This is a genomic window from Megasphaera sp. MJR8396C (assembly GCF_001546855.1).
Taxonomy (GTDB): domain Bacteria; phylum Bacillota; class Negativicutes; order Veillonellales; family Megasphaeraceae; genus Megasphaera.
In genome coordinates, this window is record NZ_KQ958198.1 from 1 (window position 1) to 56,243 (window position 56,243).

Annotated in this window: 57 protein-coding genes, 6 tRNA genes and 1 riboswitch; of the genes, 18 read left to right on the forward strand and 45 right to left on the reverse strand. The window is 52.7% G+C overall.

Annotated elements, in window-relative coordinates:
• From HMPREF3201_RS07460 to HMPREF3201_RS07550, 19 genes are all read right to left on the reverse strand, one after another.
• A partial coding sequence (locus HMPREF3201_RS07460; protein ID WP_231726835.1) for a GTP-binding protein occupies positions 1-252 on the reverse strand: 252 nt, incomplete at its 3' end.
• Between the two features lie 141 nt (positions 253-393).
• Positions 394-470 (reverse strand) — tRNA-Met (locus tag HMPREF3201_RS07465).
• Positions 471-475: 5 nt separating this feature from the next.
• Positions 476-551, reverse strand: a tRNA-Thr gene (locus tag HMPREF3201_RS07470).
• A 60-nt stretch (positions 552-611) separates the two neighbouring features.
• Positions 612-687: transfer RNA gene (locus HMPREF3201_RS07475), tRNA-Met, on the reverse strand.
• A 4-nt stretch (positions 688-691) separates the two neighbouring features.
• A tRNA-Tyr gene (locus tag HMPREF3201_RS07480) sits at positions 692-777 on the reverse strand.
• A gap of 6 nt (positions 778-783) precedes the next feature.
• Positions 784-859 (reverse strand) — tRNA-Thr (locus HMPREF3201_RS07485).
• A 214-nt stretch (positions 860-1,073) separates the two neighbouring features.
• Positions 1,074-2,402 carry a replicative DNA helicase gene (dnaB, locus tag HMPREF3201_RS07490; RefSeq protein WP_062412463.1) on the reverse strand — a complete coding sequence of 443 codons (1,329 nt, stop codon included), beginning with the start codon at positions 2,400-2,402 and terminating at the stop codon, positions 1,074-1,076.
• Between the two features lies 1 nt (position 2,403).
• Positions 2,404-4,323, reverse strand: coding sequence for a Lon family ATP-dependent protease (lonC, locus tag HMPREF3201_RS07495; protein ID WP_062412464.1), 1,920 nt, complete (start codon positions 4,321-4,323; stop codon positions 2,404-2,406).
• A gap of 23 nt (positions 4,324-4,346) precedes the next feature.
• Positions 4,347-4,793, reverse strand: a complete 447-nt coding sequence (gene rplI / locus HMPREF3201_RS07500) for a 50S ribosomal protein L9 (protein ID WP_062412465.1) — start codon at positions 4,791-4,793, stop codon at positions 4,347-4,349.
• The gene (locus HMPREF3201_RS07505) at positions 4,790-6,805 is read right to left on the reverse strand and encodes a DHH family phosphoesterase (protein ID WP_062412466.1); all 2,016 of its coding nucleotides are present in this window, start codon (positions 6,803-6,805) and stop codon (positions 4,790-4,792) included. Before HMPREF3201_RS07505 ends, rplI begins: the two co-directional genes overlap by 4 nt.
• Positions 6,806-6,823: 18 nt before the next feature.
• The gene (locus HMPREF3201_RS07510; RefSeq protein ID WP_062412467.1) at positions 6,824-7,780 is read right to left on the reverse strand and encodes a YybS family protein; all 957 of its coding nucleotides are present in this window, start codon (positions 7,778-7,780) and stop codon (positions 6,824-6,826) included.
• A gap of 83 nt (positions 7,781-7,863) precedes the next feature.
• Positions 7,864-9,525, reverse strand: coding sequence for a ribonuclease J (locus tag HMPREF3201_RS07515; protein ID WP_062412468.1), 1,662 nt, complete (start codon positions 9,523-9,525; stop codon positions 7,864-7,866).
• Positions 9,526-9,729: 204 nt separating this feature from the next.
• Positions 9,730-10,590: a hypothetical protein gene (locus HMPREF3201_RS07520; RefSeq protein WP_062412469.1), complete on the reverse strand. Its 861-nt coding sequence runs from the start codon at positions 10,588-10,590 to the stop codon at positions 9,730-9,732.
• A 1-nt stretch (position 10,591) separates the two neighbouring features.
• A complete protein-coding gene (thiD, locus tag HMPREF3201_RS07525) occupies positions 10,592-11,395 on the reverse strand; it encodes a bifunctional hydroxymethylpyrimidine kinase/phosphomethylpyrimidine kinase (protein ID WP_072272056.1) in 804 nt (267 codons plus the stop codon).
• A gap of 24 nt (positions 11,396-11,419) precedes the next feature.
• A complete protein-coding gene (locus HMPREF3201_RS07530) occupies positions 11,420-11,914 on the reverse strand; it encodes a SixA phosphatase family protein (RefSeq protein ID WP_227163205.1) in 495 nt (164 codons plus the stop codon).
• A gap of 9 nt (positions 11,915-11,923) precedes the next feature.
• Complete coding sequence (locus tag HMPREF3201_RS07535) at positions 11,924-12,232, reverse strand: ArsR/SmtB family transcription factor (protein ID WP_172980566.1); 309 nt, start codon at positions 12,230-12,232, stop codon at positions 11,924-11,926.
• Positions 12,233-12,388: 156 nt separating this feature from the next.
• The gene (locus tag HMPREF3201_RS07540) at positions 12,389-12,829 is read right to left on the reverse strand and encodes a Fur family transcriptional regulator (protein WP_062412472.1); all 441 of its coding nucleotides are present in this window, start codon (positions 12,827-12,829) and stop codon (positions 12,389-12,391) included.
• Positions 12,822-13,643, reverse strand: coding sequence for a metal ABC transporter permease (locus HMPREF3201_RS07545; protein ID WP_062412473.1), 822 nt, complete (start codon positions 13,641-13,643; stop codon positions 12,822-12,824). Before HMPREF3201_RS07545 ends, HMPREF3201_RS07540 begins: the two co-directional genes overlap by 8 nt.
• Entirely contained in the window at positions 13,643-14,311 is a 669-nt protein-coding gene (locus tag HMPREF3201_RS07550; protein ID WP_062412474.1) for a metal ABC transporter ATP-binding protein, read from the reverse strand. The genes HMPREF3201_RS07545 and HMPREF3201_RS07550 overlap by 1 nt, the downstream gene beginning before the upstream one ends.
• A gap of 132 nt (positions 14,312-14,443) precedes the next feature.
• Between HMPREF3201_RS07550 and HMPREF3201_RS07555 the strand changes: the two genes are divergently transcribed.
• The gene (locus HMPREF3201_RS07555) at positions 14,444-15,370 is read left to right on the forward strand and encodes a metal ABC transporter substrate-binding protein (protein ID WP_062412475.1); all 927 of its coding nucleotides are present in this window, start codon (positions 14,444-14,446) and stop codon (positions 15,368-15,370) included.
• A 57-nt stretch (positions 15,371-15,427) separates the two neighbouring features.
• The gene (locus tag HMPREF3201_RS07560) at positions 15,428-16,159 is read left to right on the forward strand and encodes an HAD family hydrolase (protein WP_062412476.1); all 732 of its coding nucleotides are present in this window, start codon (positions 15,428-15,430) and stop codon (positions 16,157-16,159) included.
• 90 nt (positions 16,160-16,249) lie between these two features.
• Here the strand turns inward: HMPREF3201_RS07560 and HMPREF3201_RS07565 are convergent, their stop codons facing one another.
• The 6 genes from HMPREF3201_RS07565 to HMPREF3201_RS07590 form a co-directional block, all read right to left on the reverse strand.
• Positions 16,250-17,017, reverse strand: a complete 768-nt coding sequence (locus HMPREF3201_RS07565) for an amino acid ABC transporter ATP-binding protein (protein ID WP_062412477.1) — start codon at positions 17,015-17,017, stop codon at positions 16,250-16,252.
• Between the two features lie 13 nt (positions 17,018-17,030).
• Positions 17,031-17,735, reverse strand: a complete 705-nt coding sequence (locus HMPREF3201_RS07570) for an amino acid ABC transporter permease (RefSeq protein WP_062412478.1) — start codon at positions 17,733-17,735, stop codon at positions 17,031-17,033.
• Positions 17,736-18,467 (reverse strand): amino acid ABC transporter permease, encoded by a 732-nt coding sequence (locus tag HMPREF3201_RS07575; RefSeq protein ID WP_062412479.1) that lies wholly within the window; start codon positions 18,465-18,467, stop codon positions 17,736-17,738.
• Between the two features lie 19 nt (positions 18,468-18,486).
• Positions 18,487-19,359, reverse strand: a complete 873-nt coding sequence (locus tag HMPREF3201_RS07580) for a transporter substrate-binding domain-containing protein (protein ID WP_227163204.1) — start codon at positions 19,357-19,359, stop codon at positions 18,487-18,489.
• A gap of 20 nt (positions 19,360-19,379) precedes the next feature.
• Positions 19,380-20,375: a uroporphyrinogen decarboxylase family protein gene (locus HMPREF3201_RS07585; protein ID WP_197408272.1), complete on the reverse strand. Its 996-nt coding sequence runs from the start codon at positions 20,373-20,375 to the stop codon at positions 19,380-19,382.
• A gap of 367 nt (positions 20,376-20,742) precedes the next feature.
• Positions 20,743-21,513 carry an SDR family NAD(P)-dependent oxidoreductase gene (locus HMPREF3201_RS07590; protein WP_062412481.1) on the reverse strand — a complete coding sequence of 257 codons (771 nt, stop codon included), beginning with the start codon at positions 21,511-21,513 and terminating at the stop codon, positions 20,743-20,745.
• Positions 21,514-21,710: 197 nt separating this feature from the next.
• Between HMPREF3201_RS07590 and HMPREF3201_RS07595 the strand changes: the two genes are divergently transcribed.
• The 3 genes from HMPREF3201_RS07595 to HMPREF3201_RS07605 all read left to right on the forward strand — a co-directional run bounded on the left by HMPREF3201_RS07595 (position 21,711) and on the right by HMPREF3201_RS07605 (position 24,968).
• Entirely contained in the window at positions 21,711-23,060 is a 1,350-nt protein-coding gene (locus HMPREF3201_RS07595) for an MFS transporter (RefSeq protein WP_062412482.1), read from the forward strand.
• 12 nt (positions 23,061-23,072) lie between these two features.
• Positions 23,073-23,501, forward strand: a complete 429-nt coding sequence (locus HMPREF3201_RS07600) for a hypothetical protein (RefSeq protein WP_062412483.1) — start codon at positions 23,073-23,075, stop codon at positions 23,499-23,501.
• 66 nt (positions 23,502-23,567) lie between these two features.
• Positions 23,568-24,968, forward strand: coding sequence for an FAD-binding oxidoreductase (locus tag HMPREF3201_RS07605; protein WP_062412484.1), 1,401 nt, complete (start codon positions 23,568-23,570; stop codon positions 24,966-24,968).
• Between the two features lie 84 nt (positions 24,969-25,052).
• Here HMPREF3201_RS07605 and HMPREF3201_RS07610 read toward each other — a convergent pair whose 3' ends face one another.
• Positions 25,053-26,192, reverse strand: a complete 1,140-nt coding sequence (locus HMPREF3201_RS07610) for an MFS transporter (protein WP_062412485.1) — start codon at positions 26,190-26,192, stop codon at positions 25,053-25,055.
• Between the two features lie 274 nt (positions 26,193-26,466).
• Positions 26,467-26,569, forward strand: a riboswitch (SAM riboswitch).
• A gap of 86 nt (positions 26,570-26,655) precedes the next feature.
• Between HMPREF3201_RS07610 and HMPREF3201_RS07615 the strand changes: the two genes are divergently transcribed.
• The 3 genes from HMPREF3201_RS07615 (at position 26,656) to HMPREF3201_RS07625 (ending at position 28,940) form a co-directional block, all read left to right on the forward strand.
• The gene (locus tag HMPREF3201_RS07615) at positions 26,656-27,480 is read left to right on the forward strand and encodes a MetQ/NlpA family ABC transporter substrate-binding protein (RefSeq protein WP_062412486.1); all 825 of its coding nucleotides are present in this window, start codon (positions 26,656-26,658) and stop codon (positions 27,478-27,480) included.
• 134 nt (positions 27,481-27,614) lie between these two features.
• Positions 27,615-28,283: a 3'-5' exonuclease gene (locus HMPREF3201_RS07620; RefSeq protein WP_062412487.1), complete on the forward strand. Its 669-nt coding sequence runs from the start codon at positions 27,615-27,617 to the stop codon at positions 28,281-28,283.
• A 54-nt stretch (positions 28,284-28,337) separates the two neighbouring features.
• Entirely contained in the window at positions 28,338-28,940 is a 603-nt protein-coding gene (locus tag HMPREF3201_RS07625; RefSeq protein ID WP_062412488.1) for a hypothetical protein, read from the forward strand.
• A gap of 20 nt (positions 28,941-28,960) precedes the next feature.
• Here the strand turns inward: HMPREF3201_RS07625 and HMPREF3201_RS07630 are convergent, their stop codons facing one another.
• A complete protein-coding gene (locus HMPREF3201_RS07630) occupies positions 28,961-29,479 on the reverse strand; it encodes a Gx transporter family protein (protein WP_062412489.1) in 519 nt (172 codons plus the stop codon).
• 9 nt (positions 29,480-29,488) lie between these two features.
• Entirely contained in the window at positions 29,489-29,887 is a 399-nt protein-coding gene (locus HMPREF3201_RS07635) for a NusG domain II-containing protein (protein ID WP_062412490.1), read from the reverse strand.
• A gap of 34 nt (positions 29,888-29,921) precedes the next feature.
• On the opposite strand from HMPREF3201_RS07635, the gene HMPREF3201_RS07640 reads away from it, so the two are divergent.
• On the forward strand, positions 29,922-30,572 hold the full coding sequence (locus tag HMPREF3201_RS07640) for a tetratricopeptide repeat protein (protein WP_062412491.1): 651 nt from the start codon (positions 29,922-29,924) through the stop codon (positions 30,570-30,572).
• Here HMPREF3201_RS07640 and gmhA read toward each other — a convergent pair whose 3' ends face one another.
• The 4 genes from gmhA to HMPREF3201_RS07660 all read right to left on the reverse strand — a co-directional run bounded on the left by gmhA (position 30,573) and on the right by HMPREF3201_RS07660 (position 33,222).
• On the reverse strand, positions 30,573-31,130 hold the full coding sequence (gene gmhA / locus HMPREF3201_RS07645; protein WP_062412492.1) for a D-sedoheptulose 7-phosphate isomerase: 558 nt from the start codon (positions 31,128-31,130) through the stop codon (positions 30,573-30,575). It lies immediately after the preceding gene.
• 9 nt (positions 31,131-31,139) lie between these two features.
• Positions 31,140-31,706: a beta-class carbonic anhydrase gene (locus HMPREF3201_RS07650; protein WP_062412493.1), complete on the reverse strand. Its 567-nt coding sequence runs from the start codon at positions 31,704-31,706 to the stop codon at positions 31,140-31,142.
• A gap of 12 nt (positions 31,707-31,718) precedes the next feature.
• Positions 31,719-33,077 carry an NAD(P)-dependent oxidoreductase gene (locus HMPREF3201_RS07655; RefSeq protein WP_062412494.1) on the reverse strand — a complete coding sequence of 453 codons (1,359 nt, stop codon included), beginning with the start codon at positions 33,075-33,077 and terminating at the stop codon, positions 31,719-31,721.
• A 68-nt stretch (positions 33,078-33,145) separates the two neighbouring features.
• A tRNA-Arg gene (locus HMPREF3201_RS07660) sits at positions 33,146-33,222 on the reverse strand.
• Between the two features lie 178 nt (positions 33,223-33,400).
• On the opposite strand from HMPREF3201_RS07660, the gene murQ reads away from it, so the two are divergent.
• Genes murQ through HMPREF3201_RS07685 form a run of 5 tightly spaced genes read left to right on the forward strand, consistent with a single transcriptional unit; the run spans position 33,401 to position 38,927 of the window.
• The gene (gene murQ, locus HMPREF3201_RS07665; protein ID WP_072272057.1) at positions 33,401-34,333 is read left to right on the forward strand and encodes an N-acetylmuramic acid 6-phosphate etherase; all 933 of its coding nucleotides are present in this window, start codon (positions 33,401-33,403) and stop codon (positions 34,331-34,333) included.
• Positions 34,320-35,699, forward strand: coding sequence for a PTS transporter subunit EIIC (locus tag HMPREF3201_RS07670; protein ID WP_062412496.1), 1,380 nt, complete (start codon positions 34,320-34,322; stop codon positions 35,697-35,699). Before murQ ends, HMPREF3201_RS07670 begins: the two co-directional genes overlap by 14 nt.
• Entirely contained in the window at positions 35,700-36,782 is a 1,083-nt protein-coding gene (locus HMPREF3201_RS07675; protein WP_062412497.1) for a DUF871 domain-containing protein, read from the forward strand.
• Positions 36,783-36,834: 52 nt separating this feature from the next.
• A complete protein-coding gene (locus HMPREF3201_RS07680; protein ID WP_062412498.1) occupies positions 36,835-37,776 on the forward strand; it encodes an NYN domain-containing protein in 942 nt (313 codons plus the stop codon).
• Between the two features lie 29 nt (positions 37,777-37,805).
• Complete coding sequence (locus HMPREF3201_RS07685; protein ID WP_062412499.1) at positions 37,806-38,927, forward strand: hypothetical protein; 1,122 nt, start codon at positions 37,806-37,808, stop codon at positions 38,925-38,927.
• Between the two features lie 67 nt (positions 38,928-38,994).
• Here HMPREF3201_RS07685 and HMPREF3201_RS07690 read toward each other — a convergent pair whose 3' ends face one another.
• The 3 genes from HMPREF3201_RS07690 to HMPREF3201_RS07700 all read right to left on the reverse strand — a co-directional run bounded on the left by HMPREF3201_RS07690 (position 38,995) and on the right by HMPREF3201_RS07700 (position 40,667).
• Positions 38,995-39,321, reverse strand: coding sequence for an ArsR/SmtB family transcription factor (locus HMPREF3201_RS07690; protein ID WP_062412500.1), 327 nt, complete (start codon positions 39,319-39,321; stop codon positions 38,995-38,997).
• A 103-nt stretch (positions 39,322-39,424) separates the two neighbouring features.
• Positions 39,425-39,619 (reverse strand): type II toxin-antitoxin system RelB/DinJ family antitoxin, encoded by a 195-nt coding sequence (locus tag HMPREF3201_RS07695; RefSeq protein ID WP_062412501.1) that lies wholly within the window; start codon positions 39,617-39,619, stop codon positions 39,425-39,427.
• The gene (locus tag HMPREF3201_RS07700; RefSeq protein WP_062412502.1) at positions 39,612-40,667 is read right to left on the reverse strand and encodes a nicotinate-nucleotide--dimethylbenzimidazole phosphoribosyltransferase; all 1,056 of its coding nucleotides are present in this window, start codon (positions 40,665-40,667) and stop codon (positions 39,612-39,614) included. The genes HMPREF3201_RS07695 and HMPREF3201_RS07700 overlap by 8 nt, the downstream gene beginning before the upstream one ends.
• 253 nt (positions 40,668-40,920) lie before the next feature.
• Here HMPREF3201_RS07700 and HMPREF3201_RS07705 point away from each other — a divergent pair, with 253 nt between their 5' ends.
• The gene (locus tag HMPREF3201_RS07705) at positions 40,921-41,937 is read left to right on the forward strand and encodes a LacI family DNA-binding transcriptional regulator (RefSeq protein ID WP_062412503.1); all 1,017 of its coding nucleotides are present in this window, start codon (positions 40,921-40,923) and stop codon (positions 41,935-41,937) included.
• Between the two features lie 95 nt (positions 41,938-42,032).
• Here the strand turns inward: HMPREF3201_RS07705 and selA are convergent, their stop codons facing one another.
• From selA to selD, 8 genes are all read right to left on the reverse strand, one after another.
• Positions 42,033-43,424: an L-seryl-tRNA(Sec) selenium transferase gene (gene selA, locus HMPREF3201_RS07710; protein WP_062412504.1), complete on the reverse strand. Its 1,392-nt coding sequence runs from the start codon at positions 43,422-43,424 to the stop codon at positions 42,033-42,035.
• A complete protein-coding gene (selB, locus tag HMPREF3201_RS07715; protein WP_062412505.1) occupies positions 43,417-45,339 on the reverse strand; it encodes a selenocysteine-specific translation elongation factor in 1,923 nt (640 codons plus the stop codon). Before selB ends, selA begins: the two co-directional genes overlap by 8 nt.
• 4 nt (positions 45,340-45,343) lie before the next feature.
• Entirely contained in the window at positions 45,344-45,616 is a 273-nt protein-coding gene (locus tag HMPREF3201_RS07720) for a putative Se/S carrier protein (RefSeq protein WP_062412506.1), read from the reverse strand.
• On the reverse strand, positions 45,613-45,873 hold the full coding sequence (locus HMPREF3201_RS07725; protein WP_062412507.1) for a TIGR03905 family TSCPD domain-containing protein: 261 nt from the start codon (positions 45,871-45,873) through the stop codon (positions 45,613-45,615). Before HMPREF3201_RS07725 ends, HMPREF3201_RS07720 begins: the two co-directional genes overlap by 4 nt.
• 30 nt (positions 45,874-45,903) lie before the next feature.
• Complete coding sequence (trxA, locus tag HMPREF3201_RS07730) at positions 45,904-46,224, reverse strand: thioredoxin (protein WP_062412508.1); 321 nt, start codon at positions 46,222-46,224, stop codon at positions 45,904-45,906.
• A gap of 115 nt (positions 46,225-46,339) precedes the next feature.
• Complete coding sequence (locus HMPREF3201_RS07735) at positions 46,340-47,482, reverse strand: aminotransferase class V-fold PLP-dependent enzyme (protein ID WP_062412509.1); 1,143 nt, start codon at positions 47,480-47,482, stop codon at positions 46,340-46,342.
• Positions 47,483-47,567: 85 nt separating this feature from the next.
• Entirely contained in the window at positions 47,568-48,860 is a 1,293-nt protein-coding gene (gene purB, locus HMPREF3201_RS07740; protein ID WP_062412510.1) for an adenylosuccinate lyase, read from the reverse strand.
• Between the two features lie 100 nt (positions 48,861-48,960).
• Complete coding sequence (selD, locus tag HMPREF3201_RS07745) at positions 48,961-49,995, reverse strand: selenide, water dikinase SelD (RefSeq protein WP_082709417.1); 1,035 nt, start codon at positions 49,993-49,995, stop codon at positions 48,961-48,963.
• A gap of 197 nt (positions 49,996-50,192) precedes the next feature.
• Here selD and HMPREF3201_RS07750 point away from each other — a divergent pair, with 197 nt between their 5' ends.
• The 3 genes from HMPREF3201_RS07750 to HMPREF3201_RS07760 all read left to right on the forward strand — a co-directional run bounded on the left by HMPREF3201_RS07750 (position 50,193) and on the right by HMPREF3201_RS07760 (position 53,303).
• Complete coding sequence (locus HMPREF3201_RS07750) at positions 50,193-50,966, forward strand: hypothetical protein (protein WP_062412512.1); 774 nt, start codon at positions 50,193-50,195, stop codon at positions 50,964-50,966.
• 158 nt (positions 50,967-51,124) lie between these two features.
• Positions 51,125-52,624 carry a sensor histidine kinase gene (locus tag HMPREF3201_RS07755; protein WP_062412513.1) on the forward strand — a complete coding sequence of 500 codons (1,500 nt, stop codon included), beginning with the start codon at positions 51,125-51,127 and terminating at the stop codon, positions 52,622-52,624.
• A complete protein-coding gene (locus HMPREF3201_RS07760; protein ID WP_062412514.1) occupies positions 52,602-53,303 on the forward strand; it encodes a response regulator transcription factor in 702 nt (233 codons plus the stop codon). The genes HMPREF3201_RS07755 and HMPREF3201_RS07760 overlap by 23 nt, the downstream gene beginning before the upstream one ends.
• 3 nt (positions 53,304-53,306) lie before the next feature.
• Here the strand turns inward: HMPREF3201_RS07760 and HMPREF3201_RS07765 are convergent, their stop codons facing one another.
• On the reverse strand, positions 53,307-54,695 hold the full coding sequence (locus HMPREF3201_RS07765; protein WP_062412515.1) for an NAD(P)/FAD-dependent oxidoreductase: 1,389 nt from the start codon (positions 54,693-54,695) through the stop codon (positions 53,307-53,309).
• Positions 54,696-54,901: 206 nt separating this feature from the next.
• Complete coding sequence (gene pta, locus HMPREF3201_RS07770) at positions 54,902-55,951, reverse strand: phosphate acetyltransferase (RefSeq protein ID WP_062412516.1); 1,050 nt, start codon at positions 55,949-55,951, stop codon at positions 54,902-54,904.
• Positions 55,952-56,243: the final 292 nt, after the last annotated feature.

Here is a 56,243-nt window from a genome sequence, read left to right on the forward strand (position 1 = left end):
GCCCGGGCAGTCAACGTGTGCATAGTGACGTTTGTCCGTTTCATATTCAACGTGTGCCGTATTGATCGTAATACCGCGTTCACGTTCTTCCGGAGCTTTGTCGATGTCGGCATAGTCTTCGAATTTAGCGTAGCCTTTTTCAGCCAAAACTTTGGTGATGGCTGCCGTTAAGGTCGTTTTGCCATGGTCGACGTGACCAATCGTACCGATGTTGACATGCGGTTTTGTTCTTTCAAAATGTTCTTTTGCCATGATAATCAATTCCTCCTTTAAAAAACATCTATCCACTTGCATTTTATCACATATCCATATTCTTTGCTAAAAAAAACAGTAAATTCAGCAAAAAATATTTCTGCATATAGAAATAACCCCGTATGAACGAGGTTATCGGTGTGGTGGCGGCTCGGAGATTCGAACTCTGGACACTGCGGGTATGAACCGCATGCTCTAGCCAACTGAGCTAAGCCGCCATGTGTGGAGCTATTGACCGGGATTGAACCGGTGACCTTATCCTTACCAAGGATACGCTCTACCGACTGAGCTACAACAGCTTGTATACAGGTCAAAGCCTTGTATGAAGTTGTTTCTTACTAAGACTAGTAAAAAAAATTTGGTAGCGGGGGCAGGACTTGAACCTACGACCTTCGGGTTATGAGCCCGACGAGCTACCAACTGCTCCACCCCGCGACATTGGTGGTGGGGGAAGGATTCGAACCTTCGAAGGCGAACGCCGGCAGATTTACAGTCTGCTCCCTTTAGCCACTCGGGAACCCCACCATTTTTTGGAGCCAACGATAGGACTTGAACCTACAACCTACTGATTACAAGTCAGTTGCTCTACCAATTGAGCTACGTTGGCTTATCGTTCCATAGAACATAGTCTATTATAGCTAAGACTTGATGTTCTGTCAAGAACTTTCATCAGTTTCTCGTCCATTTTCTTCGAAATCAAAAGTGTTTTTGTTCTCTCAGAAGAACCGCTGACTTAATTAGTATACTACACCGCCTTGAATAATGCAAGCACTTTTTTTATTTTTTTCGCTCTCTTTGTGAGATGAAAAAAACGCAGCACGTTATCCTTCGTGCTGCGTATCCAAGTTGAGGAACAAGGTAAATTCATTTTTAAAGTAAAGCTTGACCGATCCGACCGGGCCGTTACGGTGCTTGGCCAGGATGACTTCGGTAATGTGCTGATTCTCCGTTTCCTTATCGTAGTAGTCTTCTCGATATAAGAAGGAGACGATGTCCGCATCCTGTTCAAGGGCCCCCGATTCACGGAGGTCACTGAGCATAGGCCGTTTATCCTGACGGCTTTCTACGCTTCGGCTGAGCTGGGACAAGGCGATCAAAGGCACCTTGAGTTCTCGGGCTAAGGCTTTCAGCGATCGGGAAATCTCAGAGATTTCCTGCTGGCGGCTTTCCGAGTTTCGTCCCTGCATGAGCTGCAGGTAGTCGACGATGATGAGGTCCAGGCCGTGTTCTGACTTGAGCCGCCGGGCCTTGGAGCGCATCTCGGCGACGGAAATCCCCGGCGTATCGTCGATGTAGACCGGCGATTCGTAGAGTTTATCGCAGGCATCGGTAAGCCGAGACCATTCGTCGTCACTGTTGAGCTGGCCCGTGCGCAGCTTTTGCGAATCGATGTGGGCAATCTGGCAGAGCAGTCGCTGTACGAGCTGCTCCTGCGACATTTCCAGCGAAAAGAAGGCTACGGTCTTGCGCTGACGGACGCCGACGTTCTGGGCGATGTTCAGGGTAAAGGCCGTCTTGCCCATACTGGGACGGGCGGCGACGAGGATAAGGTCTGACGGCTGAAGGCCCGAAGTCATGCGGTCCAGGTCGCGAAAGCCCGTAGGAAGGCCTGTAAGGCCGGCTTTATTTTCATAGAGCTTAGTAATTTTATCGAGGGTCGTTTCGACGACGGCGCCGACGGAGGCGAAGTCGCCGCGATTTTTCGTATCCGACAACTGCAGGATCTTTCGTTCTGCATCGTCGAGGAGGTCTTCCGGTTCCTTTTCCCCGTCGTAGGCTTCGGTCGTCAATTCGGTACACGTCGAAATGAGTTTCCGCGCCAAGGCTTTTTCAGAAACGATGTTGGCGTGGTACTCGATATTGGCCGCCGTCGCTACCAAATTGGGCAGCTGCAGGACGTATTCGACGCCGCCAACATCGTCGAGGCGTTTCATGCGCCGCAATTCTTCCGTTAAAGTAATGACGTCGATTTCTTTATTTTCCCGATGGAGATGCTCCATGCCTTCAAAGATGACGCGGTGCACGTCTCGATAAAAGTCGTGAGACTGCAGCCGTTCCATGGCCAGGATAACGGCATCGTGGCTGAGGAGCATGGCGCCGAGAACAGCTTGTTCAGCTTCGACATTCTGCGGTGGCACCCGCTGTTCCATACTATGATTCCCCCTGTTTGACCAACATCAATTTCAATACGTCGTCAATATCAGCGGCATAATGGATATCGAGCCCCAAATGGCGTTCCGGAATGTCATGGCTGTTTTCCTTGGGGATGATGATGCCCTTCATGCCGGCCTGGCAGGCGCCGTAGGCTTTTTCAAAGACGCCGCCGACAGGTTTGACCTGGCCTTGAATGGAGATTTCCCCGGTGAGGGCCATGTCCTGACGGACGGGGACGCCGGTAACGGCTGAAATGAGGGCCGTCGTAATGGCGCAGCCAGCCGACGGGCCATCGATGTTACCGCCGCCGACAAAGTTGATGTTGACGTCGTAATCGGAAAGTTCTTTTCCCGTCACCCGGCGCATGACTGCTGCCGCATTGAACATGGAGTCCTTGGCCATCGAGCCTGCCGTATCGTTGAACCGGTAGTACCCCTTCCCCGGTTCCCGGGCCGGAAAGGCAACGGCTTCGATTTCAATGGCAGAGCCCAGGTAGCCGGCGACGCCAAGGCCGAAAACCTTGCCGACGACGGGCATATTGCTGGCCTTTTCGGTCACATAGGGAACGAGGCGGCTGATCTGGGCGACGCGGCGAACGTGGTCTTTCGTAATGCGGACCTGATCTTTTTTCCCCGATTGGAAAACAGCCAGGCCATAGGTGTCGGCCAGGATATTGACGGCTTTTCGCCCTTCAATGGTAAATTCGGCGATGGATTTGGCAACGCCGTCTTCAAGGTCAGCTCCCAGTTGTTCCGCTGCATGAGAAACGATCTTTTCGATGTCCGTCGGAATGAGGGGTTCAAAAAAGATTTCGGCACAACGCGAGCGGATAGCCGGGTTGATTTCCGACGGGTCCCTCGTCGTAGCGCCGATGAGGATAAAGTCCGCCGGTGCCCCTTCGGCAAAGAGCCGCCGGATATATTGGGGAACGTTAGGGTCGTCTTCATCATAGTAAGCCGACTCAAAGCGAACCCGTTTATCTTCCATGACTTTCAACAATTTATTGAGCAGCATCGGATCCATTTCACCGATTTCATCGATGAACAGGATGCCGCCGTGGGCTTCGGTGACGAGGCCCGGTTTCGGTTCCGGGATGCCCGTATCGGCCAAGTCGCGGCGAGCCCCCTGATAAATCGGATCGTGGACCGAACCGATGAGTGGATTGGTCATATCCCGCGAATCCCAGCGAAGGGTCGTCCCGTCCGTTTCCACGAAAGGAGCCTTGGGGCCGAAGGGCGTGAAGGCCAGTTTCTTCGCTTCATCGAGGACGATGCGGGCCGCCGTCGTCTTGCCGACGCCAGGCGGTCCATAGAGCAGCAGGTGCTGAGGATAGACAGAAGCCAGTTTGCTTTGCATGGCTTCGACGGCCCGTTCCTGACCGACGATGGCACTGAGCCGTTTCGGCCGCACCCGTTCCATGACCGATTCCGTAAGTTCTACCTTTTCGAGATCGTCTAATGCTTTCAGTTTGCGCTTGGTCTGCTGCGTTTCTACGTCGTGCAGTTCTTCCTTGATGAGTTCCATCTTGATTTCCCGCACGTATTCCTGCTGCTTTTCGTCCATGCGCTGGGTGATTTTCTTTTCCAGTCGTTCTTCAACGGCCTGGCGGGCCAGCATTTCAGCGAGGACCATTTCGAGCTCATTGAGGACATTGATGACTTCGTCGTCACCGGGCACCTTGTCATACGATACATCTTCATAAATGAGGCGCTGGAGACCGACCAGGCGCTGGCGCGGATCTTCAGAGTGGATGTACGACAGGGCCGAGTATTTACTGGCACGGAGGACCATTTTTTCAGACCCTATAAGGCCAGTAAAAGCGCCATAAAGCACGTTAACCTGCCGGCGGAGTTCTTCCTCCGCCGTAGGTTCTAAGTACTTATGGCGCTGTAACAGTTTATCCAATAATTCTTTCATTGTAACCTCTTAGGGCTGGCAAATCAGCCTTCTACAACGTGTATTTTAATGACACTGGTAATGGTCGGATGAACGCGGATGGTGACATCGTAGTCGCCGACGGATTTGATCGGTTCCTTGATTTCAACCTTCTTCTTGTCGAGGTCGATGTCATACTGTTCCTTGGCAGCGTCACTGATATTTTTCCCGGTAATGGCTCCGAAGACTTTGCCGCCTTCACCGACTTTAACGGGAATCGTAAGTTCTACTTTCTTGAGCTGGCTGGCCAGGATGACGGCTTCATCCGAAGCGACCTGAGCCTTATGCTGAGCCGCAGCTTTCTTCTGCTTGGCATCGTTGATATTTTCCGACGTGCCCGGCGAAGCTAATTTACGGGGCAGGAGGAAATTGCGGCCATAGCCTTCGGAGACTTCGACGATATCTCCTTTTTTCCCGAGTTTCTTAACATCTTCTAATAAGATAACCTTCATTTTTCATCAATCTCCTTATTTTTATCTAAAATCTCATGGAGAGCCGCCATGACGACGTCTTGTGCTTCTTCCATCGTACGCCCTTTGACCTGGGCGCCGGCTACGGTGCGGTGACCGCCGCCGCCGATGGCTTCCATGACGAGTTGTACGTTAATATCGCCTCGCGACCGGGCACTGACGCCAATATAGCCGTCGTCGAGGTAGTAAAACGTGAAGCTGGCTTCAACCTTGTCGATGTTGACCAAGGCATCGGCTGCCTGGGCGGCAATGATCATGGCATTGGCCAGGCCCTTGGGACAGCTGGCGACGGCGATGCCGTCTTTGATGCGAGCGCCTGACAGGATGGCGGCCCGATCTTTTACGGTATCAAAATCGCAGCTGAACAGATCGCGGACGATGTCGGGATCGGCCCCGCAGCGGCGCAGATAGGAGGCGGCATCAAAGGTGCGCACCCCGGTCTGGACGGCGAAGTTCTTGGTATCGACGACGATACCCGCATAGAGGGCCGTCGCTTCGATTTTAGCCAAGTCGACATCTTCCTGGAAATATTGCAAGAGTTCGGTTACGAGTTCACTCGTCGACGAACTTGACGTTTCGGTATACGTGAGCAGCGGTTTTTGGATAAAATCCGAGCTGCGGCGATGGTGATCGATGACGACGCGGTGATCGGTCTTGGTTAAAAGAGCCGGTGCCGCCGTCATATCCGGCCGATGGGTATCGGTGATAAACAGCAGGGTCTGGTTATTGCAAAGCTTTTCTGCCGTTTCAGGTGAAATAATCAAGTCCTTAAAGTCAGGATCATCCATCAGTTCCGACGTGAGACGCTGCACGGCATCGGTTTGATCGCTGAGGACGACATGGACCGGCTTTTCAGCCAGACGGGCCATGTGGGCGACACCGACGGCAGCGCCGAGGCTGTCATAATCTTCCCGTTCGTGACCCATGACCAAAACCAGTTCACTGTTATCGATGAGTTCATGGATAGCCTGGGATACGACGCGGGCCCGGACGCGAGTGTTCTTTTCGATGCTTCGCGTCTTGCCGCCATAAAAATGAGGCGAACCGTCGTCTTCATAGACGACGACCTGGTCCCCACCCCGACCTAAGGCCAGATCCAAACCGGCCCGGGCCTTATCGGCCAATTCATTGAAGTCGGCTTTACCGGCTGCGATGACATCGCTCGGGAAGAGGGCCACGCCCATACTGATGGTGACGGGGATCTGATTGACCGTATGGATGGCGCGGATTTTTTCTAAAAAGGCAAAGTTGTTCTCTTTATAAAACTCCAACGTTTCCCGGCTCATACAGGCGATGTACTTTTCATTACCGTAGCCGCGAATGAAGCAGTTATGCCCCGACAGTTCGCCGATGAGGGCGTTGTTGACATTGGTCACCAGCGTCGCCCGCTGGACCGCCGTCATCCCCTTGGCGACTTCTTCCATATTGTCGATTTCAATATCGCAAAAGACAGGGACGGCTGCCAAAGAGTTTATCTTCTGCCGTTCCGTATCGGTAATATCTTCAAAGTAAAGGATGAGATAGTTGTCATCTTCTGCCGCTTCGGTCTGCAAGTATTTATAGACGACGCGGTAGTACCGTTCGCTAATGTGTTCAAAGAAGTAGCCCGATTTCCCCCAAAATTTATCAACTTTCAAATTGGGCATGATGTGATCCAGCTTCTGATCATTGTCGATATCGCCTACCCAGTCGCGAAAAACGCTGTTGGCCCAGCACAGATTGGACTGCATATCGATGATGGCAATGCCGATGGGAAGGTTCTGCACGGCATAGGTCGACGCCTGATCGACGCTGCGCGAAATGGCATCGAAAAATTGGCTTATTTCTCGGCTGCGTTCATTATGATTCTTGCGGGTCAGGACGTAGGCACCGCCGGTCAGGATGACTGCCAACAGGGCAATGATCCAATTGTAGACGGCAATGACAAGAATCAGCAAGACAGTAATCAGGAAAAAAGGGCCGTCCGACCGTCTTGACAGCAAATTTTTAAACATGGTTCCGCCCCCTGCATACTAACGTATGTAATCTTTTTTTCTATAGTTCGCAAGCATGTCGAAGATACCGGCCACAAAGGCGGCATACGAAAAGACAGGCATGACAAAAAACAAGATGAGGATCAGGGCCTGCAAGCCATTCCCCAGGTGGAAACGGCGGCTGATGAGGTACAAAATAAGGGCAATCCCCTGAACACAAAGAAAAAAGTAGGCAAGCTGAGAGAGATTCATACCGATGATATTGAGCCAGTCAATCTCCCGGGTAACGCCCCAATACTTCATGACCAAGGCCAATATATATAAGTATATCATACAACGGGGCATTTCCCAATAACGAATCGGCAAAAAGGACTGGACCGAAAAGCCCAGACGCCGCAGGATAACTTGGGAAAAGGCGATGTGGATATAGGCCATGATCATCATGCCCAAGGCAAAGAACATGGGCAGGAGAGACGGCAGTAGTTCCCGAACCTGGGCTAATTGTGCCATGGCTTCCGTCATTTGGACGTCGGACATGCCCTGGGACTTATACTGGGCTGCCATGGTATCCATGAGCTGCGTAAAAAAGTCATTGAGCTGGGTGAATATATTGATATCCAAGGCGACGTAAGCCAAGAGGCAGGTTAAGGCAAAGGCTCCGGCAAGGACGGCCGCCACCGTTCCCAAAAGTCGTGTGGCCGACCATTGATAGCGAAAGCCGACACCTAAGGCGACGCCGACAGAACCGAAGATAATGAGCTGATACAGGGCCGTAATCGGATCGATGAAGACCCCCATAAGGACGCCGACCGTGACTCCCAATAATACGGCATAGCGCAGACCGTACTTCATAAAGATAATGGTCATCGGCACGGGCATGATAAAGTAGCCAAAGAAAGAAAAGACAGGTACATATGTACTTAGAAGCGCAAAAACCAGCATTATGGCGGCAAAGCAACCGGCCGTCGTCAGCGGCGTAACACGCTTCTGCTCCATAAAATTTCCCCCTTCCAAAAAAACTGCGAAACAGCGGAGACAAGAGATGCCTCCGCTGTCACAGTACAACTATATTTCACGTTTTATACTTCCATAATGATCGGTAAAATCATCGGGCGGCGCCGCGTCTTTTCATAGAGATACCGGCTGAGGGTATCGCGTACTTGAGACTTGATGACGGCCCATTCGCGGATGTTTCCGGCTTCACAGCGTTCGAGAACGGCTGCGACCCGGTCGTGAGCTTCGCGAATCAGTTCTTCAGAATCGCGGACATAGACGAAGCCGCGGGATACGATATCGGGGCCGGCCAACGGATGGCTGGTGCCCTTGGCCAGAGTCATGACGACGATGACGACGCCTTCCATGGCCAACTGCTGGCGGTCGCGGATAACGATGTTGCCGACGTCGCCGACACCGAGGCCGTCGACGAAGACGCGGCCGGCGTTGACATGGCCCGTCTTATGACCGGAGCGATTGGAAAATTCAAAGATCTGCCCATTGTCGCCAATGAGGACGTGATCCTTATCGACGCCCATCATGACGGCTAAGTCGCCGTGGGTCCGGAGCATGCGGTATTCACCGTGGATCGGCACGAAGTAGTTCGGCTTAATGAGTCCCAGCATGAGCTTCAGTTCTTCCTGGCTGGCATGGCCGGATACGTGGATTTTCTTATCCCGGCCGGCGATGACGTTAGCCCCGAGGCGCATGAGGTTGTCGATGGTGCGGCCGACACCGGTTTCGTTGCCCGGAATCGGCGTTGCCGAAATGATGACCGTATCGCCAGGCATGATGCTGACGCTGCGGTGATTGTTGGACGCCATACGGGAGAGCCCTGCCATGGGTTCGCCCTGGCTGCCCGTCGTCAGGATGAGGACCTGATCGGCCGGATAGCGGTTGAGTTCATCCGGTTCGATGAGGACGCCTTCAGGTACGTCGAGATAGCCCAGTTCAATGGCTACCTGGACATTGTTGACCATACTGCGGCCAAGAACGGTTACCTTGCGTTTGAATTGGATAGCCGTATTGATAGCCTGTTGGATACGGGAAATATTCGAGGCGAATGTCGCCAGAATAATACGGCCTTTAGCGGCGCGGAAGGCTTTGCGGAAAGCATGGCCGACCGTCGTTTCCGATTCAGTATACCCCGGCCGTTCGGCGTTGGTACTGTCCGACATCAGGAGCAGAACGCCGCGGCGGCCCAATTCTGCAAACTTGTGCATATCCATCTGTTTCCCGTCGACCGGGGTCATATCGACCTTAAAGTCCCCAGTATGGACGACCGTTCCGACAGGGGTCCGGAAATAGAGTGCACTGGCATCAGGAATGGAGTGATTGGTGTGGATAAAGCCGACTTTCATGCAGCCTATCTGTACTTCGTCACCGTGATGAACTTCGTTCAAGGTGTAATTCGTAATGTGGTTTTCTTTGAGTTTCCCTTCAATGAGGCCGCATACCAGTTTCGTTGCGTACACGGGCACGTTTACTTCATTGAGCAAGTAGGACAAGCCGCCGATATGGTCTTCGTGACCATGGGTAATGACGACAGCTCGTACTTTGTCCCGGTTTTCAATCAAGTAACTCATGTCCGGGATGACGAGGTCGATGCCGAACATATCGTCATCGGGGAAGGCCAAACCGGCATCGATGACGATAATGTCGTTTCCGTACTGGATAACCGTCATGTTTTTGCCGATTTCACCTAAGCCACCTAAGGGAATTATCATGAGTTTTTCTTTTTTAGCCAAAATATACCTCCTAAAAATAAATATAGTTGTATCCGTTCCAACCGGAGCCCCTCTGGGAGCTACAGGTCTATCCTATATGAAGATAAAACGAACAGTATTGGAAATAATTCCTTCTATCATATTTTCCGTTATTTCCGGGACGCTGTCAACAATCCAGCTTATATTTTTTGAATAATCCTTCATTCTTACACAAAAATTTTACATTTACTTTCCGGTTTTAGCCGTCTTGATGATATTTTCCGGGACCGTCAGTTGTGTTCCCTTGGGCAGGGCCGTATAGTCGATGGTCAAATTGACTTCACTCATTTTGATGAAGGACTGGGATACGGCTTTTTCAGCGTCAGTGCGGCCAAATTCGTCGACTAAGGTCAGAGCCAGGCTGCGGAGCTGATCGGTCAAGGGCAGGCTGATGCGGGAAATGCGCTTGGTCGAAGGATCGATGGTGACCACGGTCTGTACATCGCCGACTTTCTGAATTCCCTGAAGGACTTTTGCCAACACGCGGACCTGTTCATCGGTCATGCCTTCCTTCTTCCAATTGGCTTCGTCAGACGCCGAGTAGATGCGGGACGCATCAAAGACGACGTTATAGTCGTTGCCGCCGGCACGGGTGACGGATTTAACGCCGGAAAGGACGTTGCGGTCGCTGGTCAAATAACTGGCAATGGGTTTAGAATCCTTTAAATCATAGCTTTTCGTCAGCCACTGGCTGTCGTCGCCCTGAGCCTTGTAGTAGACGTCGAGTTTATTTCCGTTCTGGGCGGCATAGGCCTTATTCTGCGGGATTTTATCCATAGCCTGGGAGGCGAAACCTTCGGTCTTTACTTGAGATTCGATGACAAAAGGCTTTTCCTGGATATTGATCTGATTGATGACGGCACCGTCACCGACGAAGGGCATATTGATACCCAGAGTCAGCGTATAAGCACCCTGGGGATGAGCTGCCATGTTGCGGGCCGCTTCTTCATACGTATCCTGCGGTGTGGCTGCCAAGGCTGCCCCGCCAATAGAAGCTGCTGCCATGACCAGGCAGCACGTCTTTTTCAAAGAATAAGTGAGTTTCATATTACTGCACCCCTGCTTTCTTGTATAATTCATAGAAATGATGGATCGGTCCATGGCCTTTGCCAATGGGCTCTGCATGGGCAATCCCTTCAAAGACATAGGTTTTAGCAGCCTGAACAGCATCGGACAGGTTCATGCCGTTGGCTAAATTAGAAGCAATGGCACTCGACAGGGAACATCCCGTTCCATGCGTGCTGGTGCTTTCAATGCGTTTTCCCTTGTAGTAATGGAAGTCTTTGCCGTCGAAGAGGACGTCCGTCGCATCGGCAATGCGGTGACCGCCTTTTACCAAAACGGCCTTGGCCCCCATGGCGGCAATGGCTTTAGCAGCATCTTCCATATCTTCAAAACTTTCGATTTTCTTACCCGTCAAGACTTCTGCTTCGGGAAGGTTCGGCGTCAGCACGTCGGCTAAGGGCAGTAAGACGTCCTTCAAGGTCTGTTCGGCTTCCGGAGCCAACAGGCGATGACCGCTGGTAGCTACCATGACCGGGTCGACGACGACGAAGGCCGGACGGTACTGCTTCAATTTGTCGGCAATGACCCGAATCGTTTCGGGTACGCTGACCATGCCGATTTTAACGGCGTCGACGTCGATATCTTCAAAGACGGCATCGATCTGCGATGCAATCAGTTCCGGCGTGACGTCCATATACCCGCGAACGCCCTGGGTATTCTGCGACACAACGGCCGTAATGACATTCAAGGCAAAACAGCCATGGGCACAAAAAGTCTTGCAGTCAGCAGCTGCCCCGGCTCCGCCGGACGGATCGGTACCGGCTATGGACAATACATGTTTCATCATAGATAAAACCTCCAACCATCGTTATTATTTACGAGATGCCTCCCAAAATTTCAAGGCTTTCGGATGAACGTAAAAGAGCAAAGATGCCGAGCCGATTCGCCCGCCATGGACGTCAAAGTCCAACAGGGCCATGCTGCCGGTCTTAAAATCGATCGCCGTTCCCGTCCAGGCCTGAACCCAGCGGTCTAAAAAAGGCGAGTGACCGACGATGCAGACGACATCCGATTTTTCCTGACTCAAAATCTGATCATATACGGCGACAAGGTCTCCCGAAGCCAGAGCTTCATGCGTATGGAACTGCCCGATGGGCAATTGCTGTTCCAAGTAAGAAGCCGTCTGGCAGGTCCGTACATAGGGACTGACCCAGAGTGCCGTTTTTCCTTCCGGCCACCACGAGGCGGCCCAGTTGGCCATAGAATCGGCCTGCCAGCAGCCTTTTTCCGTCAATTCTCTCAGCTTATCCGGCTTTTTCAGAGAAAAAGGCTGGGCCTTTCCGTGACGCATTAAACAAAGATACATAGGCCCCCCTTATTCGGCGACGTGCTCCAACCCGACGTTGAGCAGCGTAAATACGTGGGCATCGGCCAGGGAATACTGCACGTTCTTTCCTTCCCGCCGGAACTGAACCAGGCGAGCATCCCGCAAAATACGCAATTGATGGGATACAGCCGATTGCCCCATGCCAAGTTCTTCAGAAATACAACGAACGCAAACTTCTCCATTCATGAGAAGGCGTAAAATGCGAAGCCGCGTCGGATCCCCCAAAACCTTGAAAACATCCGCCAACGGTTGAATATACTCCTGTGAAAGCTTCGGTGCTTGTGTTTCCAATGCCATCGCTCCTACATACCATCTTTATCACTATCTATCTAATCGTTTTATTATAGCATATTTTTCTATCCAATCGCCAGTGTGGACAAGATATAAGTTCTCTCTGTGGAGACGTATCCGTATAGAAATTTTTCTTTCACCCCACCGGTACACAGAAAGCTCCTACCGTTCGGACGGAGGGAGCTTTTTTTTGCAGGCAGCACAGTACCCGTAGAGTTCGAGATTGTGGCTGACGATATCAAAGTCGGTCTTTTTTTCAACTTCCCGTTCGTAGTCATGGAGCGGGCAGTGCGGCAAATCGACGATCTTATGGCACTGTAAACAGATTAAACGGTGGGTATGCCCCGGCCGCCGCAAAGAAAAGCCGTATTTTCCTTCATCGGGAAGAAACATCTTTTCAGTCAGCCCCCGCTTGGTAAACATTTCCAAGATGCGATAGACCGTCGAAAAACTGACCTTATCGCCGCCTTCGAGGAGTTCCGCGTAAACGGCCTCGACGGTCATGACGCCGGTCTTATGGCTTAACACATCGAGCACCCGGTTGCGGGCCTTGGTGCTCTTTAATCCGTATTGGCGAAGACAGTCGCGATAGGTATCACTCATGACGCCGCCTCCTTTCTTTGACCGACATCAGCCCTTCTTTATAAATGATGACCAGTACCAAAAGGGCCACGGCCGTCAGGGCCGTAACGCCGCCGGGAGCCGCATCGATATAGTAAGACAAAAAGAGGCCCGACAGAATATCGACGAAGCTGAAAAGGATCGAATACATCAGGGTCTGACGAAAGCCTTTTCGCAGCTGCAGGGCCGCCGCTACGGGAAGGGCGATGAGGGAACTGATGACCAGGATGCCGACGATGCGGATGGATACGGAAATTGTCGCCGCAACCAGCACCGAAAAAATATAGTTGACCAGTTTACTGTGAACGCCGGCAATCTGAGCCCCGTCTTCATCGAAGGTCAGCATGACCAGTTGCGGATAGAGCTTGACGATGACGGCGATGGATACGACGCTGAGGGCGATGACGGCGTAAACGTCATCGGTCGATACGGTAAGGATACTGCCGAACAAGAAAGACTCGACGTTGGTATGGACCAGGCCGGCACTGATGATGGTAATGGCAAGGCCGACCGAGAGGGACAAGATAATGACCAAAATCAACTCGGCATAGCGCCGAAAACGGCTGCGCAGCACTTCGATGAGGATGCCGAAAAAGCTGGTCAGACCAAAGGCACCGAGGACGGGATTCCAATCGAGGAGCAGCCCGACGGCAACGCCGGCCAGGGAGGCATGAGACAAGGCATCGCCGATCATGGAATACCGGCGCAGGACGAGGAAGATGCCGATGAGCGGGCAGACGATGGAAATGAGGATGGCTACGATAAAGGCATTTTGCATAAAAGCATATTCAAACATCAGTCTTTCCCTCCCATCGTAACCGACATATATTCATCGAGATAAGCCTTTGGCGAGCAGAAGTGGCCGTAGCCGCCGACGACGTGGAACAGTTTCGTCGAGTTGCGGACGGCAAATTTCAGATTATGTTCTACCGTAAGGACCGTAATTCCCTGATTCTCATTTAAATCCTTAATAAAGGGGTACAATTCTTCCTGACTGCGGACATCGATGCCCGTCGACGGTTCATCAAAAATGAGCAGGTCGGGATGTCCCATCAGGGCCCGGGCGATGAGGACTTTCTGGCATTGACCGCCGGATAAACTGCCGATGAGCTGATCCTTTAAATCATAGACTCCCATCTGTTCCAAACAGGTCCGGATGAGGCTCTTATCCTTTAGCTGAAGGACCTGGCGGTAACAGTTCAGCACTTCCCAAACGGTGATGGGAAACTGACTGTTCAGCGTTTCAAAGCGCTGGGGCACATACGCCCGATGGCGATAGGTATTGGAAATGACGCCGCGGCTCGGCACGAGCAGTCCCAAAATGAGTTTAATCAAGGTACTCTTGCCGCTGCCATTTTCGCCGACGACGGAAATGTAGTCGCCGTTTCGAATGGTCATATTGATATCTTCGAGCAAATACTCGCCGTGTTCATAAGAGAAGTAAACGTGCTGTAAATCGATCATAACTGCCTCCGCTGCCATAAAATTATCGGTAGTTTATTATATCCCGGCGCAAACGAAAATGCAAGGCATTTGCAAGTAATTGACAAAAAAAGGCGGCCGTGATACGATGAACGCCATAGGAGGTCGGTATCTATGTCATCTCATCACCCCCGTCGCCTAGCGCGATTCTTGCTGCTTCTGACCGCAATCATGACCATGTTGGCCCTGGCCGGCTGCGGCACGACAGCCGACGTGCCCGACGATGGAAAACTGAAGGTCGCCGTCACCTTTGACGCCTTAAAAGAATTTACCCAGGCCGTCGGCGGCGATAAAGTCGATGTTTACACCCTCATTCCCGATGGAACGGAACCTCATGAATTTCAGCCGACGACGAAGACCATTAAGCGACTCGGTCAATCGCAGCTCTTCGTGTACAACGGCCTGGGCATGGAGCCCTGGGCATCTAAAGTCGTCGATGCCGCTAAAAATACGTCGCTCCACACCGTCAATGCCTCGCAGGGCATTACGCCCATCAAACTCACCGATGAAGAAGAGGTCCACGAACACGGCGACTATGACCCGCACATCTGGCTCAGCCTGATCAACGCCCAGCAGGAAGTACGGAACATTGCTGACGCCCTGTCCGAAGCCGATCCTGCCAACAAAGGGTACTACCAGCAGAATGCCGAAAACTACAACCGCCAGCTCCAGGCCCTGCAGGACGAATATGCCGCAAAATTCAAAAAGGCGCCCCGCAAGGATTTCGTCACCGGCCACGCCGCCTTTGCCTACTTATGCCGTGACTTCGGCCTGACCCAACAAAGCGTCGAATCCGTCTTTTCCAGCGGTGAACCCAGTGCCCGCCAACTGGCTCGATTAGCCGACTACTGCCGGGCTCATAACGTAAAAACCATCTTCGTCGAAGACATGGTCAGTCCAGAAACGTCGGAAACACTGGCCCGCGAAGTCGGCGCCCGCGTCGAAACGATCCACACCATGGAAAACAGCGAAGACGGCAAATCCTACCTCGACCGCATGCGTGACAACCTGGAAAAGATTTATCAAAGCAGCCTGACTTGACAACCGGTCCGTTGACCGTTACACTGTTCCGGTAATAAAGACATACAGGAGGCTCTCATGACAACCAAAAAATACAGTGCCGTTATTTTCGACATGGACGGAACCGTCCTCAACACCTTAGATGATCTGACCGATGCGCTAAATCACGCCTTAAAAGAGACCGGCCACGATCATGCGTATACGACAGCCGATGTGCGAAATTTCTTCGGAAGCGGCGTCACCGTAGCCATCACCCGGGCCTTAGCCATCGAGCAGGGACTTGCGTCCTATGATGAACTCGAAGCCGTCGGTCAGCCTGGCGACAAGATCACGCCGCAAATCGACCTGCAGGAGGTCAGCCGTATCCAAGACCTCTATAAACCGTATTATGCGGCTCACTGCTCCGTTAAGACCGGAGAGTATGACGGCATCAACGCCATGGTCCGCCGCCTCCGTGAACAGGGTATCAAGGTCGCCGTCGTATCGAATAAGCCCGATCCGGCCGTACAAGACCTGGCTGCCGACTATTTCCCGAACCTCTTTGACAAGGTCATCGGCGAACAGCCTCAGATCCGCCGCAAACCGGCACCGGACATGGTCCAAAAAGCACTCTCCGACCTCGGCATTGCACCAAACCAGGCCGTATACGTCGGCGACTCGGAAATCGATATCCAGACGGCCCACAATTCCGGCCTCGACTGCATCAGTGTTACCTGGGGCTTTCGTCCGGCCGAATTCTTGAAGAGCCATGGCGCATCGATCCTCGTCGATAGGCCGGCAGACATCGCCGCTGTCGTCCTCGGCGACTAAGGCACGAACACCTAACTTTATACCACAAAAGACGGTCCCCGCTTCCCTATCTGACGATAGAGAAAGGGAGACCGTCTCTTTTTTTATAGGCTATTCATCTTCATCAGGGCCGTCAAAGGCAGTACAGAAGATGCGGTGCAGGAACCGCTTGGTCCGTTCTTCTTTCGGATGCTTGAAGATATCTTCCGATGAGCCTTCTTCGACAATGACGCCGTCGGCCATAAAGATGACATGAGTCGCTACGTCAGCAGCAAACTTCATTTCATGGGTGACGACGATCATCGTCGTCCCGGCTTTGGCCAAATCGCGCATGACCTTGAGCACGTCACCGACCAGTTCCGGGTCGAGGGCTGACGTCGGTTCGTCAAATAAGATGACGTCGGGACTAACGGCAATGGCCCGGGCGATACCGACGCGCTGCTGCTGACCGCCGGATAACTGGGCCGGATAGTAGTCGGCACGATCGATCATACCGACGCGCTGCAGGGCATCCCGCGCCGTCTGTTCCGCTTCCGATTTCGAAATGCCGCGGCCCGTCGTCAGGCCGAGCATGACGTTTTCTAAAACAGTCTTATTAGCAAACAGATTGTATCCCTGGAACACGAAGGCCGTCTTTTTGCGGACAGCGGCAATTTCCTTATCGGAAGGCTTGCTCAAGTCGATGTTCATGTCGGCAAATTCCATCTGCCCCTCGTCGGCCCGTTCGAGGAAGTTAAGACACCGCAGGAAGGTCGTCTTCCCCGAGCCGCTCGGCCCCAGGATGACGACGACGTCCCCTTTATTGATTTCCATATTGAGGTCCTTTAAGACCTCTACGCCGCCAAACTTTTTACGGACGTTTTTAATAGACATTAACATAGGTATTATCTCCTTACACGGCACGGAAGGCGCCGACTCGTTTTTCGGCTATGCGGTAAATGATTTGGACAATCGTGCAGACGATGATGTAAACGACGAAGACATCCAAATAGGCTTCAATATAGTTATAGCCGTACGATGCGGCGATTTTCCCGATAGCCAGCACGTCCTTAACGGTCATCAGGAAGGCCAGGGACGTACCCTTGATCAAATTCACCGTAATATTGCTGACCGCCGGCAAGGCGACGACCAGTGCCTGGGGAATGATGATCTGACGATAGGTCTGCCATTCCGTCAGCCCGATAGATACGCCCGCTTCCATCTGTCCCTTATCGATACTCATCAGGGCTGAGCGGAACACTTCGGTCAATAAGGCGATGGTATTGAGGGAAAAGACGATGACGGCATACCAGAAAGGGTTGACGCTTTCAAAGATATTAAAGGACGAGCCCATGGACTTCAAAGCGAAGTTGAGGAAACTCGGCAGCAGGCTGTACATCAGTAAAATCTGCAGGACCAGCGGCGTTCCGCGGACAAAGGATACGTAAAACCGCGTAATCCCCGCCCCCAGTTTATTCCCCCGCAGGCGGACGACGGCCATATAAAAGGAAATGGGCAGGGCGATGAGCAGTGACAGGGCCGTCAGCCCCAAGGTAACGCCGATACCGTCCCAGATCTTATAAAAAGTTTCAATCATAAAACCATAATCGAGTTCCATTTACTGCTCACCTCCTCCCGGCTGGGCATGACCCATATGAATGCCCTTGTCAAGGACACCTTCGAGAAGGGAAAAGCCCTTTTCAATGATCAGGGTCATGATCCAGTAAATGATCATACAAGCCAGATAAATTTCAATACTATAAGCACCAAAATTTTGAGCGATGATTAAATTTCCCTTACCGATCAAGTCGATGAGGCCGATCGTATAGGCCAAGGCCCCTTCTTTCAGCAGGTTAATCGTCGAATTGCCGAAATTAGGCAGGGCAATCAGGGCCGCCTGGGGCAGCATGACTTGGTAAAAAGTCTGGAACGGCGTCATGCCGATGCTGACTCCGGCTTCATACTGTCCTTTGGGTACGGCTTGATACGCCGCCCGAAAGACTTCTGAAATATAGGCTCCGAACAACAAGGTAAAAGTAATGATTGCAAACAGAGCCCGGTTCATATCATTGATATCATAATCCGTCATCGATTCTATCAGCTTGGGCAGTCCATAAAAGACAATGAACAGCAGCACGATAGGCGGGGTACACTTCATAATATAAGTGTACCCGTGCGCCAGCCAGCGCAAAACCCGGCTGCGGCCGAGTTTTGCCCAGGTCAGGCCCATCCCCAAGAGGGAACCTAAGACGATGCTTGAAACGGCTACCAGCAGCGTTACCGATAGATACGACAATAAATCCGGCATAACCGAGAAGATAACAGACGGATTAAACACTCGTGTATCCATCAAACGTCCTCCTTAGCCTTTACTGCGTAATATAGTTAGAAAGGCTTTCGCCAAAGTATTTCTGTTCCAGTTCGGCAATCTTGCCTTCCTTGCGAAGTTCATCGATGGCCTGGTCGACTTCGTCAGCCAATTTCTGTTCCTTCTTGTTGAACAAGGGGTAGGTCGGAATGCCTTTATAGCGGATGTAGGTCAGGCTGTCGTTGAACTTGTGGTACGGCGCATCGTCTTTAACGATGTTGTTCTTATAGCTCAGTTCAACTTCGAGGTAGCCGTCATAGCGGCCTTCCATGACCCAGCTGTATGCGTCAGCAATCTGGAAGGCTTCCGACGACTGGAGCTTGATCTGTTTATCGGGATGATCCTTATTGTAATCTTCGATGACCATGTAACGGGCATCCTGAGGCGCGATCGGAACGAGCTTGCCGCTGTACTGGGCAAAGGAATCCATGTCATGGATCTTATCTGCGTCGGCTTTACGGATGACTAAGCCGATGACACTGGCACCGATGTAGTTTTTCGGGAAGATATATTTCTTTTCCCGGGCAGCCGTTTTCCAGATGCCTTTGGTACCGATGGTATATTTACCTGATTCGACGCCGATGAGCAGGTCATCGTCCGAGGTCGGGGTAAACTTCCAGGTATACTGGGGCAGCTTCTTAGCTACTTCCTGCATGACAGCGACTTCAAAGCCGTCGGGTTCGCCCTTATCATTGACGAAATCATAAGGCACGTAGTAGTTGGTAAAGGCTACGTTGACGACCTTTTTCTGGCCGTCTCCGCCGCCGGCGGCAGAATCGCTCTGTTTACCGCAGCCAGCAAGGACTGCTGCTACGACACCGACTAATGCTGCCGTCAAGACGGCTTTCCCTAACTTCTTCATGGTAAACTTCATTTTCATCTTCCTCTCTCTGCCTATCGGGCAGCTTCACGAACCCACTCAAAATGCTTCCAATCAATATCACGCGGAACGGTGCAGTCAGCGCCAAGGAGGACGCCCTGACGGCCGGCTTCGGCCAAAATCCGCTTCGTTTCAGCCTGAATTTCTTCTTTCGAGCCCTTATACAACAATTCAGAATCCAAGTTGCCAAAACCGCCTAACGCCGGTCGATTGTTGAGGATTTTCCGGCCTTCCGGAATGGGAACGCCTTCGACGACAACGGCCCAGTTTACGGTCTTTACATCGTAATCTTTATATAAGGAAAGGTCATTTCGATGACCGGCATAGCCGCAGATGTGGAGGATATTGTAATCGCTGACGCTGTTGGCAGCGGCTAAGATTTCTTTTTCCCCCGGTTCCAAGACTTCTTTATAGAGTTCCGGCGAAATGCCCAGTAAATTCTGGAGGCTGAAGTAAATGCCGGTGACACCGCCTTCAGTGATCAGGCGTTTAGCCAATTTTGCCAAATCATGAGAAATGACGTCCAGCCCCTGGCGCACGGCCTTGGGGTCTTCCTTCACGGCATTGGCCAGGAAGGCTTCGCTTTCATCGAGATTGGCCTGCATGAATTTGACCGTCGTGCCGGCACAGAACACGTTGAAGAACATGGCCAGTTCATCGCCATAGCGCTTCGTAAGGCGTTTGGCATAGTCGATCTGCTGGGTAAACCACTTGTCGTCATCGGCTAAGGGTTTAATGTTCTTAAAATCGGCAGCCGTCTTCAGATGCTTGGCCGTTTCATTTTCATAGGGGAAAAAGCCGTCGGTCATGATTTTGACGAAGTCCGGTTTGGCTTCATCGATATACCGGGTCTGGCCGGCAAAGACTTTTTCCATCAATTCGGGATGTTCAAAGGAGTTGGCATGAATTTCATCGTCTAAAAAATGAAACCAAAACCCAGAAGGTACGCGTTCGACCTGTTTTCCATCCATCGCTGCTAAGACTAATTCTTTTTTACTTTGTGTCATCATAAATCCCCCTGCGCTGCAATATTGAATACTTCAGAAAATCATACAAAAAAAGCCGCCCATCTCATCAACAGAGACGGCGGACCGCGGTTCCACTCTGAATTGCAGCCTATGGCTGCCACTCGAAACCGGTAACGTCGGTAATACGGGATGACATACTCAATTCCTTCATCCTGCTCCCAAATGCATTCCACCATAATCCAAGGCCGAACGGGCTTTCAGCCGGTGACCCGTCTTCTCTGTTGTCTCATCCTATGTGTACTTGTTTTGGTCATTGCATTTCTCAATGTCTACAACAATAGTACACTTTAAAATATCCCTTGTCAAGTATAGTTTCAAAAAAGTTTTTTTATATTTCGTAAAAAATAGATCAGTCGCCGTAAGAGTAACCCGGGTTCAAGGTCACGTTGCGGCCGCCCGATACTTCGATGACGGCGGCATTCATATAAGAGGCCTGCTGGCTTGCCAAAAAGACGATGGGGCCGGCAATTTCTTCGGGGCTTGCGGGCCGGCGCTGGAGGCATTCTTTGACTTGCTTTTGAAGTTCATCGTCATCGATAGTGGCAGCAACCAAGGGCGTCAGGGTGAAACCCGGCATGATGGCCAAGACGCGGATGCCCTTGGCCGCCACTTCCCCGGCCAGGGTATTGGTATAGTTTACGACGGCAGCCTTCATGGCCCCGTACAGCGTCGCCCGTCCCGATGTCGCACAGCGGGCGGCTAAGGACGATACGTTGATGATGACGCCGCCCTGCTTTTCTAAAAAGGGAATGGCGGCCTGACTTCCCATGACGACAGATTTGAAATTGACGGCGTAGTGGGCATCTATTTCAGCAGCCGTATACCACGCCCCCTTTCGGGCGAAGGAAGCACCGACATTATTGACCCAGACATCGATGTGACCGAAATGATCGTAAACGGCCCCGGCAAAAGCCGTGACCTCGCCCTCATCGGTCATGTCCGCCCGATAGGCAAAGACATCCCCACCCAGGGCCTTCACCGCATCATCGAGCAGTTCCTGCCGACGGCCGCAGACGGCAACCGAGGCGCCTTCCTGCAAAAAGGCCTTGGCCGTCGCCAAACCGATGCCGGCCGTCCCGCCGGTAACGACGACGACCTTGCCCTGAAGTCCTAAATCCATGTAAATCCCTCCTTTTTCGACAATTTTTCTTTTACTATACCATAAATCTCCAAGTTCTACATCTCTTATCACGAGAAAAATTCATTTTTCAAGAGGACAAAGTTTTTTATAAGTTGCGTTTTTTTAATAAACAATTCACCCTGACCGCATATACTGGTATAATGTATCTATGACAGTGACATTTGTGAGGTGCAGCGATGACGACAGAAAAGCGTATTTTTTATTCGATTTGCCTGATAAGTTTTGTCGGCCCTTTTCTGTCTACGTCGATCAACATCGCCATTCCGGTCATGGCCGATCAGTTCGGCACGACGCCGGACCGCATGAGTTGGGTCGTGACCTTGTTTCTGATGACGACGGCGGCCTTCCTCCTTCCCTTAGGGAAGGTATCGGACGTCCACGGTCGGCGGCGAACGTACACCGTCTCCTTGATCATGCTGGCTCTGACATCGATAGCGGCGGCCCTGGCCCCGACACTTCCCATCCTCATTGGGCTGCGGGCCCTTCAGGGGATTGCCCTGGCCGGCATCTACGTATCCTATATGCCGCTGCTCCTGGCTACGACCGATGAATCCCGTCAGGGACACATCATCGGCCAGTCCGTAGCCTTGACCTATCTCGGCCTCTCGTTGGGGCCGGTCATCGGCGGCGCCGTGACGGAATTTATTGGCTGGCGCTGTATCTTCATCTTGGCAGCCCTACTGGTCCTCCTGTCCTACCTTCTCATCCGCCCCGTCAAAGCGGAATGGTATGAAAACGGAGCGCCCTTTGTCAATGCCATCAGCTCAGTCCTATCCATCAGCGCCATTCTCTGCACCTTATACGGACTGTCATCCTTTTCAGACAACAGCTTTTTCTTTTATGCAGGCCTCGTCCTTTCGGTCATCTTCGTCGTTCACGAAGGCCGGTCGTTCCATCCGCTCCTGCCGCTTTACTTATTTCGAAGCCTGACCTTTTCCATGTCCAACCTGGCAGCGCTCATCCAGTACAGTGCGACCTATGCCGTTTCCTTTCTGCTGTCGCTCTACCTGCAGGTCATCCTCGGCCTCACGCCGGCCGTCTCAGGGGCCGTCTTATTGATCCAGCCCCTGGTCATGGCCTTATTGTCGCCACGGGCCGGTGATTTATCCGATACGTACGGCCCGCGGGGCATTGCCTCCCTCGGCCTGTTCCTGACGGCACCGGGCCTCTTGGTCTTTGCCGTCTTTCCCGATATTTCCATCGGCCAAACGGCACTCTGCCTGGCTGTCATCGGCATGGGAGCCGCCTTATTCGGGGCCCCTAACAACAGTGCCATCATGGGATCTGTCAAAAAAATGCATCACGGCATCGCTTCGAGTGTATTAGCCCTGTCCCGCAATTTGGGCCAGGCCTTCAGCATGGCCGCCGTCACCTTCATCATGACGAGCGAAACGAGTCAGGCCGCAGTCTATAAGGACGGCGTCTTAAACACCCTGCATATCGCTTTTATCCTGTTGTCTGTCCTCTGCTTTTTCGCCGCCCTGGCCTCCCTGGCCCGCGGCCGTTCTGTTCAAAAACACCATTAGGAGGTACTTTTTATGAAAAAACAAGTTATCGCAGCTGTAACCATCGCATCCCTTCTCGGTTTTGCCGGAGGCACTGCCGTACAGGCCTTCAACCTCGGTTCTATTTTGAAAGTAGGCGGTATCTCCGTCCTGGTATCCAAATACGGCGATTCCATCAACGACTTCCTCAATAAACTGCTCATGAAGAACGGCGTCGGCACGGACTACGCCACGAAAGTCGTCCCCATCCTCAGTGTCGGCACGGGCAAATACATCGGTGCCGTCCAGGTCGTCGGACCGACGGAACAGGTTGATAAGGTAAAAGCCGTCGCCCAGCTCGAAGGTACTTTTAACGGCATCGCCCGTGCCAACGCCTTGATTCCTATCGAATCGTTAAGCGTCAGCAATCTGAGCCGTGTCCAGGGTGTCGGCGTCTCGGCCACGATCGACTTTAAATTCTAAATGCCTTCCCTAAGCGCGGTTGGCGTGGTAGAATAAGACAACACAATTTAAAGGAGGCTCCCTTTTGTGAAAAACTTTCAACCTATCACGCCTGAAATCATTGAAAAATTAAAGGCCATCACGGGCCCGACATACGTCAAGACCGACCGCGACCTGCTCTTACAGTACCAGACGGACTACGAAACGAATCCGGCCATGTTCCACGTACCGGACGCCGCCGTCTTACCGGCCAACGCCGAAGAAATTGCGGCCATCGTCAAGCTTGCCAACGAGCACGACTTTCCCATTACCGTCCGCAGCGGCGGCACCAGTCTTGCCGACGGGGCCATTCCCGTCTGCGGCGGCCTGGTCCTGTGCATGGACCGCCTCAATAAGATCATCGAACTCAACGAAGAAGGCATGTACATGACCGTTGAAGCCGGCGTGCGCACGATTGACCTGCAGAACGAAGCCAAAAAAGTCGGCCTCATGTATGCCGGCGACCCGTCGAGTGCTGAAAGCAGCCTCATCGGCGGCAACCTGGCAACCAATGCCGGCGGCCTTCGCGCCGTCCGTTACGGCGTCACCCGCGACCAGGTCTACTGCCTGGAAGTCGTCACCCCGACGGGCGACATCGTCGAATGCGGCCGCATCCTCAAAAAGAGTTCGACAGGCTACGACTTGGAACAGCTCATCATCGGCAGCGAAGGAACCCTGGGCATCATCACCAAGGTGACGGTAAAGCTCATTCCCCTGCCGCCGTATCGTTTCGATGTCCTGGCCGTCTACACCGATCCGCGCAAGGCCCTTCACATGGTGCCGAAACTGATGAAGGCCGGCATCGATCCGACCAGCGTCGAATATATGGATAACTCTTACGTCCGCGGCTGTGCCGACTACTGCCATTACAAGGACATGCCGCATTACGAAGACGGCATTTACGTCATCATCACCGTCGAAACCTTCCAGGAAGACGAACTGGACACCAAGATGGATACGGTCTGCACGATCTGCGAAGAATCGGGTGCCGTAAACGTCCTGGAAGCCGATAACCGCGTTTGGAATATGCGCCGCAACTGCCAGACCTCGGTCGAGCTGCAGAGCAAGGTATTCCTGACCGACGACGTCGTCGTTCCCGTCCACAAGATTGCCGGAACGATTGAAAAGATCATGGATATCGGCCAAAATTACCCCTTCGAAGTCAAGATAAACGCCCACATCGGCGACGGCAACCTGCACATCGTCCTCTGCAAGATGGATATGAGCGACGAAGAGTGGGAACGAAACGTCGAAGAATTCCATCAGCAAGTATACGCCTATGCCTATAGTGTCGGCGGCCGCCTGGCCGGTGAACACGGAATCGGCGCTAAAAAGCTGAAATATATGGAACAGTTCACGCCAAAGGGCGAACTGACCATCATGAAGACCATCAAGCGGGCCCTCGACCCGAAAGGGATCTTAAATCCGGGAAAAGTCATCGACGCATAAAAAATACGCTCCTATGAGAAATAGCTCATAGGGGCGTATTTTTATGTCCGGACAAAAGACGATGTCAGATAGCCAAAATACCTTTTATTCTTTTACGATTTTCAATGAAATCCCGGCCATGACGACCAAGAGGATCGTGACCAAACTGAAAGAAGCGTACAGCGAGTACGTCCGTCCGATAAAGCCCAATACAGCCGGAGCAAGGAGGATACCGGCGTAACCGATGGTGCTTACGGAAGAGACGGCATCGGCAACGGGCATTACCTTCTGGCGTCCCAGGACGGAATAAAAAATGGGGACCGTATTGGCCGTACCGAGACCGATCAAGATAAAGCACAGGAAGAGCAGCCAGCCTTCACTGATCGTGAGCAGGCCGATGAAACCTACAAATGCAATGGGCAGGGACAACGATAAAAGGCGCCGCGGCCCCCAATGCATGGTCAGCGTATCACCTGCCAGGCGGGTAATAAAGGAAGCTGCCGTAAACAGGGTCAAGCCCAGGCCCGACCGAGAAATATCAATGCCTTTTTCAAGGGTCATGAAGACGCCGCTCCAGTCATCGATAGCCCCTTCGACGAGGAAGGCAATCATGCAGATAATACCGATGACGGCGATTTGCCCTTTCGGCCGGATGAAGTGCGGCCGCCCTTGAGCCGCCTGGCGTTCATTATGTAAGTGCGGCGCAAAAAATACGACGCAGGCGATGATGACGGCGGAACTGGCAAAGGCTACGCCCCGCCAGGGAAGTTGGAATTGGAGGAGGAAGGCGAAAAAGGCGGCGCCCATAAAATTTCCCAGCGACCACATGGCCTGCAGGCCGGACATGATCCGCGTCTTCACCTTGCGTTCGATAAAGATGCCGTTGATGTTGACGACGACATCCATGAGACCTAGAGAAGCGCCGAGACAGACGGCCGTAAAGACAGCCAAGCCATAGACCGGCATATAGCATAAGAGGTTCAAAAAAGCGGCGATGCACAGTCCGGCAATGGTCAGCGAACGGCGGCAGCCCAGGCGGGCAGCGATAGTCCCAGCCATCATCATCATGATCAGGGCGCCAAGGCCGATACCCAGTAAGAGAAATCCTAAATGGTCGGCCGGGATATCCAGATTCCGCTTCAAGAAAGGTATGAGCGACGCCCAGGTCGTAAATCCGAAGCCGCCCAGAAAGTAAAAGGCCTTCGCCGAATAAATCTGCCAATGTAATCCCCGTTCATGCTGCATATCTTATCACCTCGACATTATCTGCACAAAAAAGCTGGATAAAAAACCACAACAGACCGACTGCCCTTGTTCGACCTGCAAATATACGGACTTGCAGGTCCTCCGGACAATGGCTGCTGGGACATCTTATCCAGCCTGATACAATACGGGTATAAAGCCCTCCGATGAGTGACTCCATTATAACATGAGGTCAAAAAATTCTCAAGAAAGGCAAAAAAGACCTTGACAGTGTATCCTCCGAATGGTACTATATACACCATCAACAATACATTGTCTTTCATCAAGAGCAGCCGAGGGAATGGCCCGATGACGCTGCGGCAACCCCCAATCGGGATAGGTGCCAAGTCCAGCGGTATATGATTACCGGCAGATGAACCCATCGCAATCCGAGCCGTCATCTGCATGACGGCTTTTCTTTTTGACCGACAACTTCCATTTCACCTTCAGAAAGGATATGATTCACATGAAGATAACTGTAAAAAAAGTCTTTGCTGCCCTCCTGATTGCAACGGCCTGCCTGGCCGTCGCCGGCTGCGGTTCGTCCTCCGATTCCGCCTCCTCCGGTGACAAGAAAGAAATCAAAGTCGGCGTCACGGCCGGCCCCCATGCCGAAGTCATGGAAGAAGTCGCTAAAGAAGCTGCCAAACAGGGCCTTGACATCAAAGTCGTCGAATTCAACGACTACGTCCAGCCCAATAAGGCCCTGGCCGACGGAGACCTCGACATGAACTCCATGCAGCATCAGCCCTACCTCGATAATGTCGTCCAAAAACAAGGCTTGAAACTCGTCTCCATCGGCAAGACGATCATCCTGCCCATGGCCATCTATTCCCATAAATATAAAGACCTCAAAGACGTCGCCGACGGCGCTAAGGTCACCATCCCCAACGATCCGACCAACGGCGCCCGTGCCCTGCTCTTACTCCAGCAGGCCGGCCTGATTACCTTGAAGAACGGCAACTCCGTAGACGCTTCGGTAACGGATATTACGGCCAACCCGAAAAATCTCCAGTTCGTCGAACTCGATGCCGCTCAGATTCCCCGTTCGCTTGACGATACGGATCTGGCCTGCGTCAACACCAACTACGCCATCCCGGCCGGTCTGAATCCGCAGAAAGATTCGCTCCTCGTCGAATCGAAGGACTCGCCGTATGCCAACGTCCTCGTCGTTCGCCAGGGCGATGAAAACAATGAAACGTATAAGAAAGTCCTGGCCATCTACCAGTCCGAACCGATCAAGAAGTTCATCGAAGATCACTTCCAGGGAACGATTCTCCCGGCATTCTAATCAAAGGCCGAGAGACCCTATTTCCTCAAAAAAGAGGGTCATAACCGGGCCTCGTGCAGAATATCTGATGCACGAGGCCTTTTTATTATGGTATAATAAAAATTATCATCATGAATCAGAAAGGAGCCTGACATATGAAAGCAGTATTCGTCGACTTCGAGATGAACCCCATCGGGCGCGATCAAAAAGAAGCGCGCCGGACGTGTAAGGGAGAAATCATCGAAATCGGTGCCGTCAAGATAGACGAAGAAGGCAATGAAATCGCAGCATACAAAGAATACGTCATGCCGGAATACACGACGGCCATGAATCAGACTTGTCAAGAATTGACGGGCATTACCATGGAAATGTTAAAGGGAAAGCCCCATTTCACCGAAGCTTTCGACCACTTTCTCACCTGGTGTAATGAAGGCTGTCCGAACGATTACGAAATGTATGCCTGGAGCGAAAACGACTGGCGTCAGCTCGACAGCGAACTCCGCCTCAAAATCGCCAATGCCAAAGAAGATGAGCGCGTCCGCTGGATGCTCGAACACTGGCAGAATTTCCAGCAGATTTACTGCAATCTCCTGGGCCTGGATAACGTCATATCCCTCGATAAAGCGGTCAGCACCCTTGGCGAAACCTTCGACGGCCAAATGCACGACGCCTTGTGGGATGCCCGCAATACTTCAAAACTATATGTATTATCCAAAAAGAGTGACGAATTCCGCCACATCATGCAGCCCATCATCGACGCTACGAAAGTGACCGGGCCCCTTACCTTTTCACTGGCCGACGCCTTTCGCGAAGCCCGTAAGTAACCGTACCGAAGGGTACGGCATGCAGCCTGAAAGCTATATTCTGTGAGGTATGCTATGATTCACACCCGAATTCGATTTCTGATTCTGATTGTACTGCTGCCCATTTTGGCCCTTACCTTAACGGCCTGCTATACTATCACCTTAAAAGAAACACGTGTCGACGGCATCGGTTCGGCCATTTCCGTGAAACTCCCAGGCAATCTGCAGCGCCTCGACCTGCCCATTCCCGTGCCCCCGACGGCCAAGCCTTACTATGAAGGCAGCCGCCTCTACGGCGAGCTCGATGCCGGCCTTTCCATTGCCGTTTACACCACTCGTGTCGACATAAAAACAATGGCTACTGACCTCCAGCTTAAAGAGGATGAAGCCGTCCGTCACCATTTGAACGGGACCATCGAGACGGCGTCGAAGGCCGTCTTATCGCAGATCAATGCCGAAGATATCTCTACCAGCCAGGAAGAAACGACCTTCCAGGGCCTGCCGGCCATCATACAGACGGCCACCTTTACCCGCGAAAAAAAATCCATGCGAGCCCGCCTGCTTGGATTTTCTGACGGGCCCGTGACCTGGATCGTCGTCGTCGCCTGTGACAGTGATAAAGAGGATAAGATAAAATTAGCGGACGAAGTCTTAGACTCCGTCCGCTTACAGCCTTAAGGCCATCGTACCTTATGTAATTATTCCTGCATCCTTTTATAGACCGGCAATTTTTTCAAATGACGGAGGGTAAACACCGACGTAAGGCCGATGAGAAGCCCTGTCCCCGCCCCGGCTACCGCTAAAATCGGCAAGTAGAGCATGATTTTAAGATTGGCCACGACCAAAGAGGCGACGATGACCTGGCCCAGGTTGTGGAAAATCCCACCGGCCATGCTGACGCCGAGGATGGAAAACTTCCCAGCCTCCTTGAGGAGGAGCATGACGCCCAAACTGAGGATGGCCCCGGCCACACTGTAAAAGAAGGCGTTGATGCCGCCGCCAAAGGCCGCTGCCAAGAGGACGCGAACGAAAAGAATAAGGCAGACATCTCGTTTTCTCGGCAGGGAGTACATGGCAATGACGGTAATCAAATTGGCCAGTCCCAATTTAGCTCCCGGTGCAATGAAGGGAACGGGCAGCATGCCTTCGACGATATATAAGACTAAGGACTGAGCAATGAACAGGCTCAGCATGATGATGCGAAACGTTTTTTTCATGAGTCACCTCTAATGGGCCGGAATGACATCCGGTTCGCCGCCTCCGGCAGACTTGACTTCGATCAATACCTTATGAGGCAGGCAGACGACGGTCGCACCGGGCCGGCTGACAAAACCCTCACTGATACAGATTTTATCGGGGCAGTCCGCTTCGACGATGCCAATGGTATCGTCTTTGACGACGACCAGATTATACCCATCATCCGTCTTGATAGGAATCGTATCCGTTCCCTGATGACCTGATAAGGGGACTTCCTTATATACTTTGCCGTCGACCTGGATGACCGCATACGTACGGTCAACAGCGGCATCATTCCCCGTCATGTAAAAGATGCCTTCCGGAATCAGGGATAAGACGAGGAGGACAGCAACGAGAAGAATATCCCATTTATTAATGATTTGTTTCATATGTTTTCCAGACTGACGAATAGGAGAAATAACGATGAATAAAAAATACGCAGCAATCCTGCTCCTAGCCGCAGCCGCCGTGTGGACCAGCGGGTGCAGCCCCCAGCCGATATCATCGCAGCAGGCAAAACCCATACAGGCCACGAAAGCCCCTTCTGCGCCGGCCATAAAAACCGATTCTAAGGCCGCCAGCGACGAAGGGATTAAAAAGTACCAGGCTGGAGACTATGACAAAGCCATAGAAGACTTCGACAAAGCCCTCGCCCTCGATGCCGACAACTACCAGGCCCTCAGCAATAAGGGCGTTACCCTGGCCATGCGCGGCAATGCGACGGGGAGTAAACAGGACGTGGAACAGGGCATTGCCCTTATCGAACAAGCCCTGCAGCTAGCCCCAAAAGACATGGCCTCTTTCTATAATATGGCCCTGGCCTACAAAATCGACGGTCAGTACGATAAGGCCATTACGTATTTTAAAAATGTCATCGCAGCCGATCCGGGAAACACCTGGAGTTATTACGGCATTGCGACGATTTACGGCGACCTGGGAAAGGCCGATCAAGCCCTGCCTTATTTAAAACAGGCCATCGATCTGGGCGGGGAATCCGTAAAGGAAGCCGCCCGGACCCAAAGCCATTTCGATAAAATCAGAGACAATAAGCAATTCCAAAGTGTCGTCCGTTAATTACATATCTTCTTCCGCGATTTCACAAAGAATGTGGCCGATCATGATATGCATTTCCTGAGCCCTGGCCGTTACCTTGGCCGGAATGGCCAGGCAGATGTCGCAGGCGTCTTTCATCTTGCCGCCGCCATAAGCCGTCATGCCGATGACCGTAAGTCCCTTGGCACGGGCTTCTTCAATGGCTGCGAGGACGTTGCCGCTGTTGCCGGACGTCGAGATACCGACCAGAATATCGCCTTTTTCGCCAAGGGCATGGACCTGACGGCGGAATACCGTATCAAAGCCATAGTCATTGCCGACAGCCGTCAGGATCGACGTGTCGACGGTCAGGGCGATAGCCGGGAAGGCCGGCCGTTCTTTCTGGAAACGACCGACGATTTCAGCAGCCAAATGCTGCGAATCGGCGGCGCTGCCGCCATTGCCGCAAAAGAGGATTTTGTGGCCTGAAGCCAGGGCTTCTTTAATCAGAGCCCCGGCTTTTTCAATATCAGGAATTAAAGCTTTCGTCGCTTCGAGTACGGCGGCGTGTTCTTCCATTCGTTGCGTTACAAAACTCATAAAGACCTCCTATTTCTGGTCTTCTCCATCGTCGACGACGCGAATTTCGCCCGTATGGGGATGGATGACCATTCCATAAATCGTAAGGGATTTCGGTAAGTAAGGATTAGCCCTCAGGCGGCGCACGGTGTCGCAGACCGACGTATCGACGTCGGTGACCGGGTCGGCCCACTGGGCTAATTTGGGGCGGATGGCATCAATGGCTTTTTCATCGATGCCTTCTTCCACCATGTGACGGCACAGGCTGTCGGCCGTCGTATGGAGCATGCCGCAGTCATCATGACCCATGACGATGATTTCATGGACATGGAGCTCGTACACGGCAACCATCAGGCTGCCGATGACGCTGTCAAAGTCTTCAAAGGCCGTATTGCCGGCGACTTTGATGATTTTGGCATCCCCGCGGACGAGGCCCATAGCCGGTTCCAAAAAATTCAAAAGGCGTGTGTCCATACAGGTCAACACAGCCAGGTGGCGGCGCGGATATTTGCTGACGTCGTCGAAACCGCCTTGCGACAAGGACTGTTTAACGAAATTTTCATTAGTTTTAAGAATCTGACGAATCAACTCACTCATCCTATTGGCCCCCTAAGCTTTTATAGCTTCCATCACTTTCTTGGCTTTTAAATACTGATCGATGCCTTCGGCTGCCTTTCGTCCTTCACGCATAGCCAGGACGACGGTCTGCGGTTTGTGGACGATATCACCGGCAGCAAAGACGCCTTCCTTGCTGGTCATGCCGTACGGTGTATCCTTGACGGCGATATACCCGTCGTCATTGGAAGAAACGCCGAAGGACTTGATGACCGGAAGGTCCGGTTTATTGCCGATAGCGGCGATGATCTTATTGGCCGGTACGACGCCGAATTCGCCCGTCGGCACCATGGTAGCGTCTTCGAGGATCTGCTGCCGTTCATAGCGAAGGCCTTCGACACGACCGTCTCCGATGACGGCCTTCGGGGCCGAGTAGAACTGGAAGCGGACGCCGTCGGCTTTGGCTTCTTCATATTCCGAAGGCAGGCATTTCATATTCCGTTCGGCCCGGCGGTAAACGATGGTCACGTCAGCCCCGAGGCGCAGGGACGTGCGGGCCGCATCGATGGCCACATTGCCGGCACCGATGACGATGACCTTGTCCCCTTCCTGAACGGGCAGGTTTTCCGGATCAAATTCACCGTCCTGAGCGAGCTGTACCTGACGCAGGAACGGTTCGGCTTCGACGATGCCTTCTACGTCTTCATTTTCAACACCGAGGTTCCAGCCATTCATCGTACCGACGGCGATAAAGACGGCATCAAAAGCCTCCTTCAATTCATCAAGGCTCTTATCGGTACCGATTTTAACGCCGTACTCAATGGTGACGCCCATGTCGGTCAAGGCCTGGGCTTCGCGCTGCAAGAGTTCTTTATGAAGGCGGAAGGTCGGGATACCGTAGGTCATGGTGCCACCCGGATGGGAAGCCGCTTCATAGATGGTGACATCGTAATCGCGTTTAGACAGTTCCCGGGCCGCTGCCATGCCGGCAGGGCCGCAGCCGATGACGGCAACCTTTCCGGCCGTTTTCTTGCTGACCGGCTGTTCCATAAAGCCGCCTTCCAAGGCCATGTCTGCTGCGAAGCGTTCGAGTTTTCCGATTTCAACGGGCTGACCTTTTTTGCCGAGGATACAGTGCCCTTCGCACTGTTTTTCTCTCGGACAGATTCGGCCGCAAATAGCCGGCAGATCACTGCGGTTATAAATATGCGCAGCCGCTGCGCCAAAATCCCCTTGGGTCAGGGCGTGGATGAATTGCGGAATTTCATTTTCAATCGGACATCCTTTGCGGCACTGAGGTACTTTGCAGTTGAGGCAGCGTTTTGCTTCGGCAATCGCCTCAGCCAGAGTAAAATCGGCATCGTGCATGACTTCTTCATGGAAAGAAGCAACTCGGTCCTTCATATCAGACATGAGGAAACCCACCTTTCCGGTAATTATTATAGATTAATAGTAAGCGTAAACATTACAAATAAAAAAAATGGTGCGCCCAAGATGACTCGAACATCCGACACGCAGTTTAGGAAACTGCTGCTCTATCCAGCTGAGCTATGGGCGCACATGACACACAGGCCTACTGCATGCAGATTAATAATACCATGAAACGGCAGAAAAATAAAGGCATGCCTTCCGAAAAAAAGCCCTATTGCAACTACTGTCAACACTCTCTATAATTAGATATATATAGGCCTTTCCATACAGCGCTGTCAAGGCCACTCATCATCACCATGGAAAGGATGGAAGAAAGGACTACTATGATTGAATTAGAATCACTGGCAACGGAACAACGAAACAGCCGAAGTCAAGCCATCGACCGCCTGTCGACGGAAGCCATGCTGCAGGTCATCAACGACGAAGACCATAAGGTTGCCGAAGCCATAAAAGGAATTATCCCGGCCATAGCCCGTGCCGTCGACGTCATTGCCGACCGGCTCCGTCAGGGCGGCCGCCTTTTCTATACCGGCTCGGGCACGTCGGGCCGATTAGGCATCCTCGATGCCGTCGAATGTCCGCCGACGTACAGCACGGACCCGGAACAGATCCAAGGCCTTATCGCCGGAGGCTATGACGCCATATTCCGGGCGAAAGAAGGCGCCGAAGATTCACCAGACCTCGGTCAGGCCGATTTGATGGAAAAAGACCTTACCGATCGCGACGTCGTCGTCGGCCTCAGCGCCTCCGGCCGGACGCCGTATGTCGTCGGTGCCCTGACCTATGCCAAAAAGGTCGGCGCCGCCACCATTGCCATCGACTGCTCGCCAAACTCCCCCATCGGAGCCTGCGCCGATATCGATCTCTGCGCCGTCGTCGGTCCGGAAGTCGTTACCGGCTCGACGCGGATGAAGGCCGGTACGGCCCAAAAAATGATTGCCAATATGTTGTCCACCGGGGCCATGATCCGCTTGGGCAAAGTCTACGGCAATCTCATGGTCGACGTGAAGTCGTCCAATAAGAAGCTCGAAGAAAGAGCCCGGCGCATCGTCATGACCGCCACCGGCTGCAGCCGCAAGGAAGCTATCGACGCCTTGGCGGACAGCAAGGGCCATGCCAAAACGGCCATCGTCATGGTACTCCTCGGCGTATCCGCCGCCGAAGCGGAAGCTAAATTAACGGCAGCCAAAGGCTACGTCACCGCCGTAATCGGGGAGGCATCCCATGGATTACGATAAACTAGCCAGGGATATCTACGCCATCACCGGTCCCGCCGAAAATATCCAAAAAGCCTACAACTGTATGACCCGCCTGCGCCTTTCCGTAACGGACGAGCATTTCACCAAAGAAGACCTGGAAAAACTCCCCGGCGTCATGGGCGTCAACCGCTCAGGCGACGAATGGCAAATCATCGTCGGCCCCGGCAAGGCCACCAAACTGTATCAGGCCTTTGAAACGGTCATGGCCGACAGTAAAAGGGCTGAATCGTCGCCTCAAGACGATGACGGCAAGACGCCCCAAAGTCCCTTTGACGGACAGGCCCTGCACGAAGAAATCCGCCGCAAAAATGCGACGCCGGCCAAGCAGGCCTTGAAGAAAATCGCTCATATCTTCGTCCCCATCATCCCTGCCTTTATCGCCTGCGGCCTGATTACGGGCCTGCTCAACATCGCCGTAAAGGTCGATCCGACGCTGGCCGCCCAGCCCGTGTTTCAAATGCTAGCCATCGCCGGCAACGCCGCCTTTTTCGGATTGAACATCTTCGTCGGCATCAACGCCGCCAAAGAATTCGGAGGCTCTCCTATGTTGGGCGGCGTCATGGCCGCCGTCTTGAGCCATCCCGGTCTGGCAAACATTACCCTCTTTGGCGACCCGCTCGTTCCCGGCCGGGGCGGCATCATCGCCGTCCTCTTGGTGGTCTTCTTTTCGTCCTGGCTTGAAAAGAAACTCCACCGCATCGTACCGGACATGGTCGACCTCTTCGTCACGCCCTTAGCCGTCGTCGTCATCTCGACCTTTATCGCCCTCTTCATCTGTCAGCCCTTAGGCGGTTACTTATCCGAAGTCATCGGCTATGCCGCCACAAAGTCCATCGGAAGCGGCGGGGCCTTGACGGGCTTCATTTTAGGTGGGACCTTTCTGCCCATGGTCATGGTCGGAATCCACCAGGGCTTGACCCCGATTCATGCCGAGCTCCTGTCCCGGTACGGCGTGACCATCCTGCTGCCGATTTTGGCCATGGCCGGCGGCGGCCAGGTCGGCGCTTCCTTAGCCGTTTACCTGAAAACAAAAAACAAGGGCTTGAAGAAGACCATTGCCTCGGCCCTTCCGGTCGGACTCATGGGCATCGGTGAACCCCTCATTTACGGTGTTACCCTGCCCTTAGGACGCCCCTTTATCGGGGCCTGCATCGGCGGCGCTGTCGGCGGGGCTGTCCAGGCAGCCTATATGGTCGGCGCTGCGACGATCGGCATTTCCGGCCTGCCACTGGCTGCCGGAACGGACAACATCCCCATGTATCTCCTGGGCCTGGCTGCCGCCTATGTCGCCGGCTTCATAGCCACATATCTATTGGGTTTTGATGATCCCAAGGAGGAGGACTAAATGGATACAGGCATTTCGATCTACCCCGGTCTCGGCGGCAGTATAACCGAAAAAACAGACCGAATCGACGCGGCCTCCGCCTTAGGCATCCGTCGTCTGTTTACGTCCTTTCACATCCCTGAAACGGATGCCTCCGCCTTTCACAAAGAGCTGGATGCCGTCTTATCGACGGCCCGCAGCCACGGCTTCGACGTCGTCGCCGACATATCGCCGGCCTCGGCCGCTCTCTTGGGAATGGACCGTTTCGAACCGGTAAAACTTGCAAACCTCGGCATTACGACGATTCGTATTGACGACGGTTTCGATGCCGAAAAAATCGCCTTATACAGTCAGGTCATCCAGGTCCAGCTCAACGCCTCGACCTTGACCGAAGATAACCTCAAAGACCTCCAAAAAAGAGGCGCTCGCATGGAAGCCCTCGACGGCCTCCACAACTTTTATCCCCGCCCGCATACGGGACTCGACAGGACGTATGTTATCGAGCAGACCAAGCGGCTCCAAGATTACGGACTCTCCGTCGGCGCCTTCGTCGCAAGCAGTAAAGGCCGGCGCGGCCCCTTATCGGAAGGGCTGCCGACCCTGGAAGAACACCGCCGGCTATCCGTCAGCTTGGCCGCCCGTCACTTGGCCGCCTTAGGGCTGCAGTCGGTCTTTATCGGCGACGACAGACCGTCCATGGAAGAACTTCACCAATTAGCCCGCGTTGGTCAGGAAGAAACGGGTGTCGTCGTCCTGAAAGCCCGTTTATTGATCCGCGAGCCTTATGTCCAAGATCTCCTGTCTCATACATTTACGTCTCGTCCTGATCCGTCACGAGACGTCGTCCGGGCCGGCAGCAGCCGAAGCCTTTTAGACGGCCGCATCATCGAACCGGACAGTGCCGGATTCCGCAGTCTCCGCCGCGGCGATATCACCATTGACAACGCCGATTTTCTCCGCTACATGGGCGAAGTACAAATCGTAAAGCGGGAACTGGAACCGGAAGCACGGACCAATATAGCTGCGAAGATCCTGCCTGAAGAAGAATTTCTCATCGACACCATTACGCCGGGCCGGAAATTCCGCTTTGAATTAATCCGCTAACGCCTTCGAAAAATGTATTGATGAAACGTAATGAAAACAGAGGTACACAACTATGAATCAAGAAATGAAACTCGCCGTCCTCATCGACGCCGAAAATATTTCCAGTAAATACATCGACGTCATCCTTTCGGAAGCCAATAACCTTGGCGACGTCGTCTACAAACGGATATACGGCAACTGGACGACGCCACAGATGGCTTCATGGCGCAATACGATCCTCGACAATGCCATCCAGCCTATCCAGCAGTACAGCAATACGATCCGCAAAAATTCATCGGACTCGGCCCTCATCATCGACGCCATGGATTTATTGTACAAGAGCAATCTCGACGGATTCTGCATCGTATCGTCAGACAGTGACTTCACCCGTTTGGCATCGCGCCTCCGCGAATCGCAAAAGTACGTATTAGGCATGGGAGAAAGCAAGACGCCCCGCTCCTTTATCTCGGCCTGCAATAAGTTCCTCTACCTCGACGTCCTTTGGGAAGAAGCCGAAAAACATGATGCCGACGATATGGAACCGGCCGAACATGAAGAAACCGCTGCGGAACCGGAAACAGATACTGCCAAACCGGAAAAACCTGAAGTAGAAGCCGAAACCCATCCGACAGAAGTACATCCCAACGAAACCGAAAGTGAACACCTCCCGGCAGCATCGGAACAGGATCCGTCTTCCGGCAAGACGCCCGGAAAGGATTTCTCGACGATCCGTCAGGCCCTCATTAAACTTACCGAAGAAAACTCCGACGACAACGGCTGGATTTTCTCCGGCACCTTGGGCAATCTCCTGAGCAAACAGTTCTCCGACTTCGATGTCCGTAACTTTGGGTATAAAAAATTCGTCCCTTTCATCGAATCGTTGAATCTCTTTGAAGTCAATACCTTTACGGACGAAAAAAACCGTACGGTAAAACACAACTACTTCAAGCTTAAACAGACACCGAAGCGGCAGCGCCGCACCTTCCGCCCGTACTACAAACAACGCGGCCACTGAGAAGGATTCATTCACGGAGGTTGCCCGTCATGAACAGCAATACCCAAAAGGCGCTGGAATCCCTGCGGCATCGAGAGATCAATTCGTCGATCGCCGTAGCCGCAGATCTGGCAAACGACAATCCAAATAGCATTTGCCGGCTGGCCCTGGCCTGGATTAGTGACGGCAACGTCCATGGCATTTCGTATCTCATCAAGCCCCGCGAGGGCCCCATTGAAACCCGTCATGTAACCGAAGCCATGCTGGCCGACAGCAAGCCTTTCGACGTCGTCTGGGATGAAGACATATCGGTTCTCATTGAAGATTCCTTCCTATCGGCCTACCATTCCGAGGAATTATTCACGGCCATCCAGGCCAGCTACGAAGCGTCGGGACGGAAATGGCCCATCCATGACGTCTACATCCGGGACCTTCAATTTCTGGCTGCGACCTACATTCCCAACCTGGCCAATGACTCCCTGACGTCGATCCTCCACCGCATGGACATCGCCGTCGACATGGACAGCGCCATCAGCCGAGCCATGGCCTGTATCTGCGGCTTGAGCTGGCTTGAGGAACGCTACCCCATTTCAACGTATGGCATTCCCTTGTCATCGGTCCTGAGCGGAGCCCTGCGCCCCCGCAGAGAGGACATCGATCAAGCAGAACAGGCAGAAGAAGATGGCGAACAAGAGACGAAGACCTACAGCAAATGGGATCATTATACGAAGATACTCCTCTTGCCCTTCGTCATACTCTGCCTGTTCCTCACCATTTACTACATCCATCGCCAGCGAGAAGCCAATCAGTCAAACGTCAACTTCTCCCAATATTCCCAAGACGGCGTCCCGACGATGAGCGATGCCGAAAAAGAAGCTCAGCCTAAAGAGCATCGCCTTCCGTCCAGCAGCGGCCGCTACCTCATGATGCGCGGGACCTATGTCATCCCCGATAAAGAAACGATCCCCGTCTTTCTAAAAGCCAGCCGCAACCGCGATATGGAAACGATACGGGCCCTCGTCCGCTCCGATAAAATCCTGATTTTCGCCAAACCGACGCGAATCCAGATTGTCGACGATACGCCTTATGAAGGATTCATTAAGGTCCAGATATTAGAAGGCGACTATGCCAATAAACAGGGCTTTGCCGCCGAAAATATGGTTACAAAATAAAAGCGCCTGCTCACCGAGGCTCAATGACTCCGTGAGCAGACGCTCTTTTTTTATGAGAAATGGCGGTCTATAATTCTTGACCAATAAAACGGGATAGTTCCTGTAATGCTTGTTCATTGCGCCGATAGTAAGTCCATCGGCCAACGCGTTCTGTCGACAATAAGCCGGCACGCTGCAGCATATCCAAATAATGAGAAATCGTCGATTGCGAAATCCCAGCTTTATCCTGAATAGAACCAACGCAGATGCCACCAGGGCAGTCGGCTGTATCTGGAGACAGATGAAGCTTTTTACCAGGAAAATGCTTTTCCGGATCTTTAAGCCAGATCAGGATATTTACCCGCGTTTCATTGGACAATGCCTTGCACATTTCCATGAACTGCTTCTTATCCATCTGTATACATCTACCTTTCTAGATATTTAAAAATTACCTACTAATAGGATACGATGAAATAGCATTTTTGTCAATATATACGGGTAATATTTAAGTAAACAAATTAGAAAGCATCCCATTCAGCAAAGCGTTCGTTCATCCGCTTTTTCTTTATCTTCCGAGTTTTTTCCTCCGCTGCCGCAAAGGGCATCCGTCCGGCCTCAATGGTCCGCTTATAAAAAAGCTCTATGGCTTGTTCTTCTGTCAGGCCTAAGCGGGCAAAGACAGCCCGGGCCTTTTCTCTCGTTACGTCATCCATGCTGTGCATCTCCTTGGCGTTTATCATAGCGATTTTGGGCTTCCTGATTGATACCGTCTAAGGTAGCCATATGCCAGACGGCGTACATCATCGTCTTGAGCAGGATGACCCCCAGGACGGCCCCCGTCCCTTCTCCCAGCGAAAGGCCGGCCGTAATGGGCACATCATATTCGTCGATGCCGCACAGGCGCAGGGCCTGGGCCATACCGGGTTCTCTTGAAATATGAGAAGGCAGGGCATAATCCCCAACGCCAGGATCTATGGCAACGGCGCAGGCCAAGGCCGTCGCCGTAATAAAGCCGTCGATATAAAAAGGGATCCGCTCATCGGCACAGGCCAGCATAGCGCCACACAGAGCGGCCAGGTCGAATCCCCCGACACAGCGAAGAATCGCTTCCGGAGATGTCAGCTGCCCTTCATAGCGCTTCATGGCGTCGGCAATGACACGGCGCTTATGAAACAGCAGTTTATAATTTCCCTTGGCGGAACCAAAGCCCGAAAGCCAGGTCATCTTTTTCGGCGATAAGGCCGTGAGCACCGCTGCCGACGTCGTCGTATTGCCGATGCCCATTTCTCCGAAGGACAAGAGATTGATGCCTTCGGCCTTTGCCGCCTCCACCTGTTCTCGACCGGCAGCCAAGGCCTGTTGAAACTGCTCTTCACTCATGGCCGGTTCCTTGGCAAAGTCCCGCGTTCCCCGGGCTATCTTGCGGTCGATGCCGACGGCATCTTCACTATCGATACCGACGTCGATGACGGCGTAGGGAATATGCTGACTACGGCAAAAACAGGTCACGGCCGATGTGCCTTCTACCATGTGCCGGCTCTGCATATACGTAATATCAGCGAGTTGTGCGACGACGCCAGAATGAACGACGCCATTATCGGCCGCAAAAATAAGGTGCTTCGGCCGAAGGTCTTTATGAAACTGTCCCCAAGCCAAGAGCACCTTTTTAGCTTGCTTTTCTAAAAGGCCTAAGCTGCCGGGGGGTTTCGCCAAATTGTCTACTTGATGGATAGCCTGTTTCATATACTTGTCTTCGGTCATATCGTTCCTCTTTTACCATTTTTCGCTTTTTTCCTGCCCTCAGCCCTTCGTCTCGAAGGGTCTCGATAACATTCTTTTTTATTGTACCATGATTGGCCCCGATTCGCTACGACGGCGTCTTTAATACAATAATTTGCATTTTTAAAAATACTGCCATAGACGTCAGTGAATATTTGTCCATTCTGTAGCATATATTTCCTTGAAAAAACGTTTAATTTATGTCAAAATAGGCTTAAGAGTGGAGGTGGCCATCGTGTCCACAATTAAAGATATTGCAAAAGCTGCCGGCGTTTCTATTGCTACCGTCTCCATCGTCCTGAACGGAAAAGGACGGGAACGAAAAATTTCACAAGAAACTCAACAGCGAATATACAAAATTGCACAAGATTTAAACTACGTTCCAAACCAATCGGCAAAGAAGCTTCGGTCAGCACAAAAGGACAGCTACGCCATTGCTTTCTACTGGGCAACAGACTTTCGTATCAACTACTTGGCCCGTATCACCCTCGGTATCCAAGAAGAAATCATGAAACAGAATAAAACAATTCATTTAACTGTCGTCCCGTATAAAGTTGACCAGCTCCAAAAACAGCTCGAAGCCATGCAGAATGAATTCTTCAACGGCATCATCATCGCTAATATGTCCAACAAGGACATGGATTATCTCAATTCCATCCATATTCCCTGCCCGGTGGTCCTGTTCAATAGAGAATCGGATAAATACAGCAGCGTCACCATGGACAACTATCAAATTGGCTGCAATGTTGCCCGTCATTTCCTCGACAAGGGTATCTTCGACGCCGGCGTCCTGACCCATGATACGACCTTCCCCATCATGCGTACATGGATGCAGGGATTCCTCGATACCTTTGCCCAAAACGGTCACCCCGTACCGGAAGAAAACATCGTCCTCTGCGACACGGCTTCTGCCAGTGCTGTCGCCGCTACGAAAAAACTCTATGAAGAAAAACGCATGCCCCGGGCTATGTTCTGTGAATCAGACGTCCTGGCCCACGGTATGCTTTATGCCTGCCATTCCCTGGGTATCGCCATTCCGGAGGAAGTAGAAGTTTTCACCATCGGCATCAATATGGCCCAGCTCAACGACTACGCCATCCCCTCCTTGTCTCGTGTCGATATCCCCATGGGTGAAATCGGTCAGCACTGCCTGCATCTCATGGTCGATCTCATCGAAAAGAAAACAGAAAATCCGACGGTTCAATTCGTCGAAGGCCGGGAAATTATCGGACAATCCTCTCCGGCAGAATAAGCGATCTATTCCTTTCCCTCCCTATTTATCAAAACAGACGGGCCCATAAAGATCTCATCTTTATGGGCCCGTCTGTTTGTCATTTACACCTAGGATCAGGCTTGGAAAAAGGCTTTCATCGCCCTTACGATATCGGAAAATTCGTCATCAGCCACGGTCCGAACGGAAAGGACCAGGGCATCGTGCTGGATGCGGGCAATAATGGGGCAGTCGGCCTTGCGAAGGCCGGCTTCCAATTCCACTGCCGATCCGCTCATGGGCCGGATCGCGACGCCCCAACCGGGCATGACGACGCCCGGGCAGGCTCCGCCGCCCACGGAATCATCGACTTCGATAAGCGCTATGTCAGCCGGAAGTCCCGCCGCGGCTAAGGCCGCTGCCAGGGCCGCACCTCGTTTATGGCAAAGATCAGAAGACTGGGCCAGTGCCGCCAGGGTTGGAATCTTTTGAAGTGCTTCTTCGTCTCGATACAGGCGAAGGGTTCCTTCGAGGCCAGCTAAGGTCATCTTATCGACCCGCAGGGCCCGAATCAGCGGATGGCGTCTCATGGCGGCGATATAGTTGGCCTTGCCGACGATGATGCCGGCCTGAGGTCCGCCGAGGAGCTTGTCCCCGCTAAAGGTAACGACGTCGCAGCCGGCGCTAATTGCTTCGCGGACCGTCGGTTCATGGGGAAGTCCCAAGGTTTCCAGATCAATAAAGAGACCGCTTCCCAGATCTTGGATACAAGGCAGATGCTTTGAATGAGCCAAGCCTGCTAAGTCAGCCGCATCGACGCTTTCCGTAAAGCCGACGATGCGGTAGTTACTGGTATGGACCTTCATCAATGCCCCTGTCGCCTCACCGATGACCCGTTCATAATCAGCCAAATGAGTCTTATTGGTCGTTCCCACTTCACGGATGAAGCAGCCGCTCTGTTCGATGACGTCGGGGATGCGGAAGGAGCCGCCGATTTCAACCAGTTCACCGCGGGAAATGACGACTTCTTTTCCCGAAACCAGGCTAGTCAATACGAGTAGCACAGCCGCGGCATTATTATTGACGACCAGAGCATCTTCGGCTTCGGTCAAGCGGCAAAGGAGTTCTCGGACGTGGTCATCACGACGGCCCCGTTTCCTCAAAGTCAGATCATATTCTAAATTATTATAATGACTGACAAGGTCAGCTATGTTCTGAGCCAGTTCAGGGGCGAGCACGGCACGCCCTAGATTGGTATGAAGGACGGTCCCCGTCCCATTGATGACCCGACGCAAGTGCCCCCGATCAGCATCCTGAATATGAGACATAACGGCCTGGTCAAAAAGTTCCGGTGAAAACGGCATCTCCCACCGACCTTCAAGAATGGCACGACGTCGATGTTCCAAGACGGTGCGAATGGCGTCACGCACAACGTTTCGCGACTTTTGTAACGATTGAAAGGCCGAACGCTGCAAGAGAGTATCGACATCGGGAAGCTGACGGAGCAGCTCTTTTTGGGCTTCATTCATAAGGGGGCCCTCCTTTCGATTCATAGTCAGCCGCCTTCGGTCCCACGGCCCGTCCCTCACCGTCTCTTACGGTAAGGCCGCAGTCATCAAAATATTTTAAAAGTAAGAGGGCTTCTTGACGGTTAATCATCAAGAGGTCGCGAAAAGTCCTAATCGTCAAAATCTCATGGCTTTTAAAATATCGAATAATTCGGTCAGCCGCCTGGTGAAGACACGGCTTAAAAATGACAAATTCTGAAGAGAGAAAGAGGAGACTCTTTCCCTGCAGCGCATCGAGAACAGGAGCTATATCCGGCCCCAAAGAAATGAATTCGGCGACCGCTACCGGACGATAGCCGCTTTTTGCCAATCGCTTTTCAATCTCCGACTGGTATTGGCGTTGAATCGGCGAAAAAACGCGGCGAAACCCTTTAGCCGCAATAAACCTCCGTGACAAACGGCAAACCTTTCGAGATAATAACAGCTGCAAGAGCGCCTTTCCTTCCTTTTCACCAAGGCACATCTGCTGCCGCCACTCAGGCTGGGGCATGCCGAGCCGCAAGGGCCACTTTTTATGGTATTCCTGAAGAACAGACAGCGTCCGAGACTGCCAGGATTTGAAGGCTTCACGATGTAGATATCCCAGTGGGAAGACCTGTATCAATCCTCGTTCCTGCAAATGTTGTAAAGCATCTTGCACCTGAGATACAGGAAGATCCAAGCCTTCAGCCACAGCTTCCTCCGTTGAAAAGGGAGATTCACAGCATTGTAAAAAATGGGCTGCCATTTCCTCAATCAGACCGGCGTCTCGAGTCCGTAGGGCTGCCAAAAGGTCTTCCTTAAAGCGGCGGTGCTTAGCTGGATGGGCATCGAGGATCTTTCCACCGGCTAGGGTGTGCATCGGAGAAAAAGAGCGAAGAATAAAAGGCTCCCCACTTTTAGCATATATGTCGGTACCTTCGACACGGATCTGCAAAAAGCCAGCCTCTCCCGGTTCAATCTGTTCCACGCCTAAGGGCACGATGCGGGCCATGACTTCTCTCGTACCGATGAGAAGTCGCACGCGCTGCCACAAAAACAGCGGCGGCGCATCCGAAAGAACGGTCACCTTGACATCGATCAGGCTCGTCGCCGTCATATCCGGCGTCGTACAGAGGACTGAGCCACGGGGGATGTCACGAGCAGAAATCCCCAGCAAATTAAGGGCCGTCCGCTGTGACGGCTCTGCACGCAGAACGTCCTTTTCATAGACCTGAATATTGCGGATACGTACCTGCCTCCGGCCTGGGTAAAGCCAAAGCGTCTGTCCCTTTTCCATCGGTCCGTCGAGGAGAGTCCCCGTGACGATGGTGCCAACACCAGAAAGAGAAAAAGAACGGTCTACATGGAGACGACCATGGCCGTCAGCCGGGCCGGGCAGCATCTTTTCGGCCATCTGCGACATAGTCCTGACGAGTTCCCTCAATCCGCGGCCGCTTAGGGCATCGGTGACAATGAGAGGAGCGTCTTCTACTGCCGTACCGACAAAATCAGTTTTTATGCGAGTCAGGGACGCGTCGAGCATCGATGGCGGCACGGTATCGGCCTTGGTCACGACGACGATGAAGTTACGCACGCCAAAAAGGGTCAAGATGCCGAGATGTTCTCGCGTCTGCGGCATGACCCCTTCTTTCGCATCGACGACTAAGAGGACCATATTAAGGCCCGGCAGGCCGGCGACCATATTCTTTATAAATTTTTCATGCCCCGGAACGTCGACGATACCGGTCCGCGTTCCATCAGGCAGGTCGAACCAGGCAAAGCCTAAATCGATTGTAAGGCCCCGTCGTTTCTCTTCAGCCGTCCGATCGGTATCGATACCCGTCAAGGCTTTCACCAGGGTCGTCTTGCCATGGTCGACATGGCCGGCGGTCCCGATAACGATATGTCTATCCATCCGGTCAACCTTCTTTTGTCTTTGTATAGGAAACGGCAAGTCCCTGGCGGCTGGCACGATACAAAGCGACCCAGGTCACGGAAGCCTGATCCAGCAAGTCCGTGAGGGCCGCTTCATCGTTCAATTCGTATTTTAAAGAAAAACCGCAGGACGCATCGATTTTCCCCGGCGTCGGAATAATGCGTACCGAAAGTCCCGCCGCTTTAGCAAGCCGTTCTCCCTCGATGGCCTGCTTCGTCGACGGCACTAAGGCGATGCCGTATTCGCTGACCGTCACTGCCCTTCCTGTGCCAAGGCCTGTTCTACAGCCTGTGCCAGTTGGTCGGCACAAGATGTCCCCCGCTGGTCGCAAGGGTTGCCCTTCAAGATATCAACCGCACGCTGGGCATCCGTATCTTCAAGGAGTTTCCCGAGGGCCAGCGTATTGCCCGGGCAGCCGCCGACGAAGTGGACGTCATGGAGCTTACCGTCTTCGATAGCAAAGTTAATCTCGCGGGCACAGGTACCCTTGGTCTTATAGGAATAGTTTTTCATAAAAAGTCACCTCGAATAGTAGGCGGAAAATTATTTCAGCAAAGAATCTAATTTATCCTTCAATACATTGGCCGGAACGGAGCCGATAGCCCGGTCGACGACCTTGCCGTCTTTGAAAAAGACCATGTTGGGAATCGTGCTGACATCATAATCCTGAGCCAACCCCGGATTTTCATCGACGTCGAGTTTACCGATTTTAACCTTACCCGTATATTCTTCGGCAAGTTCGGTAATAATCGGGCCTTCCTTTTCGCAGACGCCGCACCAGGTTGCAAAAAAATCAACCAAAACAGGTTCACTGCTGTTCAAAACTTCTTTTTCAAAATTGTCGTTTGAAAATTTATATTCCATAAGAGACGCCACCTTTCTTTTTGACTATTTGCCTTTTGTAACTAATTTCATTATATATTAGTACACCAATCGAGTCAAGTTTTCCCCAAAAATTTACAAAACAAGCCTTTCCGGGTTAAGAACGGGCCAAGGCTTTCAAAGCATCAGCCGCGGCCAGGACGTCAGCCGTTGTCGTAAATTGAGAAAAAGAAAAGCGGACCGTCCCCTGAACGGCCGTCCCCAGGGCTTCGTGCATGAGGGGCGCACAGTGATAGGCCGGCCGCGTCGCCATCCCATAGTCCTGCCATAGGATATCGCTGACCAGGGCCGACTCGGCGTCGCCGATATTCAGGCTGTAGACGCCGACCCGAGGGCCGGAAAAAGCTCCATAGAGGCGGATACCGGGAATGTTCGCTACGGCAGGAAGAAAGACGTCGGCCAAGGCCTGCTGATGGGCCAGGACGGCCGAAATCCCCGTTTTCAGGATGAGTTCGACAGCCGCGCTCAGGCCGGCAATGCCGGCGACATTGGCCGTCCCCGCTTCAAAGACAGACGGAATCTCTGGCGGCTGCTCCTTTTCAAAGGTATGGACGCCGTCCCCACCGGTAATAAAAGGCCGGGCCTCGACGTCGCGGCGGATGACGATGCCCCCGGTTCCGCCCGGTCCATAGAGTGATTTATGCCCTGTAAAGCAGGCCGCCGTCACGATGCCGTCAGATAGATCGATATCACAGGCGCCGGCCGTTTGCGATACGTCGACGATGAGTCCCAAGTGATGATTCCGGCAAAAGGCCTTGATGCGGTCTAAGTCTAGGACGTTGCCGGTTACATTGGAAGCATGATTGCAGACCAGCCATTTCGTCTTTGGCGTCAGCAGTTTTTCCAGGCTCTCATAGGCGAGAGCTCCCGTAGGACTGACGGCTGGTATGACAGACACTTCGACGCCTTGTTCTTCCAATTGATACAGCGGCCGCAGCACGGCATTGTGCTCCCAGGCCGTCGTCAGTACACCATCACCGGGGCGGATGAGGCCTTTCAGGACCATATTCAAGGCCACCGTCGAGTTATGGGTAAAGGCCACTTCGTACCGATCACGACTGTGAAATAGCGCCTGTATCCTTTCTTTCGCCGTCAAGACGATGTCGTAAGCCTTCAGGGCATAGCCATGGGCCCCGCGGGACGGATTGCCAATGTCTCCGGCGGTCAAGGCCGCATAGACGGCTTTCGATACGACATCCGGTTTTTGAGCCGTCGTCGCCGCGTTGTCAAAGTAGTACATGGGCCCTCCTTTCAGAACATCTCTATCAAAAAAGGCCTGACCAGACTGCCAGCAGCAGCTCGTCAAGCCTTTATGTCGTTACCGGTTAGATGCCAAAGCGTGCAAAGATCGTGTCGACGTGACTGAGCATCTTGTTGACATCAAAGCAGCCTTCAATTTCTGCTTCGGTCATATACTTTTTAACGTCTTCATCTTTTTTCAGATTTTCTAAGAAATCTTCCCCATCGATCCAACGCTTCATGGCATTGCGCTGTACCCAGCGATAAGCCTGTTCGCGAACGGCGCCTTTTTCAACGAGCGTATTGAGGATGATCGGGCTGTAAATGAGGCCGCCGGTCAGATTGAGGTCAGCCATCATCTTATCGGGATAGACCAGGAGCTTGTCGATGACCCGGGTGAACGTCTGGAGCATGTAGTCAAGGGCAATGGTGCTGTCCGGCAGGATGACTCGTTCTACGGAAGAATGGGAGATATCGCGTTCATGCCAAAGAGCAACGTCTTCTAACGCTGCCTGGGCATTGCCGCGGATGACGCGGGCTAAGCCGCACATGCGTTCACAGGTAATGGGGTTGCGCTTATGAGGCATGATGGACGAGCCCTTCTGTTTGGGGCTGAAATATTCTTCAGCTTCCCGGACTTCCGTCCGCTGAAGATGACGAATTTCCGTCGCCATTTTATCGATGGAGCTGGCAATGACGGCCAAGGTCGTAACGTATTCGGCATGGCGGTCACGCTGGAGGGTCTGCGACGAAATCGGCGAGGCCGCAATGCCGAGATGTTCGCAGACATATTGTTCAACGAAGGGATCAACGTCAGCATACGTACCGACAGCTCCGGAAATTTTACCGACAGCGATCGTTTCTTTGGCGTGTTTCATGCGGTCGATATCGCGTTCGATTTCAGCCATCCAGTTGCACAGTTTGAGACCAAACGTCGTCGCTTCAGCATGGATGCCATGAGTACGACCGATGCAGGGCGTATATTTAAATTCAACGGCACGGCGGCGGAGTACGGCGTGGAAGTCTTCAAGATCCTTGATAAGGATGTCCGACGCCTGTTTCAGCATCGAACCCAAAGCCGTATCCTTAACGTCCGTCGACGTCAGGCCCAGGTGTACGTATTTTCCTGCTTCGCCGATGTTTTCGGAAAGGTTGGAGACGAAGGCAGCAATATCATGATGTGTTTCCGCTTCGATTTCATGGATGCGGTCGACAGAAAAAGCGGCTTTTTCGCGAATTTCTTTGGCTGCTTCTTTGGGGATATTGCCCAATTCGGCCTGGGCTTCACTGGCCAGGATTTCGACCTGTTTCAGCGTGTCCCATTCATTGAATTCTGTCCAAATCTGACCCATTTCCGGTTTCGTATAGCGTTCAATCACAGTTGATCTCTCCTTTATCATTGACATGAGTACGGTAAAAAAACTCACCGTTACTATTATACACTATCTACAGTGCCGAAGGTAGCCGTTTTTGCAAGTTTTATTCAACGATGATCGCTGCCCCTTCCCGCTTTGTCACATAGCCGATGACAGCGGCACAGGGAATGGTGTCCTTCAAGTCCCGTTCTAACCGGGGCGCGTCTTTTTCAGAAACGGCGATGAGCAGTCCTCCCGACGTCTGGGGATCGTATAAAATATCCATCATTCTTTTGTCGATGCCGTCAGCTAAAATGCGTCCGGCAACGAAATCCCGATTGCGATACGCACCGGCCGGGATAAGTCCCATAGCTGCCATCTCGAGAGCTTCTTTATGGAAAGGAATGGACGAGGTGTCAAAATGAATCGTCGTACCGCTGCCGTCGGCCATTTCACAGGCATGACCTAAGAGGCCGAAGCCGGTTACATCGGTGCAGCTGTGAACGTCATAACGGACCATCACGTCCCGAGCCGCTTTATTGAGCTGAGCCATCTGATCATGGAGCTGTTTTACGAGCGATGGGGCTATAAAATCACCTTGAGCTGCCGTCATTAAGATACCGACGCCTAAGGGCTTAGTCAGAATGAGGACATCACCGGGACGGGCCGATGAGTTTCGCAATAACTTTTGCGGATGCACGAACCCCGTAACCGATAAGCCGTATTTCGGTTCCTTATCTTCAATCGTATGACCGCCAGTGATGATGACGCCCCCTTCATAAGCCTTGTTGTAGCCGCCTTCAAGGATGAGGCGGACAGCCTCTTGGCCCATCTTCAGGTTGACGCACATGACGTTCATAGCCAATTTCGCCTCAGCCCCCATGGCGTAGACGTCGCTTAAGGCATTGGCCGCCGCAATCTGCCCGAATAAATAGGGGTCGTCGACGATAGGGGGAAAGAAATCGACGGTCTGGACGATGGCCAAATCGTCCGTAACTTGGTAGACCGACGCGTCGTCGCTCTTGTCGTAGCCGACGAGGAGGCGGTCATCAGTATGTGTCGGAAGACCTTCCAACAAATGAGCCAGCGTCCCTGGCCCTAATTTAGCGCCTCAACCGGCGCAGGATGCGAGTTGTGTCAACTTCAGTTTATCGTCCATCGAAATCCCCCCCTTTGAATGACAACCTTTATAATAATCTTCTATGGATGTCTCTATTATACTATAATTTTATGCCTTGTTTCATGACTTCTTTTATTTTTGCAATTCTTACGCCCCGGTTTAGCTCGATTTTAGATTTACCAGCTATACTGTGTTTGTACTCAAGAAGAAGCAATGACAGACAGGAGGAATTCATCATGACCCAAGAAAAATGGCAAGATACATTCGTTTCCATCAAACATAAGATTTTCACCGCCCGCAACGCCAAAATCGCAGCCGCCGTTATCGTCGTCGCCGTCATAGCCGGTGCCGGCGGCCGCTACTATCTCCACCAGCGGCACATCGCCCGCCACGAAGAGCAAGTCGCTGCCATGGCCGATATGACCCAGGCCCAGGCCAAACAGAAAGGCATCAGCCTCATCAATGAAGAACAGGCCCGCGCCGCTGCCGCCAAGGCCATCGGCAAGGACGAAAGCCAGCTGGACTTTAAAGAAGTCGCCCTCTTCGATATGGACAGCATGAAGCACCGCGAAGGCCGCGATGAACACCGGAAAGACCGCCGTGGCGAAGAAGGCCGTGAAAGAGGTCATGACCGCGATGAAAAGGGCCGCCCGGAAATGGGTGACCGCATGAGACCGGGCCAGGACGATCATCAGATGGGTCCGCAAAACCATCAGGGCGGAGCTCCTAATATGGCCCTCCAACCGCCGCAGGAATTGATGACGCCGCCGGAAGCAGGACAGCAAGGCCAACAGCCGGCACCTCAGGGGCAGCAGCCGGCAGCGCAAACGCAGCAGGCCGCACAACAAGGCCAGCAGACGGCGCAACAGGGTAACCCGCCGGCACAAGGTCAGATGCAGCCGGGCTTCCACCCCATGTATAAGGTCCGCGCCGTCTCCGGCAGCGTTCGCTATGACATCCTCATCGACGCCGTCACCGGGTCGGTCATCCACACCCAAATCGATGACTGATAAAAAGGACTGACCGATGAAGTATCTTGTATTGCTCCCATGAGCCAGATATGCAACGCTGGTTTATGGAAGCCATGCAGGGGCTCCATCGGCCGGTCCTTTTTTCTGCCTTCAAAAACAGCTATAATAGAAATATCATACAGAAAGGATGCTGCCCTATGCTCCATATACGCGATATTTCCCTGCGCCACCGCCTGCTCATCGCCAATTTCACCATGGTCTTTGTTCCCATCTTCATCTTGACCGTCCTCGGCTTCCTCTTGGTCTCGGGCCTTCGCTTCTCGTCGCCCCACAACGACCTGACGACTTTATGGCCGGAAAAGGGGCCGGCCCTTTCCATCCAATATACGGTCAGCTCGCTTCGAGTCAAAGCTGAGCGGCCGGGTCCGCTTAGACTCAAAGACCTGCGCGAAGACTGCCAGGTCTTAGAAAGCCTGGGTATCGCCACGGCCATCATCCGTCACGACCAGGTCGCCTACGTCACGCCAGGCGTCGACTTCTACGGTCTGGCCAATAGAGTTCTGGAAAAGGCCCACGGCCAACAGACGATCATGACCTGGGACGGCGACGGTTTCTTCTTCCGCTATTCGTCGCCGCACAGCGGGACGACGATCATCGCCGCCGGAAACACGCCTTTCATCGCCAAGAGCGGCATCCGTGAAGGCATGGCCAAAAACGTCATCCAAGGCTTGCTCATCTTCATTGTCGGCACGGCCAGCGTCATCATCATCGCCTGCGGCCTCATCCTGTCGCGCCTCTTATCGCGCCAAATCTTAGGCCCCTTGGCCGCCCTTCGCACGGCGGCAGCTGAAATTGAAAAGGGCAACCTCGATTATAAACTGACCGTCTCATCCCGCGACGAACTGGGCCAGACCTGTTCCGCCTTCGACCGCATGCGCCGCCAACTCCGGGCAGCCCGAACGGCTCAGGAAAAATACGAGCAGAACCGCAAAGAACTCATCGCCGGCATTTCCCACGATCTGTCGACACCACTGACCCTTTTAAAAGGTTATGCCAGCGGCATCTTAGTCGGCATTGCCAAAACGGCAGAAAAGCGCCATCACTATATGGAGCTCATTTACCAGAATGCCTGCTCCTTAGAAAAACTCGTCGACCGCCTCTTCCTCTTTTCAAAACTCGACTTAGGCCAGGTCGATTTTACCCTGGAAAGGGTATCCCTAAGAGATTATTTTGCCGACTTTACCGCTGAAAACACCGCCCTCCTCGCCGAGAGGGGCCTTTCCCTCCGCTACGAGGCGCCACCGGAAGCGGCGCGGGTCCGCATTGACCGCATGCAGTTCCAGCGGGTCGTCGACAACCTCTTAGAAAACGCATTGAAATACAAAGAAACGGAGACGGTCGCCATGGATATCCGTTTGGAAGCGGCAGAAAAGCAGGTCGTCCTCTCCTTTGCCGACCACGGTCCCGGCGTCCCCAGGGCCGACCTTGCCAAATTGTTCGACAGTTTTTACCGCACTGATGAAGCCCGGACAGACGTCAAAAAGGGCAGCGGCCTGGGTCTTGCCATCGTCAAACAAATCATTGCCACCTTAAAGGGCCGGATATACGCAGCCGAAACGCCTGGCGGCGGCCTGACCGTCGTCATCACCTTGCCGGCAGCAGAGGAGGATAGCCATGAAATCGATTCTAATCATTGAAGACAATATGGAAATCGCCGAACTTGAACGAGATTTTCTCGAAGCCGACGGGATTGAAAGCGTCATCGAAACGGACGGCACCAAGGGCCTGGAACGGGCCCTTGCCGATGATTTTGACCTCATCCTGCTGGATATCATGCTCCCCGGGACGGACGGTTTTCACATCTGCCGCCGCATCCGCGAAGAAAAGGAAGTCCCCATCCTCATGGTATCGGCCAAACGGGAGGACATGGACAAGATACGCGGTCTCGGCCTCGGCGCCGACGATTATATCATCAAACCCTTCAGTCCGACGGAACTCGTAGCCCGCGTAAAGGCTCACATTCAACGCTACGAACGACTGACCGGGAAGTCCCGACCGGAAACGGGAAACGGCGAAGTCCTTACCAGCGGCGACCTTGAAATTTACGTCGACAAGCATCGCGTATACGTAAAAGGCCGGGAGATCAGCCTGACCAATCGAGAATTTGAACTCCTGGTCTTTTTGGCTAAACATCCCGGCCTGGTATTCAGCCGCGACCGCCTCTTTGAGCGGGTCTGGGGCCTCGACGCCGAAGGCGATACGGCAACGGTCATGGTCCATATCAACCGCATCCGTGAAAAGATCGAACCCGATCCGGCCAAGCCGATGTACATCGAAACGGTCTGGGGCGCCGGCTATCGTTTTAAAGACGCCTGACCTTTATTTCGCTTCACGACGCAAAATTTCCTGCCCGACCGTAACCCCGGCAGCCGAAGCTTGAACAAGGCCGCGGGTAATGCCGGCACCATCGCCGATGGCAAAGAAATTCGGAATCTTCGTTTCTAAGACGGAACTCAGTTCCAGCCGATTGGAATAGAATTTGGCTTCTACGCCATACAGCAGGGTGTGCCGCGAATTGGCACCGGGGGCAATGGCATCGAGGGCTTCGAGCATCTCTTTGATATCCTGCATATGGCGATAGGGCAGAACCAGGGACAAATCACCGGGCGTCGCCTTGGGCATCGTCGGCCGAACGAGGCCGCGCTGAATCCGTTCCGGCGTCGACCGGCGACCGTCGAGGAAATCACCGAGGCGCTGGACGATGACGCCACCGCCTAAGATATTGGCCAAATTGGCAATATACTTGCCGTACTTGATCGGTTCGTGGAAGGGTTCCGTAAACTTCTTCGATACCAAGATGGCGAAGTTGGTGTTTTCACTCTTTTTATGGGCATAGCTATGGCCGTTGACGGTCAGCAAGCCATCATTATTTTCTTCGACGACGAAGCCATAGGGGTTCATGCAAAAGGTGCGAATCCGATCGTCAAAGGACTTACTGAAATAAATGAGTTTCGATTCATAGACGACGTCGGTGATCGTTTCCAGTACTTCGGCCGGCATTTCGACGCGGACACCGATATCGACGGCATTGGACGTCAAGTGAAGACCCATTTTTGTCACTTCGTGAACGAACCATTCCGAGCCTTCCCGTCCGGGGGCGCTGACCAAATAGCGGCAGGCATAAAACTGATCCTTGATCAACACGCCTTTGATTTGTCCCGCATCTTCTACCAAGTGGTCCACGGCCGTATCGGCCATGATATCGACCTTGCCTTCCAGAAAATCGCGCATATGGGTCAAGATCTGGCCGTTGACATCGGTACCCAAGTGGCGGATGCGGGCCGGAATGAAACTCAGGTCGGCAGCGGCAGCCTTTCGTTTTATGTCGCGGATGCGGTCTTTATTTTCATCGCCGTAGACCTTGCGGTCGGCACCACCAAAGCGGCAGTACACCTCGTCGACGTAACGGATCTTATCCATTAAATCGGCCTTGGGCATGTAGTCATCGAGATTGCCGCCATACTCGGTCGTCAGGGTCAGCTTGCCGTCACTGAAGGCGCCGGCGCCACCCCAACCGCAGACGACATTGCGGACCCGGTCTTCCGGTTTGGCATCTCGATTGAGACTGGTCGCAATCCGATCCCGTATATCCTGGCCTTTTTCGACGATGAGGATATCGAGTCCCTTGTCCGCCAGTTCCAGGGCCGTAAAGATACCGGCCGGGCCGGCTCCGATAATGATGACATCGTACGTTTTCACTGCTTTCATCTACGCCACTTCCTTATAAAAACATCGTAACATCGAAATAAAAAAGGCGTTGTCTCCTTGGGACAACGCCTTTTACAGCCACACAAGCAGCCTCTTATTCAGCATAGCATGGTGAACTCACAAAGTCAACGGACGCCGAGGCATCGCCGTATAGAAAAGCAAAAAAGCTGCCCCCAAAGGAGCAGCTTTTATTTCATGCCTGGAACTTACTGCTGATCATGTTCGTGTTCAGCACGTTCTTTTTTGTAGAAGTCAGCCGTAATAGCATCGGAGCAGCATACAGCGACGACGTCAGCTACGTCTTCAGACGAGCAGCCACGGGACAAGTCAAGGATAGGTTTGTCGAGGCCCTGAACCAAAGGTCCAAGAGCCGTTGCCTTGGCAAAGCGCTGAACCATCTTGTAGCCGATATTGGCAGCGTCAAGGTTCGGGAAAATGAGGACGTTGGCATGGCCGGCAACGGTAGAGCCCGGAGCCTTGTGTTCGCCGACTTCCGGAACGAGGGCAGCGTCAGCCTGCATTTCGCCGTCGAAAGCAAAGTCGACGTTGCGTTCTTTCAGGATTTCAACGGCTTTGCGAACGTTTTCAACGGATTCGCCGGCGCCGGAACCCATCGTGGAGTACGAAAGGAAGGCAACTTTCGGATTGAGGATCTGAACGGTACGGCGAGCACGTTCTACGCAGATGCAGGCGATATCAGCCAGCTGGTCAGCCGTCGGATTGGGGATAACGCCGCAGTCGCCGAGGACGAGGATACCATTGTCACCGTACTGAGGAGTATTCGTCAAGAGAATGAATGCCGAGGATACGGTCTTGTTGCCCGGGCGGGGGCCAATGACCTGAAGGCCGGCGCGGATAACTTCTGCCGAAGTCGTAGCGGCACCGGATACGCAGCCGTCAGCTTCGCCGAGAGCGACGAGACCAGCTGCAAAGAAGGTGTTGTTGTGGGTCATGATGTCGCGAGCTTTTTCAGGCGTCATGCCTTTCTTTTCGCGGCGTTTTGCAAAGTAATCGCAAAGTTCATCCATCCGATAGTACGTTTCCGGATTGATGACTTCGACACCAGTGAGATCGATTTGGAATTTAGCAGCATCTTTTTTGATCTGTTCCAGTTTACCTACGAGAACGATTTTAGCAAAACCATCAGCCAAAACGCGTTCAGCAGCTTTCAGGACACGACGGCTGTTCGTTTCCGGAAGGACAATTTTCTTCTGGGCCTTGGAAACACGGGCTTTTAAATCTTCTGTAAATCTCATTTGGATACCACTCCTTGTAAGTTCTTAGAAATTTGTTAAGAAATATGGCCTTATGATAAGGAAAATATTCCTATCACTATCCTTCATTATAATACAAATTGCCGGGGAATCAAACCTATTATTACTCATATATAAAATGAGTAGAAGAAATATATTATACTAATTCTGCAACGATAGAGAATTTCTCATACACAGAAGGCATTTCCCATGTCTTTTATGATACAAAAAAAGCTGCACAACCGAAGTTGTGCAGCTTTCTTTATGGTGGGCGATAACAGGATCGAACTGCTGA

Excerpts from the sequence above, each read along its gene's own strand:
- HMPREF3201_RS07700 (WP_062412502.1), bottom strand. The coding sequence starts at position 40,667 with ATGACCGAAGACAAGTATATGAAACAGGCTATCCATCAAGTAGACAAT.
- HMPREF3201_RS07680 (WP_062412498.1), top strand. The coding sequence starts at position 36,835 with ATGAATCAAGAAATGAAACTCGCCGTCCTCATCGACGCCGAAAATATT.
- dnaB (WP_062412463.1), bottom strand. The coding sequence starts at position 2,402 with ATGGAACAGCGGGTGCCACCGCAGAATGTCGAAGCTGAACAAGCTGTT.
- HMPREF3201_RS07600 (WP_062412483.1), top strand. The coding sequence starts at position 23,073 with ATGAAAAAACAAGTTATCGCAGCTGTAACCATCGCATCCCTTCTCGGT.
- HMPREF3201_RS07675 (WP_062412497.1), top strand. The coding sequence starts at position 35,700 with ATGGATACAGGCATTTCGATCTACCCCGGTCTCGGCGGCAGTATAACC.
- HMPREF3201_RS07760 (WP_062412514.1), top strand. The coding sequence starts at position 52,602 with ATGAAATCGATTCTAATCATTGAAGACAATATGGAAATCGCCGAACTT.
- HMPREF3201_RS07530 (WP_227163205.1), bottom strand. The coding sequence starts at position 11,914 with ATGTATCTTTGTTTAATGCGTCACGGAAAGGCCCAGCCTTTTTCTCTG.
- HMPREF3201_RS07545 (WP_062412473.1), bottom strand. The coding sequence starts at position 13,643 with ATGTTTGAATATGCTTTTATGCAAAATGCCTTTATCGTAGCCATCCTC.
- HMPREF3201_RS07540 (WP_062412472.1), bottom strand. The coding sequence starts at position 12,829 with ATGAGTGATACCTATCGCGACTGTCTTCGCCAATACGGATTAAAGAGC.
- HMPREF3201_RS07505 (WP_062412466.1), bottom strand. The coding sequence starts at position 6,805 with ATGTTTAAAAATTTGCTGTCAAGACGGTCGGACGGCCCTTTTTTCCTG.
- rplI (WP_062412465.1), bottom strand. The coding sequence starts at position 4,793 with ATGAAGGTTATCTTATTAGAAGATGTTAAGAAACTCGGGAAAAAAGGA.
- HMPREF3201_RS07650 (WP_062412493.1), bottom strand. The coding sequence starts at position 31,706 with ATGAGTGAGTTGATTCGTCAGATTCTTAAAACTAATGAAAATTTCGTT.
- HMPREF3201_RS07690 (WP_062412500.1), bottom strand. The coding sequence starts at position 39,321 with ATGGATAAGAAGCAGTTCATGGAAATGTGCAAGGCATTGTCCAATGAA.
- trxA (WP_062412508.1), bottom strand. The coding sequence starts at position 46,224 with ATGGAATATAAATTTTCAAACGACAATTTTGAAAAAGAAGTTTTGAAC.
- HMPREF3201_RS07615 (WP_062412486.1), top strand. The coding sequence starts at position 26,656 with ATGAAGATAACTGTAAAAAAAGTCTTTGCTGCCCTCCTGATTGCAACG.
- HMPREF3201_RS07655 (WP_062412494.1), bottom strand. The coding sequence starts at position 33,077 with ATGTCTGATATGAAGGACCGAGTTGCTTCTTTCCATGAAGAAGTCATG.
- HMPREF3201_RS07765 (WP_062412515.1), bottom strand. The coding sequence starts at position 54,695 with ATGAAAGCAGTGAAAACGTACGATGTCATCATTATCGGAGCCGGCCCG.
- HMPREF3201_RS07580 (WP_227163204.1), bottom strand. The coding sequence starts at position 19,359 with ATGAAGTTTACCATGAAGAAGTTAGGGAAAGCCGTCTTGACGGCAGCA.
- gmhA (WP_062412492.1), bottom strand. The coding sequence starts at position 31,130 with ATGAGTTTTGTAACGCAACGAATGGAAGAACACGCCGCCGTACTCGAA.
- HMPREF3201_RS07560 (WP_062412476.1), top strand. The coding sequence starts at position 15,428 with ATGACAACCAAAAAATACAGTGCCGTTATTTTCGACATGGACGGAACC.
- HMPREF3201_RS07695 (WP_062412501.1), bottom strand. The coding sequence starts at position 39,619 with ATGGATGACGTAACGAGAGAAAAGGCCCGGGCTGTCTTTGCCCGCTTA.
- HMPREF3201_RS07575 (WP_062412479.1), bottom strand. The coding sequence starts at position 18,467 with ATGGATACACGAGTGTTTAATCCGTCTGTTATCTTCTCGGTTATGCCG.
- HMPREF3201_RS07610 (WP_062412485.1), bottom strand. The coding sequence starts at position 26,192 with ATGCAGCATGAACGGGGATTACATTGGCAGATTTATTCGGCGAAGGCC.
- HMPREF3201_RS07620 (WP_062412487.1), top strand. The coding sequence starts at position 27,615 with ATGAAAGCAGTATTCGTCGACTTCGAGATGAACCCCATCGGGCGCGAT.
- HMPREF3201_RS07750 (WP_062412512.1), top strand. The coding sequence starts at position 50,193 with ATGACCCAAGAAAAATGGCAAGATACATTCGTTTCCATCAAACATAAG.
- HMPREF3201_RS07565 (WP_062412477.1), bottom strand. The coding sequence starts at position 17,017 with ATGTTAATGTCTATTAAAAACGTCCGTAAAAAGTTTGGCGGCGTAGAG.
- HMPREF3201_RS07555 (WP_062412475.1), top strand. The coding sequence starts at position 14,444 with ATGTCATCTCATCACCCCCGTCGCCTAGCGCGATTCTTGCTGCTTCTG.
- selB (WP_062412505.1), bottom strand. The coding sequence starts at position 45,339 with ATGGATAGACATATCGTTATCGGGACCGCCGGCCATGTCGACCATGGC.
- HMPREF3201_RS07520 (WP_062412469.1), bottom strand. The coding sequence starts at position 10,590 with ATGAAACTCACTTATTCTTTGAAAAAGACGTGCTGCCTGGTCATGGCA.
- HMPREF3201_RS07635 (WP_062412490.1), bottom strand. The coding sequence starts at position 29,887 with ATGAAACAAATCATTAATAAATGGGATATTCTTCTCGTTGCTGTCCTC.
- HMPREF3201_RS07510 (WP_062412467.1), bottom strand. The coding sequence starts at position 7,780 with ATGGAGCAGAAGCGTGTTACGCCGCTGACGACGGCCGGTTGCTTTGCC.
- HMPREF3201_RS07640 (WP_062412491.1), top strand. The coding sequence starts at position 29,922 with ATGAATAAAAAATACGCAGCAATCCTGCTCCTAGCCGCAGCCGCCGTG.
- lonC (WP_062412464.1), bottom strand. The coding sequence starts at position 4,323 with ATGAAAGAATTATTGGATAAACTGTTACAGCGCCATAAGTACTTAGAA.
- HMPREF3201_RS07735 (WP_062412509.1), bottom strand. The coding sequence starts at position 47,482 with ATGTACTACTTTGACAACGCGGCGACGACGGCTCAAAAACCGGATGTC.
- HMPREF3201_RS07550 (WP_062412474.1), bottom strand. The coding sequence starts at position 14,311 with ATGATCGATTTACAGCACGTTTACTTCTCTTATGAACACGGCGAGTAT.
- selA (WP_062412504.1), bottom strand. The coding sequence starts at position 43,424 with ATGAATGAAGCCCAAAAAGAGCTGCTCCGTCAGCTTCCCGATGTCGAT.
- HMPREF3201_RS07625 (WP_062412488.1), top strand. The coding sequence starts at position 28,338 with ATGATTCACACCCGAATTCGATTTCTGATTCTGATTGTACTGCTGCCC.
- HMPREF3201_RS07670 (WP_062412496.1), top strand. The coding sequence starts at position 34,320 with ATGGATTACGATAAACTAGCCAGGGATATCTACGCCATCACCGGTCCC.
- murQ (WP_072272057.1), top strand. The coding sequence starts at position 33,401 with ATGGAAGAAAGGACTACTATGATTGAATTAGAATCACTGGCAACGGAA.
- HMPREF3201_RS07725 (WP_062412507.1), bottom strand. The coding sequence starts at position 45,873 with ATGAAAAACTATTCCTATAAGACCAAGGGTACCTGTGCCCGCGAGATT.
- HMPREF3201_RS07585 (WP_197408272.1), bottom strand. The coding sequence starts at position 20,375 with ATGATGACACAAAGTAAAAAAGAATTAGTCTTAGCAGCGATGGATGGA.
- pta (WP_062412516.1), bottom strand. The coding sequence starts at position 55,951 with ATGAGATTTACAGAAGATTTAAAAGCCCGTGTTTCCAAGGCCCAGAAG.
- HMPREF3201_RS07570 (WP_062412478.1), bottom strand. The coding sequence starts at position 17,735 with ATGGAACTCGATTATGGTTTTATGATTGAAACTTTTTATAAGATCTGG.
- HMPREF3201_RS07685 (WP_062412499.1), top strand. The coding sequence starts at position 37,806 with ATGAACAGCAATACCCAAAAGGCGCTGGAATCCCTGCGGCATCGAGAG.
- thiD (WP_072272056.1), bottom strand. The coding sequence starts at position 11,395 with ATGATGAAACATGTATTGTCCATAGCCGGTACCGATCCGTCCGGCGGA.
- HMPREF3201_RS07590 (WP_062412481.1), bottom strand. The coding sequence starts at position 21,513 with ATGGATTTAGGACTTCAGGGCAAGGTCGTCGTCGTTACCGGCGGGACG.
- HMPREF3201_RS07755 (WP_062412513.1), top strand. The coding sequence starts at position 51,125 with ATGCTCCATATACGCGATATTTCCCTGCGCCACCGCCTGCTCATCGCC.
- HMPREF3201_RS07535 (WP_172980566.1), bottom strand. The coding sequence starts at position 12,232 with ATGGCATTGGAAACACAAGCACCGAAGCTTTCACAGGAGTATATTCAA.
- HMPREF3201_RS07630 (WP_062412489.1), bottom strand. The coding sequence starts at position 29,479 with ATGAAAAAAACGTTTCGCATCATCATGCTGAGCCTGTTCATTGCTCAG.
- HMPREF3201_RS07595 (WP_062412482.1), top strand. The coding sequence starts at position 21,711 with ATGACGACAGAAAAGCGTATTTTTTATTCGATTTGCCTGATAAGTTTT.